The sequence below is a fragment of the Salibacterium lacus genome, from assembly GCF_042684865.1.
In the GTDB taxonomy this organism is placed as follows: domain Bacteria; phylum Bacillota; class Bacilli; order Bacillales; family Marinococcaceae; genus Salibacterium; species Salibacterium lacus.
The window spans coordinates 98167-155837 of sequence record NZ_JBHUML010000006.1 but is presented as its reverse complement, the minus strand read 5'-3'; the positions used below and the strand labels follow the sequence as shown (position 1 = coordinate 155837).

The following is a 57671-nucleotide window of genomic DNA, read 5'->3' as shown; positions in this document are numbered from 1 at the left end:
ATGACGATGACGTCGGTGACAGCTGTTTCTTCGTTTGACAGCGTCGGAGCGGTGCTTGTCGTGGCTTTTATGATCGTTCCGGCTGCTGCGGCGTATCTTTGGACCAAAAAGCTTTCCTTCATGTTTTTATACAGCGTCGTATTCAGCGCGGCCTCCTGTTTCAGCGGGTACTATGCCGCCAAGTGGCTCAACGTTTCGATTTCAGGGAGCATGGCGGTCATGACAGGTGTTATTTTCCTGATTTCCTTTCTTTTCGCCGGAGAAAACGGGGTGCTCACCCGTATTGTCCGGCAGAAACAGCATAGGGACAGGGAATGGAACAGGCAGCCTTCTTCGCTGCTTCAAGCGGAAAAAGACAGCTTTAAAGGTTAACTCCGAAAACTTCCTATGACCTATTGAATACATCTCGAATTTCAGGGAAAATAAGAAAAGACTAATTGAGGAAGTAAGGGGCACAACAATGTACATGATAAGAAAAGATGGATGGATTGAAGTCATCTGCGGCAGCATGTTTTCCGGAAAATCCGAAGAACTGATCCGGCGCATCCGCCGGGCAGCCTACGGCAATCTGAATGTGATTGTGTTTAAACCGGCCCTGGATGACCGGTACAGTGAAGAGGAAGTCGTTTCCCATAACGGGACGAAAATTTGGGCCAAAGCAGTGGGGCATTCTCATGATATTCTTTCTATGCTTGAAGACGGGGTGCAGATGGTAGCGGTGGACGAAGCACAGTTTTTCGACCACGGTATCGTCTCTGTTGCCCAGCATCTGGCGGACCGGGGCATCAAAGTGGTGGTGGCCGGTCTGGACCAGGATTTCCGGGGAGAACCGTTTTTGCAGGTGAAAGAACTGCTGGCAGCGGCGGAAGAAGTGGTGAAATTACAGGCGGTCTGTCCCTGCTGCGGATCGCCTGCTTCCCGCACACAGCGGCTGATTGAAGGACGCCCGGCTCACTACGCGGGGGAAGTCATTATGGTCGGAGCCGATGAGGCCTACGAACCGCGGTGCCGGCACTGCCATGAGGTACCCGGCAGACCCGTTTCCGAGTGGAATATCGAAAATACCGGGTCCACCTGCTGAACGAAAAACCGAAGTTGGTGCACAAGAATATCATCGGAATACACTCCGGTTATGCTGCGTGAAGCATAGCCGGAGTTTTTATTATGAGGATGCAGCAGGTTTGCTGCTTCGGGTGCTGCCGGCACGGGCGGACCGCGGATACGGAGAAAAAACTTCTGATTCTACCGGTTTAGCGTCTGGTTTAAGCCGCCGTGTGATACATACTGCCAAATATCAGCCAACGCGGCACAAAACCCTCCAAACCGTCTCTGCATGAAATCCGGCCGGGCGGAAATCCTAAGACGGACAACCTGCAGAAGGAGGAAGTCCGGCTTATGAAATATATCGTCCTTTTTTTACTCAGCATGTCCCTTCTGTCAGCGGCAGCCTGTGAACAGGATAAATCCCCGCAGGCTGGTCCGCTGCGGAGTCCGGAACCGGCAGCGCCTTCGGATTATAATCAGGGTCCCGGAAATGTATCGATGACGACACAGGAACAAAACCTGGGTAATGATAATGCCAGGGTGAAAGAAATTGCCCGAAGAATCGGATTCTCTCCAAGATACGTTACCTTCGGCGGCCGCCATGCCTACCTTTACACGATGAGTGATGCGGAGTGGAACAAAGAAGAAAAAAAGAAGAAGCAACAGGAACTGAAACGGCAGTATAAGCAGGAACTGCCGAGGTATCAGGTACAAGTGACGGTATTGGATGGCTGACAAAACGAAGGGGGCTTTGTGTTCTGCTGATATGGTGGAAGGGGTAATGGACACTAAAATGCAGAGGAATGATGGTAGTGTCCATAAAAAGTGATACCGGGTACACTGACGTGCCGGCGCCATCCAATAGTGTCCACCAGCAGTTGTCCGTGGACACTATCTGTTAATTTCAGCCTCACAGTGTACATGGAGAAACAGTTGACAGACACTAAGTGTTCCTTTCATCTGATTAGTGTCCCTGGACACGCACCCATCCAGCTGAACCAAACCGGCGGATACAGCAGCACAGCTTTTCTTTCCCATCAAAAACGCTCCCGACGGTCCTTTTGGATCATCGGGAGCGTTAGTTTTTCAGGTCGCCCGCCGCGCAGTCTGCTGGATTGGATCCCAGACACCGTTGTACGGGGGTGCGTAGGATAGATCAAGATCTTCATAGTCATCGAGGGTCATCCGGTGAAACAAGGTAACGGCGAGCACGTCGATACGCTTGGCCGCACCGGACTCCCCGATGACCTGACCACCGATGACTTCCTCGGTGTCGGTGCGGTATAACAACTTCAGATGAAGCGGCTTTTTTCCTTCAAAATAGTCGGCTCTGTCCACCGCACGATGAACCACCGTATCAAATGGGAAAGCCATTTTTTCGGATTCGGCTTCATTTAATCCGGTTTTGGCAAGGGTGAGATCGAAGAAACGGAGGATCGATGTACCTACGATTCCCTGAAACTGTTTCGGGATGCCGGCCATGTTCTTCCCGGCGGCGCGTCCCTGTTTATTGGCATGGGTGCCGAGTGGAACATAATCGTCTCTTTCTTTGACCCGGTGGTACTGTACGGCGCAGTCACCGGCTGCGTACACGTGGTCCACGTTGGTGCGCATCCACGCGTCCACCTGGACCGCGCCGTTATGCCGGAGCTGAACCCCGGTATTTTCAAGAAAATCCGTGTTCGGCCGGATACCCGTGGCGGCGATGACGAGATCTGTATCATACCAGCCGCCGGTCGTCTGAACCGCCTGGATCCGCTGCACGCCTTCCAGCACTTCCACCGACTCCCCGAGGCACAGCTCGACGCCGTGTTTCCCGGCTTCTTCATGGATGAGCGGTGTCATATCGGCATCAAACATTTTGGCAATGCGGTTGTTGCGCTCGATAATACGCACGTTCCGACCTGTCTCGATCAGGTTCTCGGCAAGCTCCAGGCCGATATAGCCGCCGCCGATAATGGTCACATCGTGCACGTCATCCAGATCCGCATCAATCGCTTCAATATCCGGAATCGTCTTTAACGTATGAACGCCTTTCAGCGTCCGCCCCGGCACATCCGGCAGAACCGGCGAACCGCCGCTTGCGATGAGCAGCTTGTCATACGGCAGTTCAAACGACATTCCTGTTTCCTTATTTTTTCCGGACACGACCTGGTTCTCGGTGTCGACAGCCTCCACGTGGTGGAACACTCTCGCATCGATGCCGTATTTCTCCCGGAAGGTCTCCACATCCCGGGCGATCAGTTTCTCTGTATGTTCCACCTCGCCTCCGACGATGTAGGGAAGCCCGCACTGGGCGTAGGAATAAATGCCGCCCGCTTCAAGCGTTGTCACTTCCGCCCCTTCCACGTTCCGTACAATCTGCATGGCGGCACTCATGCCTGCTGCATCTCCGCCGATAATCACGTATTTCATGACTAAACACCCTTTACTTATTTACTGTATGTAGTACACACAGTATACCCTTCCAGAAAAAATAAAAACGTTTCCTCCACACGCCGGGAGGACTAAGATGTAAGGGGGGATGATCCGAAAAAGAAGGTTCTTTGAATGAAAATAACATTTCTTGTTACGATCTGCCGCTTTTATTCGTCTTACAGATAGAACATGAAAAACGGAGGGACTGTGATGAACGATCATGACATGGTGGAACAGGCACGCTCCGGAAATAATCAGGCGTTTCAGGAATTAATTGCAAAACATTATCGTACAGTGCAGAAGTTTGCACACCAAATCGGAGTAAACCGGTCAGAGGTGGAGGACATTACGCAGGATGTGTTTTTGAACGTATACCGCTCGCTGTCATCGTTTACCGGGAACACATTTACCACCTGGTTATATGCTGTAACGCTGAATGCCGCGCGCGATCACATGCGCAGGGAAAAAAGACAGCGCCGCAATGTGGAGGCGGTGATGGAGAAACGAACCACAAAACCCTATGCAGAACTGGGTTCCAGTGAAGCGTCCTGGGAGTTGCACGATATGATTCTTCGACTGGAAGAAAAATACCGGATTCCGCTTATTCTTCATTATTTTCATGAACAATCATTCAAGGAAATTGGTGAGGTGCTCGAGAAATCCGAGACCGCGGTAAAAACAAGAGTCATGAGAGCACGAAAACAGCTGAAAAAAGAATGGGAGAAAGTAGGTGTTGAGGCATGAATCAATCATGGGAAGAGCAGATGAAACGGTTGAAAGAGGATTACGACCGCATTCCTGACGAAACCAGTCCGGAGCGGATCTGGGCTCATGTGCAGTCTTCCAAGCGCGTTGGAAAACATCGCGCATCCCGTATTGGTGCTGCTGCCGGAGGGATAGCCGCAGCTTTGATCGCCGGATTGCTGGTTATGTCTCAAGCCGTTCTCCCGCCTGAGGATCGCGGCACAGGAGAAGGACAGGAGGAAAACGCGAGTGTTACGGATCCGGAAGATGATCAGGATGAGGATACTCAAGAACAGCCTGATTCAAACAGACCGGACGCTAAAGAAATCACGTACCAGGTTGAAGGAAGCTATACCGAAGATACGTTTCAACTTCTTGATGAAGATGGCTTTTCATTCACGACTTATATTCCTGAATTCTTCGAAACAGAAATAACGGAAGCAGGAAAATTAGCTATATACGCCGCTTTTTCAGCAGATCAGCAGCGGACCGATGAACCGGTATGGACAGTGACGGAACACACGGATGGAAAGAATCTTGAAACAATGGCTGCAGAAATCAAAACAACGTATGAAAACCAGGGATATCAAAGGAATACCCACCAATTTGAAGATCTGCAGTACGGGGACTACATGGCTGTCTTTGAAAACAGAGAAAGAGAGCACGTTACCGTTATTCTCCAGCAGAACGAGCAGACCATTGTGGAGTGGCAGAAGAGTTATCCTGTTGAGATGGGGGATGGAATTAATGCAGCGGAACAGGTAGTGATGGATGAATGGGAATGGAGATAACCAATGGTTTTGATGCAGCAATGCCATGTACACGGGACATAAGTTTCAGTTTTTCCACACAAAACCAGCAGAGGGAGTCACCGGTGTTAGCATGGAAGAACAAAGGCAATAAGGGGGAAATATGACATGAATCATAGAACGAAACGCAGGAAACCATCCTCTCTGCTGGTCCGGGGTGCTGCTGTTTTTTTGACAGCCGCGGGAGTAGGTTTGGCTGTGCCCGGAAACGAAGCAGAGGCTGCTTTTTCCGACATCGGAAATGATTTCTGGGCGCAGGACAGCATCCGCAGCTTAAGTGAAGAAGGTATCATCGGCGGCTATCCGGATGGAACATTCAGGCCCGGGGAGCCGATTACACGGATCCAGGCTGCTTCGATGATGGCACAAGCCCTGGATCTGGAAACTTCCGGCCGGACCGCTCCGGACTACGACGATATTCCGGAAGGCTACAACCGTGCGGGCATTGTGGCAGCGGTGAGTGAAGAAGACGTCATGAGCGGCAGCGGCGATTCCTTCCGTCCCGGTGAATACATAAACAGGGCGCAGATGGCTGCGGTTATCCACCGCGGGTTTGATCTCACGGAGCATTCCGAACCTATGTTTACAGACGTGGACCGCTCCTTCTGGAGTTTCACCGACATATCAAGCATCGCCCACCATGGCATTGCATCGGGGTACGCCGACGGAACCTTCCGCCCGGGAAATGAAACGACAAGGGCGCAGTTTTCCGTCTTTTTAAACAATGCCCTGAATCCTGGAGAAAGCAGCAGTGGAGGAAGTGTGGACAATGCCTCTGTGCTGCGTGGCAAAGAAGTGAGCCGAAACGGCTGGACCTATACCATCCGAAGCGGCGATCTGGTCCGTTACACCGAGGGAGAACAGGAAAAAGAAGTCGTGCTCTCCAATGAAGATGTGAGCGGTGATTATATGCACGGCGGCGGTACCTGGGGCTTGAATGATGCGTCCGGCCTGACCGAGGGGACGACGTTGACGTTAAAAGGCGACTGGCTCTATTATCCGATTCATCACAGAACCGGCACGCATTCGGGCAATAAAAACTTCCACCTGTACCGTGTCCGGACCGATGGAACGGACAAGCAGCTTATTCTGGATGAACCGGCCGATCATTATTACATCAAGAATAACGACATTTACTACGTCGGCTATGAAAAGCAGCTGCAGAAAGCGGAACCGGTCTGGAAGCGGGCGCGTCTCGATGGAACGGGGCGGACCAGTCTTGTTTCGCGGCCGCTTTTGCAGGAGCGTCATGACTACTTTGATGATCATGACAATACGAAATATGCCCTGGAGACAAACGGCAGCACCGTTTATTACGGGACGCCGGTTGAAACCTTTTCCATGAATCTGAATGGAAACGGCGAGGAGCGGCTTCTCAACCTGCCTGCAAGAGACCTTGTTTTTCATGAAAACAGTCTGTATGCTGGATCATACCGCGGGTTCTATAAGGTCCGCCCCGATGGAAGCGGTCATGAAAAGCTGCTGGACGAAGAGGTCCGCGATATCGCAGAAACCGGCGGTTCGCTGCTTGTGCTGACCAATCAGAACCTGTATACCTATGATCCGGGCACGTCCGAACTGGATCTTGTGAAGAATCTGCCCGTTCCGGCCTCCGAGTATACGAGAAGGGACGTTGGTCTGGAACGGTCGACGGGAGACCATGCGCTGTTGTATTTTGTGAACAGTAACGGAAAGGACCTGTTTTATCAAATACAGGACGGGGACGTGACTGCATCGAAGACAATCGATGATAGGTTTGGGCTGAATATACTGGCTAAAGAGCGGAAGAATTATTATTTCACATTCACCGGCTCTCGTCCGGAATCAAGTGACGAACAGACCCTTTATAAAGCAGAAGGATCCACCGGGCAGTGGAAAACCCTCGGCACAGCTGCCGATAACCTGCTTCATCTGTATCAGGATGGCACGTTTATCGGACTCGGCCAATCGAGCGCGGACGAACCATCCTTCACTGTTATGATGGATGCGGCACAGCAGGACGCACAGAAGATGGAGCTGAGCCTTGCGCTTGCTTCCGTCCATAGCTTTGAAAACCTTGAAAAAGAAGGACAGAACCTTCAATTTGAGCTGTTAGGAAAAGAAAACGCCGGACAGCAGCAGAATGCCTCGTACCGCGTAACGTTCAACCTTGAATCCGGCGAAGTGACAGGGGTGGAAGAAATATCGTAAGGGTGTATAGGCGCCTTTGAGGGTGTTCCCTGGACCCCGCAGAATTCTGGCCGGGTGGAAAGTAAACGACGTTTGGGTGTCGCCTCCCGGTACAAACGTCGTTATGAGAAGGTTATGACGACGTTTATGCGCGGAAAAAGGAGCTGAACGTAACGCTTGCACCCTGTGATAACGTTTAGGCTGGAAACAGGAACCCCAAACGTCATTATGAACCGCTTTATGTGACGTTTACGCGGGCAGCCGGCCTACAAACGTAACGTAAGAGCTGAACGATCTCCAGTACTCCGGGAAAAGTGTTCACAGACCAGCTCCTGCCCTCAAAATATCTTTTATCATACACAACAAACATTCCGAACGGTTCGAGGGATCCGTTCGGAATGTTTTTATCCAACTCTTTACTGCCATTGCAGAGACTGAAGTTCCCACGCGTGTACATAAAATACAGCGTAGACTTCCGCTGCGAATTGAAGTCCCGCTGCCTCCTGTTCCGGAAAAATGCGGGAAGTCGATACGTATTCTCCGCCGTTCACAAATACTTCGGCGGACGAGTGGTCAAACAGACAGTGGAGTGTATGCACGCCGTTCACCCGGCTGACACGCTGCTCCGGCTCACCGGTTTCAAAATCAGGACGTTCAAACGTGAGCGTCTGTTCTCCGGCATCGTAAGAAATATGAAAATAGCGGCGCCACGCCATGGTCCAGCTCGCTTCTGCCTCTATCTCTATATAAAGCTCGGCAGCTGCTGCAGTCCACGAGGCCCAGGCAGCCGTCTCATTGGTTACCGCCACAGTAGTTGATGTGTGGGTTCCCCGAAGCTGTTTGTATTCTTCGATGGGTTGTTGATGTAAGTGTCCTTCCCGCATCGACAGTTCTCTTGGGACCGTCAGGCAGTGCACCCAGCCGTCAGAAACCGTCGGGTGAGCCTGTTCCTGCTGCTCCGGCACCCCCATCCAGCCAAGCAGGAGGCGCCTGCCCTGCTCATCCTCAAACGTCTGAGGGGCGTAACATTCAAATCCCAGGTCTAATTCGCGAAAACCGCCGTGGGTAAATGTCCCCGTCTCCGGATGAAATGCACCAGTGAAAATACCGGTTTGGTATTGATTCCGGTATCGATACGTTTCTGCTTCGAGCCCCTGCGGAGACACCAGCAGCACCCGTGTACCTTCGAGTTCAAAAAAGTCCGGGCACTCCCACATGAAGCCAAAGGACTCGGAAAACGTGACGTCCCGGCCGGCGAGCGGGCCGAGAAACGCCCAATTCCATAAGTCCGGCGAACGGTACAACAGCACCTGCCCTTCCCGGTCGCAGCGCTGGGCGCCGATGACGAGCCACCACACGCCCGCTTCAAACCATACTTTCGGGTCCCGGACGTGCGCGCTATATCCGTCGGGCTGGTGGATGACCGGTCCGTACTTTTTAAAATCGACGCCGTTACGGGAAACAGCAAGGCACTGATAGCTCGTCCGGCGTTCGTGTTCATCTTTTACGTTGCCGGTATAAAACAAGTAGAGTTGATTCTCATGCACGACGGCGCTGCCGGAATAGCATCCATTCTTTTCAAACTCCTGCACCGGAGCCAGCGCCGGAGGCATAAACTCCCAATGAATCCAGTCCGTGGTCGTCACATGCCCCCACCATTTACTGCCATGCCCGGTGTCAAACGGCATCCATTGGTAAAAAACGTGGTAAACGCCCTGCCATTGCACAAGCCCGTTTGGATCGTTCATTAATCCCACAGGAGGCATGAGATGGAACTGCTGTCGAAAAGGTCCGGCCATTGCGTCTGTGTTTGTTTTCAACCTCTTTTCTACGTCCTGCCGCATAGCATGTTCGTCACTCATGGCTTCCTCCTATACAGCTTTATCCGCGCTGTCCTGCTCTGATTCTTCTTTTTCCGGTTGTGTTTGTTCTTCCGGCCAGCCCAGCAGCAATGTGGCAGTGAAAGCGCCGCCTACGGCAATCAGTAACCCTATGGCGTAGTTAATGGGATCGTTTGCAATCGCAAACATCGGCAGACCGGTCACACCGATCCCGTTTGCGGTAACGTTGGTAATCGTCACATATGCGCCGCCGAGAGCACCACCGATGGCAGCACCAATAAACGGCCGGCGGTAGCGGAGGTTCACTCCGAAAATAACCGGCTCCGTAATACCGAGAAAAGCAGCAAATGCTGACGGTCCGGCGATTTCTTTCATTTTTTTGCTGCGTGTTTTCACCCATACAGCAAGCCCGGCTCCGCCCTGGGCAACGTTTGCCACCGCCCAGATAGGCAGCAGATAGTTAAAACCGGCCTGGCCGAGAATTTCTGCTTCAATGGCATGGAAACTGTGATGTACGCCGGTTAATACAATCAGCGAATACAATCCGCCGAACACAAGGCCGGCAAAGCCCGCTCCTGTGTCATATAAAAACATGAGAGACGATGTTACGCCTTCTCCAAGCAGACGGCCAAGCGGACCGACAGCCATCAGAGCAATAAAACCTGTCGACATAATCGTCAAAAACGGTGTAACGAGCAGATCCACCATACTCGGAACAAAGGTACGGAACAGTTTTTCCAGCCAGCACATGACGTACACCGTCAGCAATACCGGAATAACGGTACCCTGGTAGCCGAGAAGCTCAATGTTCATGCCGGCAAATTGGAGCATTTCCGGCTCCACGCCGCTTTCCTGAAGCCCCCATGGATTCAAAAGATCCGGGTGGGTCATAATGCCTCCGACCACAGCGCCCAGGTACGTGTTTCCACCGAATTCACGTGCCGCGCTGTAGCCGATTAAAATCGGAAGAATAATAAAGGCCGCCGAGGAAAACATATCAAGCAGAATATACAGGGAACTGTCACTGTCTGCCCAGCCAAAGCGGTTCATCAGATTCAGCAGTCCCATCAGCATACCAGCTGCTACAATGGCCGGGATGATTGGGACAAAGATATTGGAAAGCACTTTTGCAAATCGTGATACCGGATTCATATTCTTTTTTACAGCTTCGTTATGGTCTACCTTTTGCTGCTTGCGGTCCTCCGATTCATCATGGATGCCGATTTCTTCTGCGAGCGGCTGATATACTTTATTGACTGTTCCGGTACCGAAAATAATCTGGAACTGACCAGAGCTTGAGAAGGCACCTTTTACCCCTTCCAGATTTTCAATTTTCTCCTTGTCTACACTGCTTTCATCATCAATAACCAGCCGGAGCCGCGTGGCGCAATGCGTCGCACTAATAATATTATCTTTGCCGCCGAGAAGCGGAACCAGTTCTTTTGCTATGGATGTGTAATCCATCAGAAGACCCCCTCTTTGAAAAATAACAGGAGCTGTTTTCAGATAAAAAAAGACCCAAAACGAGGAGGGAAACGTGTGCCTGGGACACACACGTCACCTTTTCTCATTTTGGGTCTTGCCTGCTCAAAGCAGTAACAACTCCCGATATGTATAATGTACGCAAAGTATACAAAATGAAATGCACCATGTCAACGCTTTCCTGCTAACTTATGAAAGCGATTGATTTGATAAAATACGCTGGATATGAAGGGCAATGTAGCCGATCTCGGGCACAGGAAACGGCAGACCAGCTTCCTGTTTGACGTGATCAGCCAGCTCACATGCTGCCCCGTAGGCTTTTTCATATTTGGTCTGAATGAGTGTAAGCATCTCGGGATCCATGTCATCAAACCCTTTGCCGTCTTCTGCCCGCGCGAGAGCAAAATTTAAATGAACGACCAGGCGGTGGTATGACATGCTGTGTTCCGCAAGCTCGAGGCCGGCATCGTTTTCGACGAGCTGAATCAGCTCCTGAATCAAGGAGGTCCGCTGCACTGTCTTTTCCATCGAACCGGTTTGCAGTTTCGCGGTATGCAGATGCAGTGCTATATGCCCGGCTTCTGCATCTGGAAGCTCTACCCCGAGATCCGTTTTAATTTTTTGGATGGCCCACACGCCGATTCTGTACTCCTCCTGATAGAGTGCTTTGATTTCATGGAGCAGTTTGTTTTCTATCGTAATCCCCTGTTTCATACGTTCAAGGGCAAAAGCCAGGTGATCAATCATGGAAATATGAATATGATCGCTGAGGGGCAGATGCATCTCCCCTTCAGCGTAGCTGATAATTTCTTCGCCGGTTTCAATGACTTCGATCGGAAGGGTCTTCAACAGCTGCTCAAATTTAGGTGTTTCTTCTTCCATGCTGAATATTTTTTCAATTTTCTTTTGATTCACCGGGTCGTTTTTTCCTTTTTGAAATCCAATTCCCGGTCCAAAAACAATCTTTTCCCGGCTCCCGTGATGAACAACGACAGCGTTGTTGTTCAGTATACGCACGATTTTCATGCATCGGCCTCCTTTCCTTCGATACTATATCACCCTTCAAGGAGTATCTCATTCTCTGAGCATAACTACCACAAGGGTCAGCAGTCTACCCTTTCAGTACAGGAGGGGGGTAAAGGGGCGGACAAACACATCGTTTATGCCAGCGCGTGGCGGGGGAGTTTTTTGACGGAGAAGCGGCATTATACTATAATTATAATGTTATGCAACCTATAAAGAGGTGAAAGCTTGTGCTAGAACGTCTGCAAGCCGTAGAAGACCGTTATGAACAGCTGAATGAATGGCTGAGCGACCCGGATGTAGTGAGTGATACGACGAAATTACGGGACTACTCCAAGGAACAGGCCGAGATTTCGGACATTGTCCAGAAATACAGGGAATATAAAGAGACAACGACCCAGCTTGACGAGGCCAAGGTGATGCTCCAGGATAACCAGGATGACGACATGGAAGACATGGTCAAAATGGAAATCGAGGAACTGACGGAAAAAAAGCAGGAGCTCGAGGAAACGCTCAGGGTTCTTCTGCTGCCAAAAGACCCGAATGATGATAAAAATGTCATTGTGGAAATCCGCGGGGCAGCAGGCGGCGATGAAGCGTCGCTGTTTGCGGCGGATTTGTTCAAAATGTATTCCCGTTTCGCGGAGAAGAACAACTGGAAAGCGGAAGTCATCGAGTCGACCCCGACGGAACTCGGCGGCTTTAACAAAATGATTTTCATGATAAGCGGAGAAGGGGCCTACTCGAAAATGAAGTACGAAAACGGGGCCCACCGCGTGCAGCGGGTGCCCAGCACGGAGTCAGGCGGGCGTATTCACACGTCCACCTCCACCGTGGCAGTCCTGCCCGAAGCCGAAGAAGTCGAAGTCGATCTCCATGACAAAGATATCCGCGTAGACACGTTCGCCGCCAGTGGTCCGGGAGGCCAGAGCGTCAATACGACCATGTCGGCGGTACGGCTCACCCATGAACCAACGGGTATCGTTGTGTCCTGTCAGGACGAGAAATCGCAGCTCAAAAACAAAGATAAAGCAATGAAAGTACTGCGTGCGCGCATTTATGACATGTACCAAAAGGAAGCCGAAGCCGAATATGACGAGAACCGCAAGTCCGCAGTCGGCACCGGGGACCGCTCGGAACGGATCCGCACGTACAATTTTCCACAGAGCCGCGTCACCGATCACCGTATCGGCCTTACCGTCCAGAAACTCGATCAAGTGCTTCAGGGTGAAATAGACCAGATTATTGAAGCGCTGATTGTAGAAGAACAGGCCGAAATGATGGAAGAGGCAGGAGAGGCATAAATGAAGCCTGCATATATGTACGAAGCCCTCAACAGGGCTTCGTCTTTTTTAGAAGAAAACAAACGTGAACCGAAAGCGGCGGAACTGCTGATGAAACATCATTTGAACGTCGGGTGGACAGATTTTCACCTGGCCCGGCGCGAGCCATTGACAGATGACGTGTGGACGGCTTTTTGGCGCGATGTGACGCAGCATGCGGAAGGGGTACCGGTGCAGCACCTGACAGGGTATGAAGAGTTTTACGGCCGTCGTTTTCACGTGAATGAACACGTACTGATTCCGAGACCGGAGACGGAGGAACTGGTGGATGGTGTACTCCGGTGGATCCGGCACCAGCGCATCACGAGCCTGCAAGTGGCCGATATCGGCACCGGAAGCGGCGTTATCGCGATCACACTCGCACTGGAGGCGCCGGATGTGCAGGTGAGAGCGGTGGAACTCGACAAAAAAGCACTGGAGACCGCGCAGAAAAACGCCGCCGACCTTGGTGCTTCCGTTGAATTCATGGAAGGAAGCTTGATGGATCCGCTCCTTGAAGGGGAAACGAAATATGACGTTATCGTATCCAACCCTCCCTATATCCCGAAACAGGAATGGGAAGCACTGGATCCGCTCGTCCGGGATCATGATCCGAAACTGGCACTGGTCGGCGAAGAGGACGGACTCGTCTGTTACCGGAAGATGGCGGTCCATCTTCCGGCTTTGCTGCAGTCCCGGGGACTTGCCGCCTTTGAGATTGGGGACCGGCAGGGAGAGGATGTGACCCGTATCCTGCAAAAAGAGCTGCCGCTTGCTGATATTGAACTCCGCCATGATATGAACGATAAACCAAGAATGGTATTCTGCGAACGCAATGACGTATAACGATTCAACAAAAGATGTCGAACCGTTTATCGTTTAGAAAGCACAGGCACCGTCCACAATGAATGGTGAAAGGACGGTGCCAACGTTATGCCGAAAAGAGCACTTATTTATGTATTGTTTTTTGTTCTCCTATCCTGGCTGCAGATGGAGCAGCAGCAAAATGCCGCGGCCTCCAACGCCGGCATTCAGACGATTCCCGAAGAAGCGGTCCGCCTGCGCATTCTCGCTCACAATAATTCTCCCGAAGAGCAGCTCGCAAAAACGGAAGTGAGGGACGCTGTAAATCAAGAGATACGCGGCGAATTAACGGCAGAATTGGACAAAGAGGAGGCGCTGACAACGTTGCAGCGTTCCCTTCCCGAACTCAAAGAGACGGTGCAGGGTGTTCTCAACGATCGAGGAATGGAAGAACGCAGCTTTTCCATCGCCTTAAAATCCGACGTGGACTTTCCAACGAGAATTTACGGGCCGATTATTTACCCGGCCGGGGCTTATGAAGCGCTCGTCGTGACCATTGGACAAGGAGAAGGAGATAACTGGTGGTGTGTTCTGTTTCCGCCGCTTTGCTTCATCTCATCGGGAGAATCTGTGGATAACTCCTCTTCAACTGTGGAAAAAAAGGACACTTCAAATGAAAATGTGGAAAAAACCGGGGATTCTGTGGATGACAAAGAGGAGTATCGATTCTTTGTTGTGGAGAGATGGAATAATTGGTTCGGTGGAAAAGAATAAAAAACGGACGGAGAACTGACATAATAGGATTAATGAATTATCCACAGCTGTACACAAGGCTGTGGGTAACTTTTTTATATTTGCCTTAATAAAGCAATTTTTCTTATAATAACAGGGGTTACCGGAACGGATGGAAAGGGGTGGAAAGGTGAGTTATAAACAAACAAGAGTGTGGAATGTGGATAATTGGGATGAGGAAGAGCCCTCACCCCCTGAAATAGAAGAAGCCGGGTTGTGTATAAGCCGCGGAGAAGCCGTTGCATTTCCAACAGAGACAGTATATGGTCTCGGGGCTGATGCCCGGAGCGATGAAGCGGTGGAGCAGATATTTGCTGCGAAAGGTAGACCCGGTGACAACCCGTTGATTGTACATATCGGCGAACGATCCCAGTGGCAGGGGCTTGCGTCTGTCATTCCGGATATGGCGGAGAAGCTGGCCGATGCGTTTTGGCCGGGGCCGCTGACGTTAATTGTTCCAAAAAACAACGCAGTGTCTGAAAAAGTAACGGCCGGGCTCTCGACGGTTGCGGTCCGTATGCCGGAACATCCCGTAGCGAGGGCACTTATCAACAAAGCGGGTATTCCGGTGGCAGCCCCGAGCGCCAATCAATCGGGACGCCCGAGTCCGACAAAAGCCGAACACGTGACATACGATCTCGACGGGAAAATCGCGGGTATCGTACAGGGAGGCGAAGCCGGGTACGGCCTTGAATCCACCGTTGTGGACTGCACAGGAGAGAAAGCAGTGGTGCTGCGGCCCGGCGGTATTACAAGAGAACAGCTGACCAGCGTACTCGGGGAAGAAAACGTGGCGGAAACTGCTGCGCTGCTGCAGGAAGACGCCCCGAGGGCTCCCGGCATGAAATACCGCCATTACGCCCCGTCTGCGCCGCTTGTCCTCGTGGAAGGCAGCATAAACGAAGCCGCGAAACAGGCGCGCGGAGAAGGGAAAACCGTAGGTATTATGGCAGTGGATGAGCACCGCTTGGAACTGCAGGCATATGCTGATGTTTTTATTTCACTTGGATCCAAAGACGAGCTTTCGGACATCGCCGCCCGGCTCTACGATAACCTGCGCCTTGCTGATCAAAGCAGCGTGGATGTGATTTTCTGTGAAACGTTTCCCAAAAAGGGTATAGGAGAAGCCGTGATGAATCGTCTTGAAAAAGCCGCTTCCGCTTCCTGAATGATTCGCTCCGGACATGCATAAGCTGTACGAGCATATCTGGAAAGGGGAACGGGAAATGGAAGGCTGGCTGGTACTTTGCGGGATGGCGGCGGCGCTCAGCATGGATGCCTTTTCTATGTCGCTTGCGGCAGCGATGAATCAGGCAAAACCGATTCCACGGCTGAAAACGGCGGCAGTGGTAGGTTTTTTTCATATGGTGATGCCTTGTTTCGGTCTGTTCGGCGGAAGGTGGATCGCCGAATCTTTTGAAAGAGCTGCGTTGATGGTAGGCGGGGTTCTTTTGATTATAACAGGCATGCAGATGATAGGATCGGCGTTTCGCAAGGACGAAAACGGCACCATGATTGTGCCCCGCGGGCCCGGTATTATCTTTTTCGCTATCCTTGTCAGTCTCGACAGTTTTTCAATCGGCATATCCCTTGGCATTCTGCAGACCCCGTGGATGGAAGTGCTTCTACTGTTCGGCATTTTCAGTGCAGCTTTCACCTGGGCCGGTCTTGCGCTTGGCGGCAGACTTCAGTACATGCTCGGCCACCTCGGAGAAGCTGCCGGCGGTATTATTTTGTTCAGTCTGGGAGTAAAGCTGATTCTGTGACAGACATATCTGTGATAAAATAAAAGATACATTATGAATAAAAGGAAGGAACCAGGGATGACCAACGTGTTGTTTGTCTGTACCGGTAATACGTGCCGGAGCCCGATGGCCGAAGCACTTCTCCGGGAGAAAGGGAGAGAGGATATTGAGGTGCAGTCCGCCGGGATTTCAGCCTCCCCCGGCATGGCCGCGTCCAAAGAAACGGTAGAGGTATTGAAAGAACGGGGGATTCCGCTCCGCCACGCTGCCAAACCGTTAACGAAAGAACGGGTGGACTGGGCCGATGTGATTCTTACGATGACAAAAAATCACCATGGGATGGTGGTGCAGCAGTTCCCCGAGGCAGCGGACAAAGTATTCACCATAAAAGAATTTGCCGGCGGGCAGGAAAGCGGAGCGGGTGACATTACGGACCCCATCGGCGGCTCCCGCAGCATCTACCAGAGTACAGCGGACGAGCTTGAGATACTTGTGGAGAGGGTACTAAAGCGGGTCGACGAGGACTGAAGCGATGTTTTTCAGCCGGCCCGGAACAGAAAAAGTCAGGAGGAGATGCCCGTGAAAATTGCAATGGGATCAGACCACGCCGGTCATACACTGAAAGTGGAAGTGGAAAAAGTACTTCAGGAGATGGATGTAGAGATAGAAGATTACGGATGCAACTGCACGGAATCGGTGGATTATCCGGACTATGCCCAGCCGGTCGCCGAACGCGTTGCCGCCGGTGAAGTAGACAAAGGTATCCTGATATGCGGAACCGGCATCGGCATTTCGATTTCCGCCAACAAAATCAACGGCATCCGCGCCGCTGTCTGCCACGATGTATTCAGCGCCAAAGCATCCCGTGCCCACAATAACAGCAACATCCTCGCGATGGGCGAACGTGTGGTAGGACCGGGACTCGCCGGCGAAATCGTCAAAGCATGGTTGGAGACGGATTTTGAAGGCGGACGCCACGCCGACCGCGTCGATAAAATGATGGCGATGGAAGAGAAATAAGCAGCGGGGCTGCCCTGACTAAAGGGCGGCTTTTTTCATAGGAAGAAGTCTAAAGGTAACAAGGACCGGTTGGAAAGTGAAATGTACACCTTAGAAAAAGCGTAAGAGTCCCTTTTGCAGGAAGGCAGGCAGAAAGTGGGGCTTAGAAATGTTCCAACCGACACACTGGAAGCCGGAAGCAGAAATGGTGACCCTTAGACGCGGCAGCGCCCCGCGTGCCGGCCTGTTTTTTCAAAAAACAGACTGGATGTGATATTCTTTAGACAAGAGGTGATCGGCATGAATCATGATATCAAGGAATGGCAGACTTCCCTGCAGGCCTGTCTGGATGCCCTGCGGGAGCGGATCTCCCTCGATGAGAACCGTCTGCTTGTCATCGGTGCCAGTACGAGCGAGGTTACCGGCGGCCGCATCGGGACGGCGGGATCGGAGGAAGCCGCCAAAGCATTGTATGAGGTGCTGGATTTCTTTCAACAGGATACCGGTATGCATATGGCCTTTCAGGGGTGTGAACATATTAACCGCGCTCTTGTTATGGAACGCGCTGCAGCCGCCCGGTTCGGCGGCGAAGAAGTGGCTGTCGTGCCGCACCGCCGGGCCGGGGGTGCGATGGCATCGCAGGCTTATGTGTCGTTAACCGACCCGGTGCTCGTGGAACACATCCGCGCTGATGCGGGCATAGACATCGGGGACACGCTTATCGGCATGCACCTGAAACACGTGGCCGTGCCGGTCCGGGGCGGGACGAATTCGATTGGAAACGCCCATGTCACCATGGCGGTAACCCGTCCGAAGTTGATCGGCGGAGCGCGTGCCCGTTATCCTGAATCTGAATAATTGTATGATTTTTTTAAAGAAAATACGGATTTCATGCAAAATTCCATGTTATAATACGGCAGGAAATGATAACGAATAATGAAAAACGAATGAGAGAGTACGAGGAGAGAAAGGAGAAACCTAAAAATGGAAACAATCAAAAACCAGGATCCAAGCGTTTACGCTGCGATGCAGGATGAACTGCAGCGCCAGCGCGACAAAATTGAACTCATCGCATCCGAGAACTTTGTCAGTGAGGCTGTCATGGAAGCGCAGGGCTCGGTCCTCACGAATAAATACGCGGAAGGGTATCCCGGACGCCGGTATTACGGCGGCTGTGAGCACGTGGACGTCGTAGAGGATCTCGCCCGCGACCGCGCGAAAAAACTGTTCGGCGCCGAACACGTAAACGTGCAGGCCCACTCCGGAGCCCAGGCGAACATGGCTGTCTATTACACGGCACTTGAGCAGGGAGATACCGTGCTCGGCATGAATCTCTCCCACGGCGGACATCTGACCCATGGAAGTCCGGTGAACTTCAGCGGGGTGCAGTATAATTTCGTTGAATACGGTGTAACCCGGGAAGACCAGGTCATCGACTATGAAGCGGTCCGTGAAGCAGCAAAGGAGCAACAGCCGAAACTGATTGTCGCCGGAGCAAGCGCATACCCGCGGGAAATTGATTTCGCGAAGTTCCGGGAAATCGCAGATGAAGTCGGCGCGTACCTGATGGTCGATATGGCCCACATCGCCGGCCTTGTTGCCGCCGGTGTTCATCAGAACCCGGTGCCCCATGCTCACTTTGTGACAACGACGACACATAAAACCCTGCGCGGCCCGCGCGGCGGCATGATTTTCTGCGGGGAGGATTTTGCCAAAAAGATCGACAAAGCTATCTTCCCGGGACTGCAGGGCGGCCCGCTTATGCACGTCATCGCGGCCAAAGCCGTCTCGTTCGGTGAAGCCCTCGAGGACTCCTTCAAGACATATGCCGAAAATATCGTGAAAAATGCGAAGCGTCTCGCCTCCGCCCTTCAGGATAACGGCATCGACATTGTGTCTGGCGGAACGGACAACCACCTGCTTCTCTTGGATCTGCGGAGCCTTGGCATCACCGGAAAAGTCGGGGAAAAAGCACTCGATGAAGTCGGACTTACCACGAATAAAAATACCATTCCGTTCGATCCGGAAGGCCCGTTTGTTACAAGCGGTATCCGCATCGGCACCGCCGCCGTTACGTCCCGCGGCTTCGGTGAAAAGGAAATGGACGAAATCGGTGCTGTCATGGCACTCACCCTGAAACACCATGACGACGAAGAAACCCTCAAGGAAGCGGCCCGCCGCATCGACGCCCTGACGGCTGCCTTCCCGATGTATCCGGAACTGTAAGTTCTCCTGAAAAGACGGAGCGTGGATATTGTCCCGCGCTCCGTCTTTTTGCGTTGGAGCCTGTTTCCTGCGTGGGGCAGACTGCCTTTGATGTACGCCGGCATGTAATGAGGTGTATTCGGACAGTACAGTCGTATATTTGGCATGTAAATGAGGGCATTCGGCACGTAAATGAAAGCGTATGGCTGGTATACGCCTTTTTCCCATGCAGAACGGCTTCCATTGACCGTAAATCGTGGTCCTCGTAACGTTTGCTGTCATTTTATAATGAAAAACGCACCCTGCATACACGCGCAGCGGCAGGAAGCCTTTTTTCGCAAAAAAATCTGAATCGCAGCTCTATTTGCAAGCCCTTGAAGGGTTTCGGCTTTTTCTGTAGAATTTCATAAGAATGAAGTTGTATACCTGCTGCTGTAATACATAGAATCCGGGGGAGCACCCGGTACAAAGGAGCTGTGCACGATATGGGAAACGTACACGTATTTGATCATCCGCTGATTCAGCATAAGCTGACGTATATCAGGGATGTCTCCACAGGGACGAAGGAATTCCGGGAGCTGGTGGATGAAGTAGCTACCTTGATGGCGTTTGAAATCACCCGCCATCTCCAGCTGCAGGAAGTGACGGTGGAAACACCGGTCGGCCCTTCCAAATCACACGCGCTTGCCGGCAAAAAACTCGGCGTTGTACCGATTCTGCGGGCAGGAATCGGCATGTCGGACGGTATTTTGAAACTGATTCCGGCCGCGAAAGTAGGACACGTCGGCATGTACCGCGATCCACAGACGCTGAAACCGGTCGAATATTACGTGAAGCTTCCAAGTGACGTAGAGGAGCGCGAATTCATTGTCGTCGATCCGATGCTTGCAACCGGCGGATCGGCTGTGGATGCCATTTCCAGTCTGAAACAGCGCGGAGCCACCAACATCAAACTGATGTGTCTGATCGGCGCGCCGGAGGGCGTGGAAGAAGTGCAGAACCAGCATCCGGAAGTGGACATCTACCTTGCAGCACTCGATGAAAAACTCGATGAAAAAGGCTACATCGTACCGGGACTTGGCGACGCCGGAGACCGCCTTTTCGGTACAAAATAAAAAAAGGCTTCAGCCGTTGTGCTGAAGCTTTTTTTGTATGCCGGACAGGCGGTGCCCGGATTTTTGGGGCGTACCGGCTCTGTGGACACCACCGCAACACCCGACACCCGCTGAACAGAATCTGCAAAAAGAGAGCCCTGTATAAATCCACCTGTTTGCTGCAACCTAAGTGGAGAACAGGGGGCTTAGGCGAAATGGGGAAAATAATAATCAACGTATGCTGCGTACTCGTGCTCGCAGCGGCGGCAGGGACAACAAAAACGCAATCACTTCAAGCGGCAGAAGAACCGACCATCATTGCAGCTGCCACGGAACAGGCTTCTCTGCCTGAGCTCCGGGACCGGATGGAAGACCGCATCCCCGGTCTGCGTATAAAAGAGACCTATGAAAGGGGGTTCCGCGGCTTTGCGGTGAAAATTCCGGCAGAGCATCAGGAATCCCTGAACCGCATGGATGGCATTAAGCGGACGGATGAAGCGGCAGTATATCAAACAGAGATTAACGAAAGTGCGCCATTTATCGGAGCAAAAGCGGCTCGGGAAGAGCGGGACGCCAAAGGGCTGCCGCTGACCGGAAAAGGAATAAAAGTCGGCATTATTGATACAGGTATTGATTATCATCACCCTGATTTGAAGAATAATTACAAAGGCGGCTATGATTTTGTCGATCAGGACGGGGATCCGCTGGAAGGAGCGGCGGACAAAAACGGGGAACCGACGATGCACGGGACCCACGTTGCCGGGATTATTGCAGCGGATGGTGCCGTCCGGGGTGTTGCGCCGGAGGCTGATATCTATATGTACCGGGCACTCGGCCCTGGAGGACAGGGATCTACAGAGCAGATTCTGGCAGCGGTCGAACGGGCGATAGAAGACGAGGTGGATGTATTGAACCTTTCGCTCGGAAGTCCTATCAACGGGCCGGACTGGCCGACGAGCCGCGCCCTTGATAAAGCAGTGGAAGAAGGGATAACAGCGGTCACATCCAGCGGTAACAGCGGGCCGGAGATGTGGAGCGTCGGGTCCCCCGGCACGTCGGAAAAAGCAATATCGGTCGGCGCCTCGATTCCACCCCTTCGGATGCCGAAGCTGGCGCTGGTGGATGACCCGGAACTGTCGATTGATCTGCAGCCGGTAAAAGGAGCCGCGCCGTGGGAATTCCGGCGCGATCTGCCGCTTGTATTCGCCGGCCTGGGGTTGAAAGAAGATCTTAAGGATGTCAAAGGAAAAGCTGTTCTCATCGAGCGCGGCGGTATACCGCTCGTTCGGAAAATGGCCAACGCACGCCGGGCAGGAGCGGATGCTGTCATCCTGTACAACAATGTGGCGGGCGGCTTTGCGGCGATGTCAAAAGAAGAACTGCCTCTGCCTGTTATTACGATTTCAAAAGAAGACGGAGAACATTTGAAAAAAGCCGTACAGGAAAAGGAAGACGATGTTCCACCGGCGCTGCGCACGATTCTCGAGGAAGAGACCGATCATATGGCATTTTTCAGTTCAAGAGGACCGGTTACGCAGTCCTGGGCAGTTAAACCGGATATTGCCGCACCCGGGGTCGACATCGACAGCACAGTGCCAAAAGGATATATGTCACTGAATGGAACGAGTATGGCAGCCCCCCATATTGCCGGAGCGGCAGCACTTGTGAAACAGGCCCGGCCGACATGGACCCCGGAGCAGGTCAAAACGGTGCTCATGAACACAGCCGTGCCTCTGACAGATGAGAGCGGGAGTATGTATCCTCCGTTTGTACAGGGAGCAGGGCGGGTGGATATCGCAAGAGCATTAAAGACAGAGACTCTCGTCAGTCCGGGAACACTCTCGCTGGGGGTACGTCCGCTCGGCAGGGAGCAGACCGTATACGAAGAAATTATACTACTGGAAAATAATTCCTTTAAAAAGCGGACGTACAGATTTCAGGCTGAAAATGAACCGTTTTTCGGTATCGAGTGGCACGTGCCGGAAACTGTCGTTGTCCCTCCCGGTGAAGCAGAAGAAGTGAACGTTCAGGCGGAGCTTTCACCCGGTGCAGTAGAAACAGATGAACTCCACGGCGCCATCACAGTAACAGGAGGAAAGTACCCGGTTACCCTGCCTTATCTGATGCTTATCAACGAGCCGCAGTATCCGAGAATCAGTGCATTTGAACTGCAGCCGGATCCACAGGCATCAGCCTTTCAGTATGAAGTTTACATGCCGGGCGGTGCCGATACGTTTCAAATCAGACTGTATGACCCGGATACATTCGCCTATGCCGGTGTGCTTGATGAAAAGCAGAACGTCAAGCCGGGGTTATTCAAACAGACAGTAAAAAAAGAGGAACTTTCTGTCGAACCTGGTATTTACAGGGCCGTTATCCATGCTGTCTCGGGAACAAAGGAAGAGACGCTGGAAACGCTCATCCATCTCCAGCAGGAAAGGGTGGAAAAGACCCCTGAACCAAGAACCTGAGAGTATAATATGGAAGCGCTGCCGGAAGGATTCAAAGATCCTCCGGCAGTATTTTTGAGCCGGCTTGTAATTGTCACTTAATCGACACATAGTAAATGACGATAATCCCTGATGTGACAAGGATTTTTTCCTGGTGAAGGATTGACAGACAGGGACCTCTATTGTACGATGACAGAGGGTATGTGAGAGGGTTTACATATTTCGGTGACGGTTGCACGATGATGGAGAAAGACAAAGGCCGGAATCGACTTCTGTTAAATTGTCAGAAAGATCCGGCTGTCCACATCCCGAAGCGCCGTCCCTTTTTTCGGCGCAGCTTTGAACCACCGCGAATGGAGGGTCATATGGCGGACAAGCATAAGTCTCCAAAACCGTTCCAGTCCGCGGCTTTAACATCAGCCGTGCTCTCTTATTTAGTCGGCCCCCTGTTAATCGGCATATTCGCGGGAAGGTGGCTGGATGACAAATGGGGCACAGACCCTTTCATCATGATCATCGGCCTTCTGGCAGGACTTGCCGCCGGAGTATACGGAGTGATCCGTCTGCTCGAGTACTATCTTAAAGACGGAGACGACCGGAAATGAACCAGACTTTTCAGCAGGAGACAAGGCGTTATGTTCAGTTCACGTTTTATGCCCTGGCACTGTATGTCATAGGCTGGGGAATGAGCCCGTACCAGGTGTTTTTTTTAAGTGCCGTGATCGGAACGGGGCTCGGTCTCTTTAACGTCTGGAGCATGTACCGGGACGTTAAAAAGCTCGGAAAAGCCGCGGAAGAGAACAGATCGGCATTTTCTGCAGGAATGCTGTCGCGGCTTGCGTCAGGAGCGCTGGCAGCCGTACTTTTCCTTCAGTTTCCCGGGCATTTTCATCTGATGGGCCTTGTTACCGGTATAATGACACCCTACATTATCATTCTTCTTCACTCCTTGTTTAAAAAAAAGCCCGCATAACCCGGATCAAACGTTTGACATGCACGTAAACAAAGGGCGAAGAAGCGGCAACAGGGAATCAGAGAACCATTTACGAAGAGTAAGGGGGGAAAGAAATGCAACACGAATCTCCGATCGTCCATGATTTATTTGGAATTACGGGGTTCCACGTGAACCTCTCGAATATCATCATGCTGACCGTCGCTGCACTGATCGTGTTCTGTATTGGGTTTTTTAGTGCGAGAAATCTGAAAATGAAACCGTCCGGGATGCAGAACGCGTTCGAATGGATTATTGATTTTATCAAAAACACGATTTCCAGCACGATGGACTGGAAAACCGGGGAACGGTTTTTCGGACTCGGCATCACCATCTTTCTGCTGATTTTCGTGTCGAACATGCTCGGTATTCCATTCATGATTGTTAACTCGGAAACGCATGAGTTGTGGTGGAAATCTCCGACAGCAGACCCGGTGATTACGATGACATTTGCAGTCATGGTCATTTTTCTCACACATTTTTACGGCGTAAAGATGAAAGGTCTAAAAGAGTACGGGAAAGATTATCTGCGCCCGGTGCCTTTTCTTTTACCGCTTAACATCATTGAAGAATTTGCCAACACGCTGACGCTTGGAATGCGTCTGTTTGGTAACCTGTACGCAAAGGAAATCCTTCTGACACTCTTAACAGGTATCGGGGGCGCCGGTATTCTCAGTGCCATGGGAGCAGGTATTCCGATGATTGCGTGGCAGGCGTTCAGTATATTTATCGGAGCCATTCAGGCCTTCATTTTCCTGATGCTGACAATGGTTTATCTGTCACACAAGGTGCTTGACGAGCATTAAACGATTCACCATGTTTTTTTAGAAATGTAGAAACAATCAATCATTCATTATATTTAAGGAGGACATTCAAATGGGAGCATTAGCAGCAGCTATCGCAGCAGGACTGGCAGCAATCGGGGCAGGTATTGGTAACGGACTTATCGTGAAATCGACACTCGAAGGGGTTGCCCGCCAGCCGGAACTCCGCGGCACACTACAGACGATTATGTTCACGGGTATCGCGCTTGTTGAGGCCCTGCCGATCATCGCAATCGTTATCGCGTTCATCGTTATGTAGCAGCGGGTACATACACCGCTGAGATTAATGGCGGAGTCCATCAGGCGACACTTCGCCATTCCTTTTGTATCAATCACCGAAAGGAGTGAATTCCGTGCCGGAAGTAATTACTTGGGGAGACGTGCTTTTCTCGATTGTTACGTTCATTATCCTTCTGGTTCTCCTCCGCAAATATGCGTGGGGACCAATCATGAACGTGATGAAAGAGCGTGAAGAACATATTTCTTCTGAAATCGAAAATGCCGAAAAACACCGCAAAGATGCGGAAAAATATGTGGAAGAACAGCGCCTGGAAGTGGAACGTGCCAAAGAAGAGGCACACTCCATCATCGAAAACGCGAAAAAGACAAGTGAAAAGCAGGGAGAAGATATCATCAATCAGTCCCGCGCAGAAGCCCAGCGCCTGAAAGAAAGTGCCCAGGCCGACATCGCACGGGAAAAAGAACAGGCAATCGCCGAACTGCGTGAAGAAGTCGGCTCCCTGTCTGTGATGATTGCCTCCAAAATTATCGAAAAAGAGCTGGATGAAAAAGAACAGGAACAGCTCATTGAAGATTACGTCAAAGAGGCAGGCGGACGGCTATGACAAGAGCAGCAGCCAACCGGTATGCCCAGGCCCTGTTTGAACTTTCAAAAGAAAAAAGCATGCTGGAGCAAATTCGTTCGGAGCTCGACACGGTACAAGAAGTGTTTGCTGAAAACAGTGGACTTCCTGAAATTCTTGAACATCCGAAAGTTCCCAAAGAACAGAAGGAAACACTGCTGAAAAACGGCTTCTCCGGCATGAGCGATATGGTGCAGCGGACGCTGCTTTTAATGCTGGAAAAAAACCGGATCGACTCTGTCGTGTACATGATCGAGCGGTTTCAGTATCTTGTAGATGAAGAATGGAAAGTGGGACATGCGCTCGTTACGACTGTTAAGCCGCTTTCTGATGAGGAACGCACCATGATTTCGGAAACTTTTGCTGAAAAAACCGGAAAAAACACCCTCTATATCAGGAATGAAATTGATTCTGAGCTGATCGGCGGACTGAAAGTTGATCTTGGGAATCTGGTTTTTGACGGCAGCATAAAAGGTCAGCTGAACAGAATGCAGCGCAGGCTGGTCTCCGGAAAATGATAGAGGATAGGGGTGAACGTTAATGAGCATTAAATCGGACGAAATTAGCTCTCTTCTGAAACAGCAGATTGAAAATTTTCAGTCTGATGTTCAAGCGAATGAAATGGGAACTGTCATCCAGGTAGGTGACGGTATTGCACGTGCTCACGGTCTGGAGAACGTCATGGCCGGAGAACTGCTCGAGTTTGCCAACGGCGTAATGGGAATGGCTCAGAACCTGGAAGAAAACAACGTTGGTATCATTATTATGGGATCGGATTCCGGAATCCGCGAAGGCGATGAAGTCAAGCGGACAGGCCGGATCATGGAAGTACCTGTTGGGGAAGAACTGATTGGGCGCGTCGTCAATCCGCTCGGTCAGCCCATTGACGGACAGGGGCCGCACGAAGCCGGTAAATCACGTCCAATTGAGGGCGCAGCACCGGGTGTCATGGATCGTAAATCTGTTCATGAACCGCTTCAGACCGGTATTAAAGCCATTGATTCCATGATTCCAATCGGCCGCGGTCAGCGTGAGCTTGTGGTCGGAGACCGTCAGATTGGTAAGACATCCATTGCAGTGGACACCATTTTGAACCAGAAAGATGAAGACATCATCTGTATTTACGTAGCGATTGGTCAGAAAGAATCAACCGTTGCAGGAACCGTGGAAACCTTCCGTCAGAAAGGTGCCCTTGATTATACGATTGTTGTGAATGCAGGCGCAGCCGATCCGGCACCGCTTCTGTATCTGGCTCCGTATGCCGGTGTAACCATGGGTGAAGAATTCATGTATAACAGCAAGCACGTGCTTGTCGTGTATGACGACCTGACCAAACAGGCAGCTGCGTATCGTGAACTCTCGCTGCTGCTCCGCCGTCCACCGGGACGTGAAGCTTATCCGGGCGATGTGTTCTACCTGCATTCCCGCCTGCTCGAACGTGCCGCGAAACTAAGTGATGACATGGGAGCCGGTTCCCTGACCGCTCTGCCGTTTATTGAAACGCAGGCCGGTGACGTCGGTGCCTACATTCCGACGAACGTTATCTCGATTACAGACGGACAGATCTTTCTGCAGTCGAACCTGTTCCACTCCGGTGTGCGTCCTGCCGTAAACCCGGGTATTTCCGTTTCCCGTGTCGGTGGTTCCGCGCAGATTAAAGCGATGAAGAAAGTGGCAGGTACACTGCGCCTTGACCTGGCATCGTTCCGTGAGCTTGAGGCGTTTGCACAGTTCGGCTCAGACCTTGATGAAGCGACGAAGGCGAAACTGTCACGCGGGGAGCGTACGGTTGAACTCCTGAAACAGGACCTTCACCAGCCGATGGCGGTTGAAAAACAGGTATCGGTTCTTTACGCGCTGACAAGCGGATTTATGGATGACATTCCAGTTGGGGATATCAAGCGGTTTGAGGCTGAACTTCTCGCCTATCTGGATTCCAATCATAAAGAACTGCTGAATTCTATCCGTGAAACTGGAAAGCTTCCGGAATCGGAAGACTTTAATAATGCCATCGGCGGTTTCAAGAAGACTTTCAGCGTTTCCAAATAAGCCCAGGCACCGAAAAGCATGCACAACCGGTGTGAAAAAAAGGTGGTGAATTCAAGTGGCCTCTTTACGTGAGATTAAAAACCGTATCGGCTCAACCAAGAAAACGAAACAGATAACCAAAGCAATGGAAATGGTATCTGCCTCGAAGTTAAACCGGGCCCAGGCAAATGCACAGGCTTACGAACCATATACGAGAAAGATCCGGGAAGTGGTGGGAGGTATAGCCTCCGGGAACTCCGGCGCTACCCACCCGATGCTTGAAGAACGTCCGGTGAAAAAAACAGCGTATATCATGATTTTTTCCGACCAGGGGCTTGCCGGCGGATATAATGCCAATCTCCTGCGTTCCTTTTTGGATCAGATTGAAAAACGTCACCATTCAAGCAGCGAATACGGCGTGATTGTGCTGGGTAAAATCGGGAGAGATCTGCTGCAAAGACGTGGAATCCCCGTTATGGATGAAATAACCGGTCTCCCGGATCAGCCTGATTTTCATGACATCAAAAACATTACACGGCTTGCTGTGAACATGTTCGGAGAAGAAGAAATCGATGAGCTGTACATTTGGTACAACCATTTCATCAGCGCCATTCAGCAGGAAGTGAATGAAACAAAACTGCTTCCACTGACAGATATAGGCGAAGGGACAGAAACAGTTCAAAGTTATGAATATGAGCCATCCGAAGAAGCTATCCTTGAACAGCTTCTCCCGCAGTATGCAGAAAGCTTGATTTTCGGAGCGCTGCTTGATGCTAAAGCGAGTGAATTCGGCGCAAGAATGACAGCGATGAGTGCGGCAAGCGATAACGCCGACGACATTATTGACGATCTGACATTGTCCTACAACCGGGCAAGACAGGCTGCCGTAACGCAGGAAATCAGTGAAATTGTCGGCGGAGCTGCTGCTCTGGAATAAGTTAATGTGGCTTTTAGACACAGTTTAGGAGGGAAAAATATGAGCAATGGACGCGTCACCCAGGTTATGGGTCCGGTAGTTGACGTTTCGTTTCCAAGCGGGGAACTGCCGGAATTGAACCACGCGCTCACGGTTTCCCAGAAAGGGTACGCTGACAACATCAAGGATGTTGAAGTGGCCCTGGAAGTAGCGCTGCATCTGGGAAATGACACGGTTCGTACGGTCGCCATGGGCTCGACGGACGGATTAATCCGGGGAGCGGAAGTTATTAATGAAGGCGGCCCGATTACCGTTCCGGTTGGAGAAGAAGTCCTTGGACGTGTATTTAACGTTCTTGGAGAGACCATTGACCAGCGGGAGCCTATCGGTCCGGAAGTGAAGCAGGATCCTATCCACCGCGAAGCTCCGGCCTTTGATGAACTTTCAACCGAAACGGAAATTCTTGAGACAGGTATTAAAGTCGTCGACCTTCTTGCTCCTTATGTAAAAGGCGGTAAGATCGGTCTGTTCGGCGGCGCCGGTGTCGGAAAAACCGTATTGATTCAGGAATTAATCAACAATATTGCACAAGAGCATGGTGGTATTTCTGTATTTGCGGGAGTCGGAGAACGTACCCGTGAAGGGAACGACCTCTACTTTGAAATGCAGGAGTCCGGCGTTATCAATAAGGCCACCATGGTGTTCGGTCAGATGAACGAGCCGCCTGGAGCACGTATGCGTGTCGCATTAACCGGCCTTACCCTTGCGGAACATTTCCGTGATGTGGACGGTCAGGACGTGCTGCTGTTTATTGATAACATTTACCGTTTCACCCAGGCAGGTTCGGAAGTTTCCGCTCTTCTCGGCCGGATGCCTTCCGCTGTTGGTTATCAGCCGACGCTTGCCACGGAGATGGGGCAGCTGCAGGAACGGATTACATCCACGAAGAAAGGCTCGGTTACATCGATTCAGGCAATTTATGTACCGGCCGACGACTATACCGACCCGGCCCCTGCAACGACGTTCGCGCACCTTGATGCCACAACCAACCTGGAGCGCCGTCTGACGGAAATGGGTATCTACCCTGCAGTGGATCCGCTGGACTCTACGTCCCGTGCGCTTGCGCCGGAGTATGTCGGCGAGGAGCATTACGAAGTGGCCCAGGAAGTACAGCAGACGCTGCAGAAATACCGGGAACTTCAGGACATTATTGCCATTCTCGGAATGGACGAACTGTCCGAAGAAGACAAGATGGTCGTGCACCGCGCACGCCGGATTCAGTTCTTCCTCTCCCAGAACTTCCACGTTGCCGAGCAGTTCACCGGACAGCCGGGATCGTATGTACCGGTGAAAGACACGATCAGCGGATTCCGTGAGATTCTTGACGGTAAACACGATGATGTTCCGGAAGATGCATTCCGTCTCTGTGGCCCGATTGAAGATGTCACCGAAAAAGCGAAGGCCATGTCCTAAGCGGGACTGCGGTAAGGAGGAGGAATCATGTCGACGATCAATGTCAATGTTGTCACTCCTGATGGCGCGGTTTATGAAGGGGATGTGGAAATGGTCAGCGCCCGTTCCCAAAATGGGGAACTTGGTATTCTGCCCGGACACATTCCGTTGGTAGCACCGCTTTCGGTAGGCGCTGTCCGCCTCAAATATGAATCAAGAATTCAACTTGTTGCGGTCAACGGAGGCTTTGTTGAGGTTCGTCCCGACAGTGTTACGATTCTCGCTGAATCGGCCGAGACACCGTCCCAGATCGATGTCGAACGTGCCCGGAGAGCAAAAGAACGGGCTGAGGATCGTATCGAGCGTGCCAAACAGGAAGAAATCGATTATCAGCGGGCTCGTCTCGCATTGAAACGCGCCGTTACCCGGATCGAGGTAGCCGGTGATTAATAAAAAAGGCTGTTCCGCGCAGGGTTTCCTGCGGTGGAACAGCCTTTTTTATGGATGAGAACATATCGACCACCTCCCGCTGCTGGATCGAAGCGTGTAACCGGAGAATCGATCGGGAAATCGGGAGAATCGATCGAGAAAAGAGCGGAAGAGGAGAAAATCAATCGAGAAACGGAAGAATTGATCAAGAAACCAGCCGAATCGATCGAGAACGGTGCAGGATCGAAGCAGTCCCGTGCGGGGGTCGGTGGCATGGCCGCGCTGAAGCCGAATGTCCGGGAATCGATCGGGAAATCGGGAGAATCAATCGAGAAAAGAGCGGAAGTGGGGAAAATCAATCGAGAAACGAAAGAATTGATCAAGAAACCAGCAGAATCGATCGAGAACGGTGCAGGAACGAAGCAGTCCCGTGCGGGGGTCGGTGGCATGGCCGCGCTGAAGCCGAATGTCCGGGAATCAATCGGGAAATCGGGAGAATCGATCGAGAAATGCGGAGAATCAATCGAGAAAAGAGCGGAAGTGGGGAAAATCAATCGAGAAACGAAAGAATTGATCAAGAAATCGGCCGAATCGATCGAGAACCGGGCAGCCTCGAAGCAGTCCCCTGCCGGATCGATCGAGAACGCCCCTGCCAAACAACGCTTTCGGTTAATCCACTTTCCACAGCCTGTCGCCGGATAACATGAAAGTTCCTTTTCGGTTCTCGAGGATATGATAATTTGTGTCTGGAAATAGGATGATGCTCTGCAGCAGATAGTCTTTTTGATATTTCCTCGCCAGGCAGCAAAGGAGGAGGCGGGTCTGTTCCATCCCCCCACGCCATTCATAAAAGTGATCATACGGAAGCTTGGCCGCTTCGCTCAGATCATGTTGAAATGTTTCTTTTTCTTCCGGATCCGCGTCTTTTTTTACATATCCCCACATATGCTCGAATGTATTAATGCAGCCGCGGCGGTCATATGGCCTGCCGGAAATAACGCGGAGACTTTGGAAAAAATGATGCACAGCGTACAAATTGTGAAGCCTTCCTGCCTGCTTGGATAATGATTTGTAATGCTGATACCCTCTGCCCATGACATCGTATTTAGCGGTTGCCCAGATTTTTTCGGCACTGCTCCGCGCGATGCGGAGATTTTCAACAAGTTCCAACAAAAGTCCTCCTCTCTTTATGCCCCATACATTTTGAATGCAGGCCCTGAAACAAAGGGATATATACAGTGATTTTTCTCCTAAGTATTTTACGATTATGTTACATATTAAATATCGAATGTAATATAATTTTAAAAAATATCCGATTTTTATACAAAAACCTGTTTTTTTTTATTATAATTGAGGTATATCTACTATGTCATGGTAATATAGGTTATTATTTTGCTGAAACGACCGTTACAGATCAGTCTCATAGTGGAATATGCTGTCGAAAGCAGTCAGATATGTTACAATAAAGTGATGTGTTTGAATGAGAGAAAGGGCTCTTTTCCCTTTCAGCAAAATGCCCTAAGATACACCTCGGATTGTCTGAAGGGCTGTTAAGGAGTTTTCAGCGATGAATCCTGAAGGGCAGGACGCGATCTTACATATTACTGTCAACCTTATCTTTTTGGTTATTGTATGGTGGAGTCTGCAGTCTTTCCGCTTCGATGTTTTTCTGCGGAATCCGGAAGGCCCGAAGGCGAAACTGCTCATGGTGCTTGTGACGATTGCGTTGAGCCACCTTGTCAGTTCGTTTTTCATTGAGTACCTGCAAGGGTCTTTGACGCTCAGGTATTTCTTTTGAGAAGCTCCCTCCATCTTCCACGTATGCCCGTGCTCTCTCCGGTGAAAATGAGAAATGAGGACGTGCACCCGGGCACGCCGGCACAGGGTGCCTTATGCTGCGACGTAAGACGACAGCCGCTTTGTCGAAAAACAGATGCAAATAGCGAACAGCCGGAAAATGGGGCGGCGAATCATCCCCCCTCCGGCATTTTTCAGGGTAATCTGTAACACGGCAGCCTGTCACGACGACTAAACGAAATAGCAAATGTAATGAATAATGGACACAAGACGAGAATGGGCACCCGTTTCTTTACTGGACAGGGCACGCCTACATGGACGAATGAATATCCATAATACAAAGATGACTGATTCTGCCTGCATGAAAACAGGCGGGACACGTCATTCTCATGCAGAAACGATACGAACTATAACGGACGCGGAGGGGAAAACGTTGGAAAAAATAGTAGTCAGGGGAGGAAAGCGGCTGAACGGAACCGTGAAAGCAGAAGGCGCAAAGAATTCTGTTCTTCCGGTTATCGCCGCCTCCCTCCTCGCTGAAGAAGGAACGAGCACTATATATGATGTCCCGACTTTAGCTGATGTATTTACAATGAAAAATGTACTGAATTATATGGATGCAGATGTGAATGTTGAAAACGGGGTATTCACGTCCAATGCAGAAGGTGAACTGACGACAGAAGCTCCATTTGAATACGTTCGAAAAATGCGGGCGTCCTTTCTCGTCATGGGACCGCTGCTTGCAAGAAAAGGGTGCGCTCATATTGCACTTCCGGGAGGCTGCGCGATTGGATCCCGTCCGATTGACCAGCATCTCAAAGGCTTCGAAGCAATGGGAGCTGTTGTGGAGATCGGCAACGGCTACATTGAAGCGAAAGTACAGGGCCGCCTCCAGGGAGCCCGGATTTATCTCGATTTCCCGAGTGTAGGAGCGACGGAAAACATTATGATGGCGGCTACTCTCGCTGAAGGAACGACCATTCTTGAGAATGTGGCGGAAGAACCGGAAATTGTGGACCTGGCGAACTACCTGAATGCCATGGGTGCCAAAGTCCGCGGGGCCGGTACCGGGACGATTCGAATCGAAGGCGTCAAACAGATGAAAGGGGCCGTACACTCCATCATTCCGGACCGGATTGAAGCAGGGTCCCTTATGATCGCCTCGGCCATTACAGGCGGAGATGTATTTGTCGAAGGTGCGATTCACGAGCATATCCGCCCGCTTGTCGCGAAGCTCCGTGAAATGGGCGTTATCATTGAAGACGAGGATAACGGTATGAGAGTAATCGGGCCGGATATTCTCCGGCCGGTGGACCTGAAAACCATGCCGCATCCCGGATTCCCAACAGATATGCAGGCGCAGTTCATGGCGCTTCTCACGCAGGCGAAAGGGACGGCTGTCATCACAGAGACCGTATTTGAGAACCGCTTCATGCATGTCGAGGAATTCCGCCGCATGAACGCAGACGTGAAAATTGAAGGAAAAACGGCCATCGTCAGCGGCCCGACCCGTCTGCAGGGAGCCGAAGTGGCAGCTACCGATCTGCGGGCCGGCGCTGCCTTGATTATCGCCGGACTCGTGGCTGAAGGGGAAACCACGTTGACCGAGCTGAGGCATCTCGACCGAGGTTATGTCGATTTCCACAAGAAACTGCAGGGACTGGGAGCCCGTGTGGAACGAGTGGAAGTGACAGAGATGGAAGAAAGCTCTTCCAAGGAAGAAAAAATACTACGTACCGTCAATCATTAAATCAACCGGGGTTGTATCAATAGATACAGCTCCTTTTTTTATGAAAGAGAATGAAACCCTGGATAGAAGTGGAAGGAAGCGGATTTGGATGCCGCCCTTGTACTCTAAAAGAGAACCCTGTGCCTGCAGACAGGCCAACACCTTCAGCGGGGGTTCCTTTTGGCTGTGATTCATCCGGCTGTGTACACTGCCATCGAAAAATAAGAACATAGTGTCCGCGGATAACAATTTGGTGGACACTGCGCCGCTGGAAACAGGAATTAATATCCTGAGGTGGAAGTCGATGGGGGCTGTATCAAAAGGTACAGCTCCCTTTTTGTGATAAAGAGAATGTAATCACGGGCAGGAGCGGAAGGCGGCGACACCTGTGGGGAATGAGGCGCTGCCCGCGGCATAGAAGACACGGTGAGCCCCGGCGAACCGATGTCGCCCTTGTGCTCTGGAGTGAAAGCGTCCGCCTGCAGCGCATGCCCAACATGTTAGCGAAGTATTTTATGTCTGGTAGTAGATTTTTGATACACCCCCATCGATCCCGCTCCGGCCGGGAACAACCGCAGTATCCCCTCCTCAACCCTTTTCAGCTATGCGTCGACACTCAATCCAGTCCTTTTTAAAAGCTATATCCCGCACAGGATTCAATCATACGCCGGAGACGTGCGGCATACATATGGAAAGTGTGTGCACAATGAAAGGAAACAGGGGGCGGTAAATGGATGAAAAAAGGAGCGTTGATCTCCGTATTTCTTTTCGTATTGTTTTTTCTTATCCCGGTGTTATTCATCAGCATAGGGGGGCCACCTGATTCATCTGGTACACAGACAACCGATACCGCACCGGAAAGCTCCGGGGAGGAGCCGCTGACCCAGCCGGCTGAAGAATCGGAACGAACCATCCCTGTATTCCGCAGTGAAACCGAAACGGTGGAACAGACCGGTCTTGAGGAATACGTGGCGGGAGTGGTTGCCTCTGAGATGCCGGTATCATTTGATATAGAAGCTCTGAAAGCCCAGGCCCTCACAGCACGGACGTACGCGGCGAAACAGATCGCCTCTCCTTCAGAAATCAACCTGCCGGACGGAGCGCTTGTCACCGATACAACGATGCATCAGGTGTATCAAAGTGAAGAAGAGCTGAAGGAAGAGTGGGGAGGAGATTTTGAATGGAAAATGAAAAAAATAAACGAAGCAGTACGTGCCACAAAAGGACAGGTCTTAACGTATGAAGGACAGCCGATCACAGCTTCCTTTTTTTCCACCAGCAACGGTCATACCGAAAATGCGGAAGATTACTGGCAGAACCCGGAGCCGTATCTGCAAAGTGTGGAAAGTCCGTGGGATACAGAGTCCCCCCGGTATGCAAATGAAATGTCCATGTCCGTGGCTGAGGTGGAACAGGCTCTTGGTATTTCACTGTCTGAAGGCGCATCCGGTACTGTTTTAAGCCGTACCGAAAGCAGCAGAGTGGAAGAAGTGGAGCTAGGCGGGGAAACATTTTCAGGGCGTGACATCCGGGAGGAACTGGAGCTCGATTCCACTGATTTTACCATCAGCCGCCAGGGAGATAAGATGATTTTTGCAACGAAAGGTTGGGGACATGGTGTCGGGATGAGCCAGTACGGCGCGGATGGCATGGCTGATGAAGGAAAGACATATGAGGAAATTGTGAAGCACTATTATAAGGGGGTTGAAATAGCAGGACTGTCCTGAATGTCCCCCTTTAGAAAAATTCGAATAAAAAATCCGCATTCAAAGGTATAATTTTCCTCACTCCTGATCACAATGGGAGCTGAGGTGATAATCATGAAAAATAAGGAAAAACAGCAAGCCGCAGCAAGAGAACGCAGAGGAATGAAGGACAGACTACGGACTTGGTCAAAACAAAAATGGTTCTGGCCGGCTGCTTACTTGAGTGTCTGCGCCTTTCTGCTGGGGACGTACTTTGTCATCCAGAGTCCAACCGGCACAAACCAGGCGGAAGAAGAACAACCTCCGGCACAAGAGCAGGATGCAGGCGAAAATGAAGGAACGATGGAAGGCGAAGACAGCATGCCCGCCGCTTCCGGAGACGAGACGCTGCAGATGCCGGTGATGGACGAAGATAGTGTAGATATTATTGGGTATTATTACGATCATGACGCTTCAGCTGAAGAACAGCAGGATTCTCTCGTATACTACAATGATATGTACTATCAGAACAAAGGGATCGATATTGCCGGTCAGGACGAAGAATCGTTTGAAGTCACGGCGGCCGCGACGGGTGAAGTAGTAAACGTAGAAAATGATGAGATTCTCGGACAGGTTGTGGATGTTAAACACACCGATAACATCGTCACTTCCTACAGTAGCCTTCAGGATATAAAAGTGGAAGAAGGCGATACGATTACGCAGGGTTCTGTTTTGGGCGCAGCAGCTGAAAATCTCTATAACAAAGATGCAGGCGTTCACGCTCATTTTGAAGTACGCAGAAACGGAGAGCCGCTTAATCCGGACGAAGCCTTTCATCAACAGCTTACGGCATTAAGCAGTGACAGTGGAAACAAGGAAGAAGAGCAGACAGCACGCGAAGACGAAGGGGATGACTCAGAGAACGATGAGGAAGAATCGTCCGGTCTGGAGGAATTCCCTATCCTGGACGGCGATGACGGTAACGAAGATAACGAGAATGAGAATGGATAAGTCAGAGACGAAGTAACAGGGAGAACGCCCGGACGATGCTGCATGAAGCAGCTGACATCGTCCGGGCTTTTTGTGATAGTAGCTGCACCGGGATATTGGCGCGGCTTTCACTTTTTCAAGTAGAAAACAGCAACACACGAAAATGTCACAATATGTTGAAAAATAATTGAACATTATGTGAAAAAAGAATTGACTGACATAAGGAATGTTTGAAATAATTTGTACTATAACAACATAAAAGGTGAGGTTGAACAGATCATATGATCCGCCTCACAAAGCATCCTTTAGAAAAGGAAGGAGGGTGACCATGGGTATTCTTATTGGGTTCTGGGTCCTTGCCATTGCAGCGATCATCGGCATGTTGAAATGGAAGAAGCCGATTCTTCTTGCCGCGCCGTTTGCTGCTATGGGTGTGTACATTGTTATTCAAATTGTGATGGTGCCGCTTCCGTTGTGGGAAACGATCCAGATGATCATGGGAATGCGGTAGATGACAGGGATTTTTTGAAAGCGATTACATAGAGGAGGGGGGCAGGGTTGTTTTCAGGAGTAACCATCCATGCAGCACGCGGGACATACTAAACGGAGGTGGATACATTGCGGAAAGTAGATAAGAAGACGGCAGAGGCATATTTTCGTATGCGGACAAGATTGATTATTATCTTTTTGAGCATAGGTTTTGTCGTATCGTTTGGCGTAGCGGCATTTGCAGAGTTCTTTTCCCAATTTAAATTTCTGGGCGTGGAATTTCATTATTATATGGGTTCGCAGGGAGCAGTGATTGTTTTCATTCTCTGCCTGTTTTTGAATGCCGTATTCAGTGACCGGATTGACAAAAAGTATGGTATCGATGACACGGCAAATGCTGCTGTCAGTGACCAGAAACATACGCAGGAATAAAACGCAGCACGTTATAGAAGAGAGGGGAATGAATATATGGATTCGCAGATGCTTGTGTCCCTTGGACTTATTTTGGTTACGTTTGCTCTTTATATTGGTATCTCTATATATAACAGGGCGAGAGCAACATCGGATTTTTACGTAGCGAGCCGTGGTATTCCGCCAATGTGGAACGGTATGGCGATCGGCGGCGACTGGATGAGCGCCGCGTCCTTTATCGGAATGGCCGGCACGGTTATGGCTCTTGGCTACGATGGACTGCCCTATATTATGGGCTGGACGGGAGGATTTCTGCTTCTCACATTTCTGCTTGCTCCGCAGCTGCGTAAATACGGACGGTTCACCGTGCCGGAATTTATCGGGGACCGGTTCGAAAGCAATACCGCCCGGTTGATTGCTGCGATTGCAACCGTTATTATCAGTTTCACCTACATTATCGGACAGTTATCCGGTTCTGGTGTGGTGATAGGCAGGCTGTTTAACATACCCGCGGCATATGGAACGATGATCGGCGTTGTGATCATTGCTATCTATGCGACGCTTGGTGGAATGAAAGGGGTTACCTGGACGCAGGTGGCACAATATATGATTCTTATTGTGGCTTATATCATTCCCATTGTATTCATGTCTTTGCAGATAACAGGTAATCCATTGCCTTGGCTGACATATGGAGAGATTGTCGATGACATAGGACAAATAGACCGGCAGCTCGGATTGTCGGAATATTTCGCTCCATTTACAGAAAGTGATAAAAGCCAGTTTCTTGCCTTGATGTTCACATTAATGGTTGGTACATCAGCGCTTCCGCATGTTATCGTCCGCTTTTTTACAGTCAGCACGATGAAAGCGGCGCGCTGGAGCGGTGCCTTTGCGCTGCTCTTTATCGGCATTCTTTATTTGTCGGCTCCTGCCTATGCTGCATTTTCGCGTTTCATTTTAATGACCCGGGTTGCCGGAAGTCCCATGGACCAACTGCCGGCCTGGACGGAAAGCTGGGTGAATACAGGTTTGCTGCAGACGGCCGATAAAAACGGAGACGGTATTCTGCAGTGGACAGAGCTGTCTGTAGGGGAGGACATCGTTGTGATGGCGACGCCGGAGATTGCCGAGCTCGGATTGTTTGTCATCGGTCTCGTTGCCGCCGGCGCAATGGCGGCTGCCCTATCGACAGCGGGGGGACTTTTGATTACCATTTCCTCTTCCTTTGCTCATGATATCTATTACCGCTTAATGAAGCCGGATGCATCGGATGCAAAGAGACTCCTGGCAGGACGAATCGCGATTGTCCTTTCGACCGTCATTGCCGGACTTGTGGCTCTGGATCCACCGGGTGTGATTACCCAGATTGTAGCGTGGGCCTTTGCGCTGGCGGGCGGAACGTTCTTTCCGGTTCTGTTCCTCGGCATATGGTGGAAACGGATGAATACCCATGGTGCCATTGCAGGAATGCTCGCAGGGCTGGGCTGTACCCTTGGCTATATTTTCCTTGCTATGAACGGCATCACGCTTCTGGGGATTCAGGACACCGGCGCCGGTCTGATCGGGGTGCCGATCAATTTCCTCGTTTGTGTGCTTGTATCTAAAAACACGCCGGCACCACCGCAGCGTCTGCAGGACGATGTCATCGATTTACGCTATCCGGAACAGATGACGTACAAAGACGGGGAAGTATGGATAAACGACGGAAAGTAAAATGAAACTCCGAAGCTTACAGCTTATTCTGGAAATCAGCGGCGTCCTGCCGCTGATTTTTTCATTATTTCCTGGGAAATGATGTTTTTTATCGCTGTTTGTCAGAGTGCGTGATAATTTCATGGGCGGGAATGGGACACGTGCCGTTGATCTTCTGATGCAGCATCCAGCACCACTCCTTTCTTTTCGAGTTCTCTTACACGGCCCCTGTATGTAATAACCAAATTTTCTGAATGAAATATCCGGCTGCAAAACGCCGTATTCTAGTCCGCTCCCAGCCTCTTCATCAGTCTTTAACCCTTGTCCTATCAGACTTTTTGGTATATCCATCGCTCTTGTTTAATAAACTGTATTAATTCACCAAGATTGCGGTAGGAGGCGAGTGGTGTGCATGATTACATCAAAGAGCGAACGATCAGGATGGCACGGTATGTTGTCGAAACGCGCAAGACAGTGCGGGTGATAGCAAAAGAATTCGGCGTTTCCAAGAGTACGGTCCATAAAGATTTAACCGAACGACTGGAAACCATTAACCCGGAACTTGCCGAAGAAGTGAAGTTTGTCCTGGATTATCACAAATCCATTCGTCACCTGCGCGGCGGAGAAGCTACGCGCACGAAATATGAGAACGACCGGAAAAGTATGGAAACAGAACTCACTCTTTAATCCTTTTGTCAAAAGGCTGTCTGAAAAGAACAAGCTTCTTCATTTTTGGACAGTCTTCGAAAAACAAATCCCGAAGAAGAACGAGGATATATTCCGCTGGCTGATAAAATATGATAAAATCATACAATAGAGACTAACGTTTGATATAAAAGAGCATGGACCATATCAATTGATGTTATACTAACGGATAAAGTCATCCATTTTTAAAGACCGCTCACAATCGACGAGGAGGAATATAAGCCATGTTTGGCAGGGATATCGGCATAGACTTGGGAACCGCAAACGTATTGATACATATTAAAGGACAGGGCATTGTACTGGATGAGCCTTCGGTCGTAGCGATGGACCGAAAGAGCGGAGATGTTATGGCTGTCGGAGAGGAAGCCTTCCGTATGGTGGGCCGCACCCCGGGCAACATCATCGCAACAAGACCGATGAAAGACGGTGTGATTGCCGACTTTGATCAGACAGAAGCCATGTTAAATCATTTTCTTGTAAAAGTGAATGCCAAAAGCATGATGTCCAAGCCGAGGATATTAATCTGCTGCCCGACCAACATTACATCTGTCGAGCAGAAAGCAATCATTGAAGCCGCCGAAAAAAGCGGCAGCAAGAATGTATTCATTGAAGAAGAACCGAAAGTGGCCGCGGTCGGTGCCGGTATGGATATCTTCCAGCCGAGCGGGAATATGGTAGTTGATATCGGCGGCGGCACGACCGATGTAGCAGTTCTCTCGATGGGATCTGTGGTTACGGCGAATTCCATCAAAACAGCGGGAGATCAATTTGATCTGGATATTTTAAATTATATCAAGAAATCATATAAGCTTCTAATCGGCGACCGAACCGCAGAAATGGTGAAAAAAGAGGTGGCAACAGTCGCCCCGAACGGATCCAACCGGGAAATGGAGATCCGTGGACGGGACATGGTGAACGGCCTGCCGCAGACCATCACCATTAATTCACAGGAAATATACGAGGCGCTGACCGAATCGGTGAACCACATTGTTCATGCGGCGAAAAATGTTCTTGAACAGACACCGCCGGAACTGTCGGCGGACATTATTGACCGCGGAGTTATTCTCACCGGCGGCGGGGCCCTTCTGCACGGCATAGATGAACTGCTCGGTGATGAACTCGGAGTACCGGTCATCATTGCGGAGGAACCGATGAATTGTGTGGCGAATGGAACAGGTATTATTCTCGAAAACCTTGACAAAATGGCAAACAAGAAAGTCAAGATCTAGAAAGGAGTTCGAATGATGCTGAGAGGTTTTTACGGCGCAGCGTCCGGCATGCTTGCCCAGCAGCGGAACACGGAAATGCTTTCTGAAAATTTATCAAACATTAACACTCCCGGATTTAAAGCAGATCAGGGGTCCAACCGTACATTTCCGGAAATGTTAGTCCAGGCTCAGAACGCAGGCAGCACGCCCGGAAGCCGTCCTGCTCCAATGGGGGAGCTTGCCACAGGTGTCTACATGCAGGACCGGACTCCGAACTTTAGTCAGGGAGACCTCCGTGAGACCGGAAATACAACAGATGCTGCGATCTGGCAGGGCGAAATGCCTGAAGGCGAAGATGGTGAACCAGGGTCGCTGTTTTTCACAGTATCCAATGCCGACGGGGAGGAACGTTACACCCGAAATGGTAACTGGACGGTAGATGGCGAAGGTTTTCTGACGACAAGTCAGGGTCACTATGTGCTGGGAGAAGACGGGGATCCGCTTGAAGTCGGTAATGAGAATTTCAACATCAATGAAAATGGTGTTGTCACGGATGAAGACGGAGCAGAAGCCGGCCAGCTGGGTGTAGCCTATGCGGAGAATGCCAATGACATGGTGAAAGAAGGCAGCGGTCTTCTCCGTCTTGAAGCAGAGGACGGGGCAGAGGAACTTCCAACCGCAATAGGAGCAGATGGAGTCGGCTATACGATAAGTCAGGGCTCTCTGGAACGTTCCAACGTCGATCCGGGGCAGACGATGACAGAACTCATGAATTCCTACCGCATATTCGAATCCAATCAGCGCATGCTCCGGACCTATGACCAAAGCATGCAGCGCGCGGCAAATGAAATCGGAAGTCTGAGATAAACAGGTTGAAGGGGGAGAGACACTATGTATGGATCGGTATTGTCCTCGGCCAATACGATGGGGCAGCTGCAGCAAAAGCTTAACGGCATTTCCAGTAATCTTTCAAACAGTAATACGACCGGCTATAAGCGGAGTGAAACCACTTTTTCAGACATGCTTTATCAACAGACCAATAATCTGCAGGATGAGCGTAATGAAGCAGGCCGTCTGACACCGGATGGTCTGCGTATCGGAACGGGAGCGGGAGTTGCACAGACTGCCCTGCGGATGGAACAGGGAGCACTTCAGAACACGGATCGTGAACTGGATTTTGCGATTACGGACAAAGATCAGTTTTTCCAGGTGGAATCGATGACAGACGGGGCTCCGGAAACACAGTATACACGAGACGGTTCGTTCTACCTGTCGGAAAATCCGGAAGAGCTGGACGGATGGACACTCGTTAATAATCAGGGCGATTATCTACTTGGAGCAGATGGGGAAAGAATGGATGTTCCAGCTGGAGCAAGCAACTTTACCCTTCAGGAAGACGGAACCCTTGAAGCAGTGAACGAGGCAGGAGAAGACATTGAAATCGGACAGATGGAACTGGCCCGCGTTACCAAGCCGCAGCTTCTCGAGCAGGTGGACGGCAACAACTATGCGCTGCCGGAGCTTGGTGAACTTGGACTGGATGAAGCTGATGTGCTGGAGTTTGTACCGGGAGCTGCAGAAGCAGTGAAACAGGGGTCACTCGAGCAGTCTAATGTTGATGTCGGTCAGGCCATGACAGATATGATGACCACCCAGCGTCAGTATTCCTTTAACGCACGTGCAATTTCACAGGGAGACCAGATGATGGGTCTCATTAACAGCCTGCGCGGCTGATATGAATCCGCGTATGGAAGTATAATGTTACGGAGTTAAAATCATGACTTATAATGAAGATAGACCACAAAGTCAATCCAGGCAGGAACGAAGGCTGGAAAAAGAACAGGAGGAAAAGGATGCCGGCAGTGTCTCCAAGAAGGAGCGCCGAAAGGAACGCATCCGGATGGTCCCGATCTGGGCCAGACTTCTGATCATTCTTGCCGTTCTCATTTTAAGCCTCCTTGGCGGACTCGTCACAGGGTATGCCATCGTAGGGGAAGGAAACGGCCTCGAGGTGTTGAGATGGGGCAGCTGGGAACGGATGTTTGAATTTATCCAGGGAAACTAATCCACCGCCTTCGATTGTAAAATATTGCAAAGTACAGCCGGCAAGGAGGAAGACATGCTCTCCAGTGAAGAAATCAAAGAAATTATCCCGCACCGCTACCCGTTCCTTTTGGTAGACCGGATTACGGATCTGCAGGAAGGGGAGCGGGCAGCCGGGTTCAAAAACGTATCAGCGAATGAAGAATTTTTCAACGGCCATTTCCCGGATTATCCCGTGATGCCGGGTGTGCTGATTATCGAAGCACTGGCACAGACCGGAGCGGTTGCTATTTTGAAAAAAGAAGAAAATCAGGGAAAACTGGCTTTTTTTGCAGGTGTAGAGAACTGCCGCTTTAAATCCCAGGTCAAGCCAGGGGACCAGCTCATTCTTGAAACAGAAATCACCAGATTACGTGGAAAGATTGGAAAAGGAAAAGGCACGGCAAAAGTCGACGATACCGTTGTCTGTGAGCTGGATCTGATGTTTGCCATCCAGGATCCGGAAGAATAAAGGAGGTCCAGTCATGAAAGCAGTATGGATAGGAGTTGTCCTGTTTGTGGTGGTGACGCTTGCAGCTACTGTAATCGGCGCCTCGCATTCGAAACCGGGTGACATCATCGCGCCGGTTGTGGGAAGCATGGTAACCAGTGCGATTCTTATTGGACTCATGACATGGGAAAACAAAAAGGAGCTGTCCTGACGAGGACAGCTCCTTTTTTTGGATAAAGTATGCGCAAGGGACGGGGGAAGGTGCGTTTTTCGATCGATTCGGCGATTTTCTTGATCGATCCGCGCGTTTCTTGATTGATTCTCGGGCGAAATGGAATTTTCTCGATTAATTCTCTGCATTTCTCGATTGATTCTCTGGATTTCTGCATCGATTCGGTGGGAGATTGCATTACCGAGGCCGCCCCTGAAGCGGGAAAGGGAAGATTGGTGTTTCCTGATCGATTCTCCGGATTTCTCGATTGATTCTCGAGATGTCTGCATCGATTCTCCCAATTTCCGTCGCCGGATGCCATCAAGCCGGTCGCTGCTATGCTCTCAGCAGCCGCATGCTGTTGAGAATGACCAGCAGGGCGGCGCCGGTGTCGCTCAGCACCGCCATCCACAGCGTCAAGAATCCTGGAAAAATGAGCACGAGCGCAGCGGCTTTGGTCAGCAGCGAAAACCAGATGTTCTGCTTAATGACTCTTAAAGCTCTGCGGCTGAGACGGATCGTGCGCGGCAGTTGCTCGAGATTATCGGCCATCAGCACAATATCGGCGGTCTCCATCGCGGTGTCGGTGCCCGCGCCTCCCATGGCGATGCCAAGATCAGCTGACGCGAGAGCCGGAGCGTCATTGATGCCGTCTCCTACCATCGCGACACGTTTCCCTTCCCGCTGCAACGAGTGAACAGCGCTTACTTTATCTTCCGGAAGCAACTCATCAAAGGAACGGTCCACTCCGGTTTCTTCGGCGATTCGTTTGGCTGTACCGCGGTTGTCCCCGGTCAGCATCGCCGTCTCGGATATCCCTGTTTTTTTCAAGGCCTGAACGGACTGAACTGTTATATCACGAATCGTATCGCGGACGGCAATCATGCCTAGAACGTGGGAACGCGTGCCGACCACGACCAAGGTGTTTCCTTCCTCCTGCATGGCTTGAATACGATGTCCGGCGTCCTCCGGCATGGAAATCTCCATCTCCTGAAACCAGGCCGGACTTCCGGCAAAATACTCGACATCATCGATAACAGCGGAAGCCCCTTTTCCTGCCACCGACTGAAAATCACGTCCCTCCCCTGCCGGAATTCCGCGTTCCCCGGCATACGCTGTCACTGCCGTGGCGATGGGATGGGTGGAATGTTCTTCAATCGTACGCGCCGCGGCGATTAACTCTTCTTCCGTGCCGCGAAGCGTGTGCACGCCGGCCACTTTTGGCTTTCCTTCCGTTAACGTACCTGTTTTATCAAAAGCCATGCTCTCTATGATCCCGGCTTTTTCCAAAAAAGTGCCGCCTTTGATTAACACGCCGTTCTTGGCGGCATTTCCGATAGCCGAAACGATGGCCACCGGGGTGGAAATCACGAGGGCGCAAGGGCAGGCCACCACGAGCAGCGCCAATCCCTTATAGAGCCACTCCCCCCAGGCACCGAACCCGAGGAGCGGAGGAAGAACCATGACAGAAACAGCGAGTGCGAACACAACCGGGGTGTAAACAGCGGCGAACCGGTCGATAAACGCTTCCATCGGTGCTTTTTTCTCCTGGGCCTCTTCCACAAGATGAATGATTCCCGCAATGGTCGTATTCTGCACGAGTTTGGTCACCTTGATTTCCAGCGAACCGCTTTCGTTGATGGTGCCGGCATACACCGTACTTCCCTCCTGTTTGTCCACAGGCAGCGATTCTCCGGTGATGGGAGCCTGATTAATACTGGAGGCCCCTGTTACCACCTCCCCGTCGAGAGGAATTTTCTGCCCGGGCTTTACAACGAGAATCTCCCCGACTCCGACATCTTCCACCGCTTTACGAACCTGCTGCCCCCCGGAGAGAACAACCGCTTCATCCGGAGCAAGATCCATCAAATGGCGGATGGAAGTTCTCGTGCGTTCCATGGAACGGTTCTGCAGCGCATTCCCCAGCGCAAACAGCCATACCACCATCGCCCCTTCAAACCATTCCCCCATCAACGCAGCACCGATCACAGCAGCTGCCATCAGCACATTCATATCGAGGGAACCACTTTTTGCAGCGAAGAACGCACTTTTCGCCGGCTTGTATCCCCCAGCGGCAATGGCAGCGGCATACAGAGCAGTAATAAGAAAAGCAGGAAGAGCTGTAAACGACCCCGCAAAACCAAGCATGAGAAAAATTCCGGACAGTGTGGTGCTGGAGAGCCGTTTTTTCTTCGTGTTCTCCTTCGCAGCGTCTCGAGATCCATTGTCCAGAGAAGCATCGAAACCGACTTTTTGTACTTCCTGGATCATTTTCTCCGGGCTGGTGGAGTGGTGGACCTGCATCTTTCCGGCAGCAAAATTCACCTGCACGTCCTGTACATCCGGCACATTCCTGATATGCTTTTCAATGGTCTTTGCACACGACCCGCAGTCCATGCCTTCGACGTTGTACGTTTCTTTTTGAGTATCTTCCATCCTGCTGCTGCTTTCCTGCGCACTGCCGCAGCAGGCTGTTTGTTTTTCTTTCTCCACCTGACTCATACGCTCTCCTCCTGTACATGCATTCATTCAAATCATCGTTTGATTGTTACGTTTTAGTGTATGATTCAAGGGCATGAAAGTCAATATTCAAATGAATATTTGAATGAAAAAGGAAGTCCATCGGCTTGTAATGAGGTGAATTTGGCTTGTAAAAGGGACGCTGTGGCAGGTAATGACGAATGCGGCAGGTATTCCTGCGGCTGTGGCAGGTAAACGACTCATTTTGGCTTGTAAATGAACGCAATCGGCAGGTAACGGCACTCGACTGCCGCCGGCATAATGAAAAGACAGCGCCTATGCTGTCTTTTAGAAACAAGCAGGAGTCGAAACAATAAAAAAGCCGGCCCTTGTAAAAAGGACCGGCTGAAGACACTCGAATTACTGTACGCTTTCGAGTTCTCCTTCTTCGATTTCTTCAAAATCCGTCATCTGCTCTTCCTGCCAGTTCATGAGCTCATCATACGTGATGATGTTCTCGTCGCTTTCCGGAAGGCCGTATTCAAACGTGACGTCTTCGTTGAAGTTGCTCGACGTCATGCCGTAGTCCACGCCGAAGGACATTTCGCCCTGCTGCTCGTCGGTGTAGCTGACTTCGATTTCACCAGTGTCATATACGACCTGGTTGTTTTCATTGATAGCCTGATGCATTTCAAAGGTTTCAAGATTTAAGCTTTCGAGAACCTCGTTGATGTCCTCTTCGGTCATACCGCCTTCAGGCATGGTTCCTTCTTCATTCAATGCCTGGAAGCTGGAACCTGTCACGCTGGCAAGAGCCGAAGCGGCACCTGGATTCTCAAGAATCGGTTCAAGCTCAGGAATGACATCTTCTTCGAGAATAGACATCACATCGCTGAGATCCTCATGCGCCAGTTCAAAAGTGAGTACCTGATCGTACTCTACATCGTCCGGAATGGAGGCATGACTGTCCTGAAGCTCGAAATATTCAGTGCCGAAGTTTTCGATGAACACGTCATAGATTTCCTGAGCCATTTCCTGCTGCTGTTCCATATCGAAAGGAATGTCTGACGCTTGGCCGCCCAGAACATCTTCATAGTTCATTTCAATATATTTGTCCTGCCAGTCTTCGGGATATCCCATCATGGCAGCGTCATTGATATATTGATAGCTTGCCTCGTTGGTGGACAGAGAAACCTGCTCCATCGTTTCCTCGAACTGTGGAATGTTCTGCTCAATGACTACCTCTGTAATCATAGGGTCTTTCTGGAATGTACCGCTCATCTCCATGTTCATGTTCATGGATTCTTCCAGAGCCTGCTGCTCTTCTTCCGTAAGTTCCTGATCTCCCATCGGTACATCTATGTTGATACCGATATTGCCGTCAAATGTATAACTTTCAAGGTTCTGCTGGGTTTCCATGACATCTTCGAGCACGGTAGTAATTTCTTCATCCGTCTCTGGTGCTTCCGGAGTTTCTTCAGCGTCTCCGGTCGTGTTCCATAGGAACGTTGCAAACTGGGCTCTTGTGGTTGAAGCGCCCGGCTTAAAGGAACCGTCTTCATACCCGGAGGAAATACCGTTTGCAGCCAGTGCATCGATGTGGTCGTAAGCCCAGAAGTCTTCGCTCACATCAGAGAAATCAGCACTGTTGTCCCCGCTCAGGTCGTAGGCTGCTGCCAGCACTTTTGCCATCTGCGCACGGGTCAGGTCTGCGTTAGGTTGAAATTCTTCCTCGTACCCTTCGATAATTCCTTCATCCGCTACAGCAGCTACCGCGTCGGCAAGCTCTGTACCGTCTTCAATATCCGAAAAACCAGGCTCCGGACGATCCGATGTATCAAGATTTAGTGCTGATGACAGCATCAACGCAGCCTGGCCGCGGGTTACTTCATCGTTTGGCCCGAAGGAACCGTCCTCGTATCCCGAAATAATTCCTTCTTCTTCAAGATGACTGATTGCATCCCCGGCCCAGAAATCTTCACCGATATCGCTGAAAGAAGACTGTGCCCCGGCTGTGGCTGGTAACGTAAGCGACGCAGCAAGTGTCGCTGATAAAGCAATACTGTAGAACTTTTTCATATGGTACCCTCCTGAAAAATTTATGTGCACATTGTTAGTATACTATGAAACTGACTATGATTTCCATAACCAACTAACAAATTCCACAACATTTATGTACGGAACAAGATCCATTTTCGATTCAGGAATTTAAAAAATTTTTTCTTCTGATAGAATAGAAGAAAGAGAGTCATTCTACATAAAGGAGAGGACGATTATTTTTTCTAAACATATCACGGCGCTGACACTTGCAGGCCTGGTACTTCCGGCAGTTTTTGCCGGCCAGGCGGAAGCGGCACCGGCTTCCGGGGAATACTCGCATTATGTAGACGTTTCGGTCATGTCTGTGTGGGCAGACCCTGAGGCTCCAAGAAACATGGACGCACCGGCTCTTCAGAACCCGGTGCAGCCGTGGCAGTGGACCGAATCGATGTCGGCCGCGGATAAGCGCGGTCTGCTTGGGAACCTTGATACCCAGGCGTTGTACGGCATGGAAGTGGAAGTTCTGAAAGAGGAAGGAAACTGGGCGAAAATTGCGGTGGAAGAACAGGATACGCCGCAGAACGATACCGGCTATCCGGGCTGGGTGCCAAAAGAGCAGATTACCGAGAGTCCGAGGTTTGAACTGCTGCAGCATGCCGACACAGCTCAGGTCACCGAACCGACTGCTTTCCTGCATGAGGACAGGAGTCTGGAAACGAAAAGCCTCGAAATCAGTTTTAACACAAGACTGCCGGTCGTGTTCGAAACCGATGACAAACTGCTGGTGGCCACCCCCTCGGACGGCAACAAGTGGATAAACGCCGGCGATGTTACTGTGTATGAAGACGAGAGCGCGATTCCTGAGCCGGAAGCTGCCGACCTGCAGACGACCGCGGAACAGTTTATGAATCTACCGTATCTGTGGGCGGGCACGTCTGGGTTTGGGTTTGACTGCTCCGGTTTCACCCACACCATCTATAAAGCCCACGGTATCACCATTCCGCGGGACTCCAAGGATCAGGCGCGAAGCGGGACAGCTGTGGAGCGCAACAATCTCCAGAAAGGCGACCTTGTCTTTTTCGCCTATAACGGCGGCACCGGCGAAATACATCACGTCGGCATGTATCTTGGAGACGGCCGTATGATTCACTCCCCGAACTCGGACAGTACGGTTGAAAAAGTGGCGATTTCCGAGTCGGAATACGCAGGAAGCTACCACAGCGCCAGACGCTATCTCGAATAGAATGAAGGAACACGGTGAAAAATCCCGGACCATCTACATGGATGGTCCGGGATTTTTGTCGTTTATCTGGAGCCAAACGGCGGGGCGGCCCTCTGGGGACACTCCATCACCGGGGAGGCATCGTAGTGTCCACGGCCGGATGAATCACAGCCAAGAGGGGACCCTTTGGTCTTTCCGCAGGCACAGGGTTCCATTTTCTTTCATAAAAAAGCTCAGCCTAGACCTGGTATACGCGGCCCTCTCCTTCGAGCTCTGCCTTGAAGCGGCGGAGCCGTTCCTGCCAGTAATCATAGTCCCACTGGCTCAATGAATCTTCATCAATGGCTTCTTTCATGTATTCAAAAAACGAGCGCAGATCGTCGTGAACGGTGTCCCGGCCGGTCTGGGCGACGACGGTCAAGGCGTCTATGCATCCGCCGATGACGGAGACGTCGTTTTTGCCGTACATCCGGATCTGAAAGAAGTTGCCGTGCAGGTAACTGCGAAACGAGATCGGATATAAAATGAAACGAAGTTCCCCGTTTTCATCGCTGAAATAAGTCAGTGATTCGTGACGGATGCTGATTTCAGCCAGCAGCGCCGCCAAACGGTTGATACAATTGATCGCGGTATGAGGGTCATTCACGGACGGGGAAATGGCCCGTACCGCGATATCAACCAGCTTCTGCATCGAGAACTCGATATCCTGGGCATTGCTCCGTTCATTGCCTACAAGCAGACACTCCCTCAGCTCCGTTACATCCGGTTCGGCGTCTCCGGGCCAGAACCGGAATATCGGTTCTCCTTTATGCACGTAATGCCCGACCTGGATCAGGCTTTCCACCCGCACGTCATGACGCGCAGCCCAGTTCACGATGTTCTGGAGTTCAAGCAGCTGCGTGTAACCGGAGCGGTGCGCGTAAATGACGTTCGGCTCTCCCTCTGGAATAGGGTTTTCCCATTCGGAATAAGCGTTCAGGTGCGGGAGGTAATACGCCTCTTCAATCGCCTTGGATGCGTCATTTCGTATTTTTCCAATCAAATGGTTGACCTGAACGTACTTGGTCGAGTGATAAATAAACAGAATGAACGCACCAAGGCAGACAATCGAAACCATCACCATAATGAGCGGCATGAACAAGTGGTTCGAGTCCGTTGGTGAAAGAAGGATAAGATTCACCAGAGAGAAAATAAAACCAAAGGTGAACACACCGAGTACATGCTGGGTGGTCCGGCTCTGCATGAAATCCTGCAGCGCACGCGGCGTGAACTGGGTCGAATAGGTAGTCAGAACGACCATCACGGATGAAAAGCTGACACTGGTCATCGTAAGCAGTGCCGTAATGAGAGAACTGTACAGGTAATTGGCGGTTGAGATGGTAATAGGCAGAAAACCCGGCGCCTGAATATACCAACCGGCCGGTACAAGACTGATAAGGTAAGAGATTAAAGAAATCGCCAGCAGCGATAAAACAGCATATATGGAAGGAATGAACCAGAATTTCTCCCGTAAATGAACGTACCATTTTGGTTGTCTCATACAAAATTCCTTTCAACTTTATTAACTAATGAACACAACAATACATGATACCTCTTTTTACAACATTTTAATCTTCAAATCACAAAAAGGATGGAAGAATACCCGGGAAGCATGTACAATAAAAGATAGAAAAGTTTACCGGTATGTCAAGTTATGCAGAAGCAGGAGGGGATCATAGTGTTTGACACGTCAACGGACACGAAAAAGATCGCAGCGGCATCGGCTGCTGCTGCAGGAGCATTACTTGCTGTGCCGTCCGCGGCAGAAGGAGCGGCCGGCGACACGGTTTTGTCCTACGGAATGGAAAACGAGGATGTGAAGGAACTGCAGGAACTCTTAAAAGACCGGGGGCACTATACATACGAAACGGTAAGCGGCAGCTACGATACATCGACGGTGGAAGCTGTGAAATCGTTTCAGCGCGCCCATCAGCTGACAGTGGACGGCATCGCGGGTCCCGAAACATTCGGCGCCCTGCTGCAGCGCGGGACAGAACCAACGGCCGAAGTTTCCGGTGCGGTCGATCGGGATAATAAAAAAGACCAGCTCGGTTCCACGACCGTCATGCGGACCGGGGAAGAAAGCTCCGCGGTTAGAGAGCTGCAGCGCCGGCTGCAGAACCTCGGCCTTTTTAAGGGAGAACAGCACGGGTATTACGGACGCCGCACCGCAAGTGCTGTGAAGAGCTTTCAGGAAGACGCCGGCATTGTAGTGGACGGCATCGCCGGACCGCAGACCTTTGCGGCCATGCGGGGTGTCATCGGTTCCGCTTCCGCCGCTCTTCAGGCAGAGCCGGCACCGCGCCCGGAATCCGGCTCCACGTTCCGGATTCTTGAAAGCGGGGACAAAGGCAGTGAAGTCTCCCTCCTGCAGCGCCAGCTCAAAGACCTCGGTTTTTATAACAAGGATGTAACCGGAGTATACGGGCCGATGACCGAAGAATCGGTCCGCCGTTTCCAGCAGAAACAGGGTCTCGCGACGGACGGGCTCGCCGGCCCGAAGACATTCAACGCTTTGAAAAACAATCCGGACTCCGCTTCTGACCCGGGGGAAGAAGCACAAACGGACGCATCCGGCGCAGGTTCTTCAGAGATGCTCCGTTACGAGGACAGTGGAGAACAGGTGAGCAGACTTCAGGAACGCCTGCGTGACCTTGATTATATGAAAATGGAACCAAGCGGAGTATTCAGCGGCGTCACAGAAAAAGCGGTAAAATCTTTTCAAAGTGAACAGGGACTTGTGGTAGATGGCATCGCCGGTCCTGAAACACAGGAAAAAATGGACGAGATGCTGGCCTCCGGGGAAGACAGGGAGGAACAGGATGTTTCGACGGCTTCCACCGATACGGATTTCAATGCAGTGAATCTTGTCGCGGATGCTTCCGAACATATCGGAACCCCGTATGTATGGGGCGGATCCTCGGAATCCGGTTTCGACTGCAGCGGGTTTCTCCAGTACGTCTTCAAAGAAAACGGCGTGGAGCTGCCGCGGACGGTTGCCGATATATACAATGAAGGAGACTCGGTCGATAAGCCAAAGGTAGGCGATATTGTTTTCTTTAAAACATATAACGACGGCCCTTCCCATGCCGGCATCTACACAGGAAACGACCAGTTCATCCACGCCGGCACATCCACCGGTGTCACCGTCAGCGATAAAACAGAGGACTACTGGGAGCAGCGTTATATCGGCGCGAAACGCTACTAAAAGAGAGGATAAAGGAAGAAAGAGACTGGGACAAAACTCTAAAGTGAATGAAAAATGCCGAACGATTCTTATGTGAATTGTTCGGCATTTTTGTTTTGCATTCTACACCGCTTCGTCAAAACACTTCGCTTTTACTCCAGAGCACAAGGGCGGCATCGATTCGCTGGCGTTCATCGTGTCTTCGCCTGAACACGGCTCGCGGCCGCGGTGCTGCCGGATCAGCTGCTTGTTGAAGCCGGCGGCCCCCGGCCGTTCGAGGCCACGTTTACCGGAATCGAAACCGCGCCTCAGCTGCTCTGGTAGTACAGATGCAGAAAAATGCAGGCGTTTGTTTGTTGCGTTCAGGTTGGGGGGGGCGGACGTTCGTTGGGAATGGGTTCGAAGGCACTTTAGGGACTTCCGCGCTCCTGTAAACGTCGTTAGGCGCATCGCCTGAGGCACTTTGTAGTATTCGGTGTGCCCATAAACGTCATTATGAATGATTCATAAGGCACTTTAGAGGGTTTCGTGCCCCGCAAACGTCATCATGAACGAATCAAGGCTGCGTTCAGCGGGGAGATGAACGGACCAATACAGTAAAAAAGCCCGCGTCGCTGCGTGAAAGGAGGGATGAATAGTTCGAAGGCACTTTAGGGAGTTCCGCGCTCCCGTAAACGTCGTTAGGCACATCGCCTGAGGCACTTTATAGTGTCCGCTGCCCCCTTAAACGTCATTATGAATGGTTCATAAGGCACTTTATAGGGTTCCGCGCCCACGCAAACGTCATTATCCTGTGGAAATATGTCACGTGCGGACGCCGGCTCTGACCGCACATCCTGCGGGGTACCTGCGGCTTGTGCTGTTCGGAGCAGGAGTCGAAGCATTTTGGCTCCGCTGCTATGTGGCTCCTGAACAGCGACTCAAGACTTTCGTGTTTTCTTGTGTATAGTTATCTTTTGTCCCAATTCTCCACTTGTACTCCGGAGGGCAGGATCGGTTACCGGGTACCAAATGCTTACACAGCAGGCGCGAGTGTCCGTTAGCACAGTTTTAGGAGACACCGGAACGCCGGTGCGCGCAGGTAGTGGTTCATAGAAGCTCCTATCGTCCGTTAGGTTTTCCTTTTTGTTCGTTAGTGTCCAATGAAACGCTTCCGATTTATGATTTTTAATAATCGCAAGCTTTTTTCATTCTCAACGAATAAAACGGAATCATTATTTTATTTATTTAGAAAAATAACTCATTTTTGTGTTTTTTCAGTGAACAATATTATATAATTATAAACATGATTAAGACTTTCGACGCAGGAGGTGATGATATGACGCCGGATTCCCCGCTTGAACTGGAAGCGCTGGAAGTATATCTGCAGCCGGACTTGATCACACAGATGGAATGGGCAAAGCTGTACCGGAACATCTGCCGGTACGTGCAAACGTCGACATGCCACGATATGGTCCGTTATCCCGAAAAAGCAGAAATAATGCGGAGGATGGAGGCTTCTCACTTCCATATTCAGATTCAACGTGCGTTTACAACGGATGTAATCCTGCTGTATCTGGAGTTAAATTGTTACATAAACCAGGAGGAAGTACTGATTATGCTGGGTGTAAGCAACCATCACGGAAGGATATCCACGCCGCTCATCATCGACTTAATTGTCCTGATTCATACGCAGCAGCCTGGATTAATACGGGTGAAAGGCTACCTCCACCCTGAAGACTGGACCATGTCCTTGCACCGCCTTCAGGACAGAGGGCTGTTAGTGAAATAGTATTACGGCGACTCAAACACAGCATAAATGATAGCGATCAATCTCTCTTTATCGGCTTCATCCAAAGGGATATGATCCAGAACAAGCGGATCGCCGTTCAGAAGATCGCGTAGATTTTTAGGACGGGGGAAGTTTTTGTCGAATTGGTTTTCATTCCCGGTACAGCCGGCGAGATAGTCAGGTGTTACATCGAACACAGACGCCAGTTTGTAGAGGCTGATAATGTCTGGTATCCGGGTGGAAGATGTCCGGTAGTAATCGGGGTGAAGCCATTGGTACAGATGACTTTTATCTATATTGGTCCGAACCCCGAGCGCCTCCATCTGCCAGCCTTGTGCACTCATGAGCTCCTCTAATCTTGAGGCGAACGAATGCAGGTTAATGGCTTCTTCCAGGCTTTTCTTCTGTTGAGAGGGAAGGTATCCTCCAAGCCGAAGGATTTCGTCGGGAAGGGACCCCTGCAGCCCTCCTGCCAGCGCCTCTGCGACATCCCGGGACGGCGTGACACGGTCGTTTTCAATAGCATGAATATAGGAGTAGCTGATATCTGTCTCCCTGGCAAGATCACGGAGGGAAAAATTGTTCCGGAGCCGGAGTTCTCTAACGTAACTGCCCAATGTACGATTTTCCATTGCTGTATCACCTGCTGTTATTTTACATAGCTGTGATGAAATAAAACAGGTCAAGACTGCATCTTGTTCACTTAAAGAAAACAATGTTCATTAAAAGTGAACAAAAGGCAGTGGACACACTGCCGCCTTTCATAAAGAAAGAGGATTGACTTTTCAGAAAACGTCTCGTAAAATACAGATAAACCGGTTTAGATAAAACGGTTTAGTAAAAAGCGCAGAAGGTTTTTCACTCAGATAAAAGGTGAGTGCAAGCATGAAACACGACAAAAACATAACCATCGCCGACGTAGCAAAGCATGCCGGCATTTCAAAAAGTACAGTCTCCCAGTATCTGAACAAACGGTTTGAATACATGGGGGAAGAGACCAAGCAGCGCATTCGCGAGAGTATCGCCGCGCTCGGATATTCCCCCAATGTTCTCGCAAGAAGTCTGAAACAGAAGAAAACCTTTACGATAGGCATGATTGTCGCCAACATTCTTCACGGCTTTTCGACGCAGGTCATCCGCACCGTCGAAGACGCCTGCAACGAGCAGGACATTCACGTCATTGTCTGTAACACCGATGAAGACCCGAAGAAAGAACAGAAATACGTGCAGATGCTTGAGGCGAAGCAGGTGGACGGATTTATCATTTTTCCGGCGGGGGATAATGAAGAGTTATACCGCGAGCTTCTCGATAAGGACATTCCTCTCGTATTTGTCGACCGGATCGTCCCGGACCTCCCGGTGAGTACGGTGTTAACAGATAATGAACAGGCGGCGGATATGGCAGTGGACCATTTCGTCCGCTGCGGCCACGGGAAGATCGGATTGGCCGTCCCCCCGCTGAAACGGGTGATGACGCCCAGGTCAGAACGGCTTTCCGGTTTTCAGAAAGCAATGAAAAACCGCGGGCTGGAGGATAGCGGCATGTTTATTTTTGAACAGCCGCTGGCCGGTATGGCGGACTATCTGGCAGCTGCATTTCAGAAAGAAGATAAACCGACGGCGCTTCTTGCCAGCAACGATCTTACCTTCATCGAAGTGCTGCAGTTCTGCAGACAGGAAGGGATAGAAATCGGTAGAGACGTGAGTATTATAAGCATTGACGACATGCCGCTCGCCGGTGTCTACAACCCGGCCATCACCTCCATCGAACAGCCGGCATCCGTCATTGGAGAGAAAGCCGCAGAGCTGTTGTTTGAACAGATGAATGGAGGAAGAGAACAGACTCCTGCTGTGCACCGCTTTTCACCGGTATTTCTGGAGAGGGATTCAGTGAAGGCGCCCTGATCAGCGCTGTTCTGTCGATTTTGAGACCGCTTACTAAAAAAGGGGAGGAAAGATACTCATGAAAGAACCGATTATTCATATTCATGAACTGGATAACGTGGCGGTGGCAATTGAAGAAGCACCCGGGGGAGAGGAGATCGAGTCCGGCGGCCTTCGGATCACACCGCTTGAACCGATACCGGCCGGTCATAAAGTGGCACTCTATCCGATTAAAGAGGGAGAAGACATTATCAAATACGGCAACCCGATTGGGCATGCGGAACGGGATATCGAGAAAGGCGAATGGGTGCATTCCCATAATACGAAGACGAACCTAAGCGGCAAACTCGACTATACGTATGAGCCGCGGGAACAGGAAGACCTCGAAGCGCCCGCCGAAGAGCTCACGTTCCAGGGCTACCGCCGGGCGAATGGAGAAGTCGGGATCCGCAATGAAATCTGGATTATCAATACGGTCGGCTGTATTAACAAATCGGCGGAACTCCTCGCCGATATGGCCTCCAAGGAACTAAACGACAGCGATGAAGTGGATGGTGTATTCCATTTTCCGCATCCGTTCGGCTGTTCGCAGCTCGGCGATGACCTGACCAACACCCAGCGCGTGCTCTCAAGCCTCGTGCTGCATCCGAATGCGGTCGGTGTCGTCGTCATGGGGCTGGGCTGCGAAAACAACACCATCAAATCGTTCCAGGACATGATCGGCGAGAAGGCAAACGGCAAAGTGGTGTACCTCGGCGCGCAGGACGTGGATGATGAGATTGAAGAAGGAATGGAATTGATCGGAGAACTCACCGCTTACGCCAACAGCTTCAAGCGCGAACCAGTCCCGGTTTCCGAGCTGAAAGTCGGCTTGAAATGCGGCGGCTCCGACGGCCTTTCCGGCATTACGGGGAATCCGCTCGTGGGCTCGTTTTCGAACCGTTTGATTGCCCACGGCGGCACGACGATTCTTACCGAAGTGCCGGAAATGTTCGGTGCGGAGAAACTGCTTATGAGCCGGGCGCAGAACGAGCAGGTGTTTGATAACACGGTGAAACTCGTCAATGACTTCAAGCAGTACTTTCTCGACCACGACCAGAACGTCTATGAAAATCCGTCGCCCGGCAACAAGGACGGCGGTATTACAACACTGGAGGAAAAGTCGCTAGGCTGC

The 57671-nt window shown here is 50.9% G+C and carries 57 protein-coding genes (2 of these 57 only partly in view); 48 read left to right on the top strand and 9 right to left on the bottom strand.

The window, feature by feature from the left end; translation table 11 throughout:
• The 3 genes from ACFSUB_RS16600 to ACFSUB_RS16590 form a co-directional block, all read left to right on the top strand.
• Positions 1 to 372, top strand: the final stretch of a protein-coding gene (locus tag ACFSUB_RS16600; RefSeq protein ID WP_380714401.1) for a metal ABC transporter permease. The gene continues 561 nt to the left of window position 1, outside the view; 372 of the gene's 933 nt are visible here — the last part of the coding sequence; the start codon falls outside the window, past its left edge; the stop codon is at positions 370 to 372.
• 88 nt (positions 373 to 460) lie between these two features.
• The gene (locus ACFSUB_RS16595) at positions 461 to 1081 is read left to right on the top strand and encodes a thymidine kinase (protein WP_380714400.1); all 621 of its coding nucleotides are present in this window, start codon (positions 461 to 463) and stop codon (positions 1079 to 1081) included.
• A 314-nt stretch (positions 1082 to 1395) separates the two neighbouring features.
• The gene (locus tag ACFSUB_RS16590; RefSeq protein WP_380714399.1) at positions 1396 to 1779 is read left to right on the top strand and encodes a hypothetical protein; all 384 of its coding nucleotides are present in this window, start codon (positions 1396 to 1398) and stop codon (positions 1777 to 1779) included.
• A gap of 351 nt (positions 1780 to 2130) precedes the next feature.
• On the opposite strand, the gene ACFSUB_RS16585 is transcribed toward ACFSUB_RS16590, so the two are convergent.
• Positions 2131 to 3459: an FAD-dependent oxidoreductase gene (locus ACFSUB_RS16585; protein ID WP_380714398.1), complete on the bottom strand. Its 1329-nt coding sequence runs from the start codon at positions 3457 to 3459 to the stop codon at positions 2131 to 2133.
• Between the two features lie 213 nt (positions 3460 to 3672).
• On the opposite strand from ACFSUB_RS16585, the gene ACFSUB_RS16580 reads away from it, so the two are divergent.
• The 3 genes from ACFSUB_RS16580 (at position 3673) to ACFSUB_RS16570 (ending at position 7205) form a co-directional block, all read left to right on the top strand.
• On the top strand, positions 3673 to 4206 hold the full coding sequence (locus ACFSUB_RS16580; protein ID WP_380714397.1) for an RNA polymerase sigma factor: 534 nt from the start codon (positions 3673 to 3675) through the stop codon (positions 4204 to 4206).
• Positions 4203 to 4997 carry a hypothetical protein gene (locus ACFSUB_RS16575; protein ID WP_380714396.1) on the top strand — a complete coding sequence of 265 codons (795 nt, stop codon included), beginning with the start codon at positions 4203 to 4205 and terminating at the stop codon, positions 4995 to 4997. The genes ACFSUB_RS16580 and ACFSUB_RS16575 overlap by 4 nt, the downstream gene beginning before the upstream one ends.
• A gap of 126 nt (positions 4998 to 5123) precedes the next feature.
• Positions 5124 to 7205 carry an S-layer homology domain-containing protein gene (locus ACFSUB_RS16570; protein WP_380714395.1) on the top strand — a complete coding sequence of 694 codons (2082 nt, stop codon included), beginning with the start codon at positions 5124 to 5126 and terminating at the stop codon, positions 7203 to 7205.
• Between the two features lie 395 nt (positions 7206 to 7600).
• Here ACFSUB_RS16570 and ACFSUB_RS16565 read toward each other — a convergent pair whose 3' ends face one another.
• From ACFSUB_RS16565 to ACFSUB_RS16555, 3 genes are all read right to left on the bottom strand, one after another.
• On the bottom strand, positions 7601 to 9046 hold the full coding sequence (locus ACFSUB_RS16565) for a glycoside hydrolase family 32 protein (protein WP_380714394.1): 1446 nt from the start codon (positions 9044 to 9046) through the stop codon (positions 7601 to 7603).
• A gap of 9 nt (positions 9047 to 9055) precedes the next feature.
• Entirely contained in the window at positions 9056 to 10489 is a 1434-nt protein-coding gene (locus ACFSUB_RS16560; RefSeq protein ID WP_380714393.1) for a sucrose-specific PTS transporter subunit IIBC, read from the bottom strand.
• Positions 10490 to 10696: 207 nt separating this feature from the next.
• Positions 10697 to 11533 carry a PRD domain-containing protein gene (locus tag ACFSUB_RS16555; protein WP_380714391.1) on the bottom strand — a complete coding sequence of 279 codons (837 nt, stop codon included), beginning with the start codon at positions 11531 to 11533 and terminating at the stop codon, positions 10697 to 10699.
• A 227-nt stretch (positions 11534 to 11760) separates the two neighbouring features.
• On the opposite strand from ACFSUB_RS16555, the gene prfA reads away from it, so the two are divergent.
• The 22 genes from prfA (at position 11761) to ACFSUB_RS16445 (ending at position 31146) form a co-directional block, all read left to right on the top strand.
• Entirely contained in the window at positions 11761 to 12834 is a 1074-nt protein-coding gene (gene prfA, locus ACFSUB_RS16550) for a peptide chain release factor 1 (protein WP_380714390.1), read from the top strand.
• Positions 12835 to 13698, top strand: a complete 864-nt coding sequence (prmC, locus tag ACFSUB_RS16545) for a peptide chain release factor N(5)-glutamine methyltransferase (RefSeq protein ID WP_380714389.1) — start codon at positions 12835 to 12837, stop codon at positions 13696 to 13698.
• 87 nt (positions 13699 to 13785) lie between these two features.
• Positions 13786 to 14430, top strand: a complete 645-nt coding sequence (spoIIR, locus tag ACFSUB_RS16540) for a stage II sporulation protein R (RefSeq protein ID WP_380714387.1) — start codon at positions 13786 to 13788, stop codon at positions 14428 to 14430.
• 130 nt (positions 14431 to 14560) lie between these two features.
• The gene (locus ACFSUB_RS16535) at positions 14561 to 15616 is read left to right on the top strand and encodes an L-threonylcarbamoyladenylate synthase (protein ID WP_380714386.1); all 1056 of its coding nucleotides are present in this window, start codon (positions 14561 to 14563) and stop codon (positions 15614 to 15616) included.
• Between the two features lie 58 nt (positions 15617 to 15674).
• Positions 15675 to 16214: a manganese efflux pump MntP gene (locus ACFSUB_RS16530; RefSeq protein ID WP_380714385.1), complete on the top strand. Its 540-nt coding sequence runs from the start codon at positions 15675 to 15677 to the stop codon at positions 16212 to 16214.
• Positions 16215 to 16271: 57 nt separating this feature from the next.
• On the top strand, positions 16272 to 16721 hold the full coding sequence (locus tag ACFSUB_RS16525; RefSeq protein ID WP_380714384.1) for a low molecular weight protein arginine phosphatase: 450 nt from the start codon (positions 16272 to 16274) through the stop codon (positions 16719 to 16721).
• A 51-nt stretch (positions 16722 to 16772) separates the two neighbouring features.
• A complete protein-coding gene (gene rpiB / locus ACFSUB_RS16520) occupies positions 16773 to 17213 on the top strand; it encodes a ribose 5-phosphate isomerase B (protein ID WP_380714383.1) in 441 nt (146 codons plus the stop codon).
• 279 nt (positions 17214 to 17492) lie between these two features.
• Complete coding sequence (locus ACFSUB_RS16515; RefSeq protein ID WP_380714382.1) at positions 17493 to 18050, top strand: TIGR01440 family protein; 558 nt, start codon at positions 17493 to 17495, stop codon at positions 18048 to 18050.
• 126 nt (positions 18051 to 18176) lie between these two features.
• Positions 18177 to 19418 (top strand): serine hydroxymethyltransferase, encoded by a 1242-nt coding sequence (locus ACFSUB_RS16510; RefSeq protein ID WP_380714381.1) that lies wholly within the window; start codon positions 18177 to 18179, stop codon positions 19416 to 19418.
• Between the two features lie 464 nt (positions 19419 to 19882).
• Positions 19883 to 20512, top strand: coding sequence for a uracil phosphoribosyltransferase (upp, locus tag ACFSUB_RS16505; RefSeq protein ID WP_380714380.1), 630 nt, complete (start codon positions 19883 to 19885; stop codon positions 20510 to 20512).
• Positions 20513 to 20706: 194 nt separating this feature from the next.
• A complete protein-coding gene (locus tag ACFSUB_RS16500; protein WP_380714379.1) occupies positions 20707 to 22962 on the top strand; it encodes a S8 family serine peptidase in 2256 nt (751 codons plus the stop codon).
• A 344-nt stretch (positions 22963 to 23306) separates the two neighbouring features.
• Entirely contained in the window at positions 23307 to 23546 is a 240-nt protein-coding gene (locus ACFSUB_RS16495; protein ID WP_380714378.1) for an AtpZ/AtpI family protein, read from the top strand.
• Complete coding sequence (locus ACFSUB_RS16490; protein WP_380714377.1) at positions 23543 to 23914, top strand: ATP synthase subunit I; 372 nt, start codon at positions 23543 to 23545, stop codon at positions 23912 to 23914. The genes ACFSUB_RS16495 and ACFSUB_RS16490 overlap by 4 nt, the downstream gene beginning before the upstream one ends.
• 95 nt (positions 23915 to 24009) lie before the next feature.
• Positions 24010 to 24738, top strand: a complete 729-nt coding sequence (atpB, locus tag ACFSUB_RS16485) for a F0F1 ATP synthase subunit A (RefSeq protein ID WP_380714376.1) — start codon at positions 24010 to 24012, stop codon at positions 24736 to 24738.
• A gap of 70 nt (positions 24739 to 24808) precedes the next feature.
• On the top strand, positions 24809 to 25015 hold the full coding sequence (gene atpE / locus ACFSUB_RS16480) for a F0F1 ATP synthase subunit C (protein WP_093339005.1): 207 nt from the start codon (positions 24809 to 24811) through the stop codon (positions 25013 to 25015).
• Positions 25016 to 25100: 85 nt separating this feature from the next.
• Positions 25101 to 25601, top strand: coding sequence for a F0F1 ATP synthase subunit B (atpF, locus tag ACFSUB_RS16475; RefSeq protein WP_380714374.1), 501 nt, complete (start codon positions 25101 to 25103; stop codon positions 25599 to 25601).
• Positions 25598 to 26137 carry a F0F1 ATP synthase subunit delta gene (locus ACFSUB_RS16470; RefSeq protein WP_380714373.1) on the top strand — a complete coding sequence of 180 codons (540 nt, stop codon included), beginning with the start codon at positions 25598 to 25600 and terminating at the stop codon, positions 26135 to 26137. The genes atpF and ACFSUB_RS16470 overlap by 4 nt, the downstream gene beginning before the upstream one ends.
• 22 nt (positions 26138 to 26159) lie before the next feature.
• The gene (atpA, locus tag ACFSUB_RS16465; protein ID WP_380714372.1) at positions 26160 to 27668 is read left to right on the top strand and encodes a F0F1 ATP synthase subunit alpha; all 1509 of its coding nucleotides are present in this window, start codon (positions 26160 to 26162) and stop codon (positions 27666 to 27668) included.
• Between the two features lie 55 nt (positions 27669 to 27723).
• Positions 27724 to 28584: an ATP synthase F1 subunit gamma gene (gene atpG, locus ACFSUB_RS16460; RefSeq protein WP_380714371.1), complete on the top strand. Its 861-nt coding sequence runs from the start codon at positions 27724 to 27726 to the stop codon at positions 28582 to 28584.
• Between the two features lie 39 nt (positions 28585 to 28623).
• Positions 28624 to 30036 (top strand): F0F1 ATP synthase subunit beta, encoded by a 1413-nt coding sequence (gene atpD / locus ACFSUB_RS16455; RefSeq protein WP_380714370.1) that lies wholly within the window; start codon positions 28624 to 28626, stop codon positions 30034 to 30036.
• A 27-nt stretch (positions 30037 to 30063) separates the two neighbouring features.
• A complete protein-coding gene (locus tag ACFSUB_RS16450) occupies positions 30064 to 30465 on the top strand; it encodes a F0F1 ATP synthase subunit epsilon (protein WP_380714369.1) in 402 nt (133 codons plus the stop codon).
• Positions 30466 to 30498: 33 nt separating this feature from the next.
• Positions 30499 to 31146 (top strand): hypothetical protein, encoded by a 648-nt coding sequence (locus ACFSUB_RS16445; protein WP_380714368.1) that lies wholly within the window; start codon positions 30499 to 30501, stop codon positions 31144 to 31146.
• Here the strand turns inward: ACFSUB_RS16445 and ACFSUB_RS16440 are convergent.
• Positions 31114 to 31614, bottom strand: coding sequence for a DUF1722 domain-containing protein (locus ACFSUB_RS16440; RefSeq protein WP_380714367.1), 501 nt, complete (start codon positions 31612 to 31614; stop codon positions 31114 to 31116). The genes ACFSUB_RS16445 and ACFSUB_RS16440 overlap by 33 nt on opposite strands.
• 397 nt (positions 31615 to 32011) lie before the next feature.
• Here ACFSUB_RS16440 and ACFSUB_RS16435 point away from each other — a divergent pair, with 397 nt between their 5' ends.
• From ACFSUB_RS16435 to ACFSUB_RS16370, 14 genes are all read left to right on the top strand, one after another.
• A complete protein-coding gene (locus ACFSUB_RS16435) occupies positions 32012 to 32242 on the top strand; it encodes a DUF1146 family protein (RefSeq protein WP_090926432.1) in 231 nt (76 codons plus the stop codon).
• Positions 32243 to 32674: 432 nt separating this feature from the next.
• Positions 32675 to 33991 carry a UDP-N-acetylglucosamine 1-carboxyvinyltransferase gene (gene murA / locus ACFSUB_RS16430; RefSeq protein WP_380714366.1) on the top strand — a complete coding sequence of 439 codons (1317 nt, stop codon included), beginning with the start codon at positions 32675 to 32677 and terminating at the stop codon, positions 33989 to 33991.
• A gap of 713 nt (positions 33992 to 34704) precedes the next feature.
• Positions 34705 to 35697, top strand: a complete 993-nt coding sequence (gene spoIID / locus ACFSUB_RS16425) for a stage II sporulation protein D (protein ID WP_380714365.1) — start codon at positions 34705 to 34707, stop codon at positions 35695 to 35697.
• Between the two features lie 93 nt (positions 35698 to 35790).
• A complete protein-coding gene (locus tag ACFSUB_RS16420; protein ID WP_380714364.1) occupies positions 35791 to 36666 on the top strand; it encodes a peptidoglycan DD-metalloendopeptidase family protein in 876 nt (291 codons plus the stop codon).
• A 307-nt stretch (positions 36667 to 36973) separates the two neighbouring features.
• Positions 36974 to 37156 (top strand): hypothetical protein, encoded by a 183-nt coding sequence (locus ACFSUB_RS16415; RefSeq protein WP_380714363.1) that lies wholly within the window; start codon positions 36974 to 36976, stop codon positions 37154 to 37156.
• A 107-nt stretch (positions 37157 to 37263) separates the two neighbouring features.
• A complete protein-coding gene (locus ACFSUB_RS16410; RefSeq protein WP_380714362.1) occupies positions 37264 to 37566 on the top strand; it encodes a DUF4212 domain-containing protein in 303 nt (100 codons plus the stop codon).
• 36 nt (positions 37567 to 37602) lie between these two features.
• A complete protein-coding gene (locus ACFSUB_RS16405; RefSeq protein ID WP_380714361.1) occupies positions 37603 to 39258 on the top strand; it encodes a sodium:solute symporter family protein in 1656 nt (551 codons plus the stop codon).
• Positions 39259 to 39645: 387 nt separating this feature from the next.
• Positions 39646 to 39924, top strand: coding sequence for a sporulation transcriptional regulator SpoIIID (spoIIID, locus tag ACFSUB_RS16400; protein WP_380714360.1), 279 nt, complete (start codon positions 39646 to 39648; stop codon positions 39922 to 39924).
• A 242-nt stretch (positions 39925 to 40166) separates the two neighbouring features.
• The gene (gene mreB / locus ACFSUB_RS16395) at positions 40167 to 41171 is read left to right on the top strand and encodes a rod shape-determining protein MreB (protein ID WP_380714359.1); all 1005 of its coding nucleotides are present in this window, start codon (positions 40167 to 40169) and stop codon (positions 41169 to 41171) included.
• A gap of 12 nt (positions 41172 to 41183) precedes the next feature.
• Positions 41184 to 42017: a flagellar hook-basal body protein gene (locus tag ACFSUB_RS16390; RefSeq protein ID WP_380714358.1), complete on the top strand. Its 834-nt coding sequence runs from the start codon at positions 41184 to 41186 to the stop codon at positions 42015 to 42017.
• A gap of 24 nt (positions 42018 to 42041) precedes the next feature.
• Positions 42042 to 42884, top strand: a complete 843-nt coding sequence (locus ACFSUB_RS16385) for a flagellar hook-basal body protein (protein ID WP_380714357.1) — start codon at positions 42042 to 42044, stop codon at positions 42882 to 42884.
• Between the two features lie 43 nt (positions 42885 to 42927).
• Positions 42928 to 43215 (top strand): DNA-directed RNA polymerase subunit beta, encoded by a 288-nt coding sequence (locus tag ACFSUB_RS16380; RefSeq protein ID WP_380714356.1) that lies wholly within the window; start codon positions 42928 to 42930, stop codon positions 43213 to 43215.
• Positions 43216 to 43269: 54 nt separating this feature from the next.
• A complete protein-coding gene (gene fabZ, locus ACFSUB_RS16375) occupies positions 43270 to 43704 on the top strand; it encodes a 3-hydroxyacyl-ACP dehydratase FabZ (protein ID WP_380714355.1) in 435 nt (144 codons plus the stop codon).
• Positions 43705 to 43717: 13 nt separating this feature from the next.
• Entirely contained in the window at positions 43718 to 43894 is a 177-nt protein-coding gene (locus ACFSUB_RS16370; protein WP_380714354.1) for a hypothetical protein, read from the top strand.
• Positions 43895 to 44230: 336 nt separating this feature from the next.
• Here the strand turns inward: ACFSUB_RS16370 and ACFSUB_RS16365 are convergent, their stop codons facing one another.
• Positions 44231 to 46396 carry a heavy metal translocating P-type ATPase gene (locus ACFSUB_RS16365; protein ID WP_449329211.1) on the bottom strand — a complete coding sequence of 722 codons (2166 nt, stop codon included), beginning with the start codon at positions 46394 to 46396 and terminating at the stop codon, positions 44231 to 44233.
• A 179-nt stretch (positions 46397 to 46575) separates the two neighbouring features.
• Here ACFSUB_RS16365 and ACFSUB_RS16360 point away from each other — a divergent pair, with 179 nt between their 5' ends.
• Entirely contained in the window at positions 46576 to 46731 is a 156-nt protein-coding gene (locus tag ACFSUB_RS16360) for a hypothetical protein (RefSeq protein ID WP_380714353.1), read from the top strand.
• A gap of 43 nt (positions 46732 to 46774) precedes the next feature.
• Here the strand turns inward: ACFSUB_RS16360 and ACFSUB_RS16355 are convergent, their stop codons facing one another.
• Positions 46775 to 48433, bottom strand: a complete 1659-nt coding sequence (locus ACFSUB_RS16355; RefSeq protein ID WP_380714352.1) for an S-layer homology domain-containing protein — start codon at positions 48431 to 48433, stop codon at positions 46775 to 46777.
• Between the two features lie 319 nt (positions 48434 to 48752).
• Here ACFSUB_RS16355 and ACFSUB_RS16350 point away from each other — a divergent pair, with 319 nt between their 5' ends.
• Positions 48753 to 49637, top strand: coding sequence for a C40 family peptidase (locus tag ACFSUB_RS16350; protein WP_380714351.1), 885 nt, complete (start codon positions 48753 to 48755; stop codon positions 49635 to 49637).
• 217 nt (positions 49638 to 49854) lie between these two features.
• On the opposite strand, the gene ACFSUB_RS16345 is transcribed toward ACFSUB_RS16350, so the two are convergent.
• Positions 49855 to 51156 carry a DUF2254 domain-containing protein gene (locus ACFSUB_RS16345; protein ID WP_380714350.1) on the bottom strand — a complete coding sequence of 434 codons (1302 nt, stop codon included), beginning with the start codon at positions 51154 to 51156 and terminating at the stop codon, positions 49855 to 49857.
• Between the two features lie 177 nt (positions 51157 to 51333).
• Between ACFSUB_RS16345 and ACFSUB_RS16340 the strand changes: the two genes are divergently transcribed.
• Both ACFSUB_RS16340 and ACFSUB_RS16335 read left to right on the top strand, forming a co-directional pair.
• On the top strand, positions 51334 to 52863 hold the full coding sequence (locus ACFSUB_RS16340; RefSeq protein WP_380714349.1) for a C40 family peptidase: 1530 nt from the start codon (positions 51334 to 51336) through the stop codon (positions 52861 to 52863).
• Between the two features lie 1297 nt (positions 52864 to 54160).
• A complete protein-coding gene (locus tag ACFSUB_RS16335; RefSeq protein ID WP_380714348.1) occupies positions 54161 to 54613 on the top strand; it encodes a hypothetical protein in 453 nt (150 codons plus the stop codon).
• A 2-nt stretch (positions 54614 to 54615) separates the two neighbouring features.
• On the opposite strand, the gene ACFSUB_RS16330 is transcribed toward ACFSUB_RS16335, so the two are convergent.
• On the bottom strand, positions 54616 to 55245 hold the full coding sequence (locus ACFSUB_RS16330; RefSeq protein WP_380714347.1) for a helix-turn-helix domain-containing protein: 630 nt from the start codon (positions 55243 to 55245) through the stop codon (positions 54616 to 54618).
• Positions 55246 to 55498: 253 nt separating this feature from the next.
• Here ACFSUB_RS16330 and ACFSUB_RS16325 point away from each other — a divergent pair, with 253 nt between their 5' ends.
• Positions 55499 to 56518, top strand: a complete 1020-nt coding sequence (locus ACFSUB_RS16325) for a LacI family DNA-binding transcriptional regulator (protein ID WP_380714346.1) — start codon at positions 55499 to 55501, stop codon at positions 56516 to 56518.
• Positions 56519 to 56576: 58 nt separating this feature from the next.
• On the top strand, positions 56577 to 57671 hold the 5' portion of the coding sequence (locus ACFSUB_RS16320; RefSeq protein WP_380714345.1) for a UxaA family hydrolase. 405 nt of this gene lie beyond the right edge of the window; 1095 of the gene's 1500 nt are visible here — the first part of the coding sequence; it begins with the start codon at positions 56577 to 56579; its stop codon lies beyond the right edge, outside the window.

Excerpts from the sequence above, each read along its gene's own strand:
- ACFSUB_RS16590 (WP_380714399.1), top strand. The coding sequence starts at position 1,396 with ATGAAATATATCGTCCTTTTTTTACTCAGCATGTCCCTTCTGTCAGCG.
- ACFSUB_RS16435 (WP_090926432.1), top strand. The coding sequence starts at position 32,012 with ATGAATCCTGAAGGGCAGGACGCGATCTTACATATTACTGTCAACCTT.
- ACFSUB_RS16555 (WP_380714391.1), bottom strand. The coding sequence starts at position 11,533 with ATGAAAATCGTGCGTATACTGAACAACAACGCTGTCGTTGTTCATCAC.
- ACFSUB_RS16570 (WP_380714395.1), top strand. The coding sequence starts at position 5,124 with ATGAATCATAGAACGAAACGCAGGAAACCATCCTCTCTGCTGGTCCGG.
- atpA (WP_380714372.1), top strand. The coding sequence starts at position 26,160 with ATGAGCATTAAATCGGACGAAATTAGCTCTCTTCTGAAACAGCAGATT.
- upp (WP_380714380.1), top strand. The coding sequence starts at position 19,883 with ATGGGAAACGTACACGTATTTGATCATCCGCTGATTCAGCATAAGCTG.
- ACFSUB_RS16510 (WP_380714381.1), top strand. The coding sequence starts at position 18,177 with ATGGAAACAATCAAAAACCAGGATCCAAGCGTTTACGCTGCGATGCAG.
- ACFSUB_RS16495 (WP_380714378.1), top strand. The coding sequence starts at position 23,307 with ATGGCGGACAAGCATAAGTCTCCAAAACCGTTCCAGTCCGCGGCTTTA.
- ACFSUB_RS16420 (WP_380714364.1), top strand. The coding sequence starts at position 35,791 with ATGAAAAATAAGGAAAAACAGCAAGCCGCAGCAAGAGAACGCAGAGGA.
- ACFSUB_RS16490 (WP_380714377.1), top strand. The coding sequence starts at position 23,543 with ATGAACCAGACTTTTCAGCAGGAGACAAGGCGTTATGTTCAGTTCACG.
- ACFSUB_RS16450 (WP_380714369.1), top strand. The coding sequence starts at position 30,064 with ATGTCGACGATCAATGTCAATGTTGTCACTCCTGATGGCGCGGTTTAT.
- atpD (WP_380714370.1), top strand. The coding sequence starts at position 28,624 with ATGAGCAATGGACGCGTCACCCAGGTTATGGGTCCGGTAGTTGACGTT.
- ACFSUB_RS16585 (WP_380714398.1), bottom strand. The coding sequence starts at position 3,459 with ATGAAATACGTGATTATCGGCGGAGATGCAGCAGGCATGAGTGCCGCC.
- ACFSUB_RS16530 (WP_380714385.1), top strand. The coding sequence starts at position 15,675 with ATGGAAGGCTGGCTGGTACTTTGCGGGATGGCGGCGGCGCTCAGCATG.
- ACFSUB_RS16345 (WP_380714350.1), bottom strand. The coding sequence starts at position 51,156 with ATGAGACAACCAAAATGGTACGTTCATTTACGGGAGAAATTCTGGTTC.
- ACFSUB_RS16415 (WP_380714363.1), top strand. The coding sequence starts at position 36,974 with ATGGGTATTCTTATTGGGTTCTGGGTCCTTGCCATTGCAGCGATCATC.
- prmC (WP_380714389.1), top strand. The coding sequence starts at position 12,835 with ATGAAGCCTGCATATATGTACGAAGCCCTCAACAGGGCTTCGTCTTTT.
- ACFSUB_RS16575 (WP_380714396.1), top strand. The coding sequence starts at position 4,203 with ATGAATCAATCATGGGAAGAGCAGATGAAACGGTTGAAAGAGGATTAC.
- ACFSUB_RS16360 (WP_380714353.1), top strand. The coding sequence starts at position 46,576 with ATGCGGCAGGTATTCCTGCGGCTGTGGCAGGTAAACGACTCATTTTGG.
- ACFSUB_RS16470 (WP_380714373.1), top strand. The coding sequence starts at position 25,598 with ATGACAAGAGCAGCAGCCAACCGGTATGCCCAGGCCCTGTTTGAACTT.
- ACFSUB_RS16515 (WP_380714382.1), top strand. The coding sequence starts at position 17,493 with ATGAATCATGATATCAAGGAATGGCAGACTTCCCTGCAGGCCTGTCTG.
- ACFSUB_RS16365 (WP_449329211.1), bottom strand. The coding sequence starts at position 46,396 with ATGAGTCAGGTGGAGAAAGAAAAACAAACAGCCTGCTGCGGCAGTGCG.
- atpE (WP_093339005.1), top strand. The coding sequence starts at position 24,809 with ATGGGAGCATTAGCAGCAGCTATCGCAGCAGGACTGGCAGCAATCGGG.
- ACFSUB_RS16330 (WP_380714347.1), bottom strand. The coding sequence starts at position 55,245 with ATGGAAAATCGTACATTGGGCAGTTACGTTAGAGAACTCCGGCTCCGG.
- ACFSUB_RS16350 (WP_380714351.1), top strand. The coding sequence starts at position 48,753 with ATGTCTGTGTGGGCAGACCCTGAGGCTCCAAGAAACATGGACGCACCG.
- ACFSUB_RS16580 (WP_380714397.1), top strand. The coding sequence starts at position 3,673 with ATGAACGATCATGACATGGTGGAACAGGCACGCTCCGGAAATAATCAG.
- spoIID (WP_380714365.1), top strand. The coding sequence starts at position 34,705 with ATGAAAAAAGGAGCGTTGATCTCCGTATTTCTTTTCGTATTGTTTTTT.
- ACFSUB_RS16405 (WP_380714361.1), top strand. The coding sequence starts at position 37,603 with ATGGATTCGCAGATGCTTGTGTCCCTTGGACTTATTTTGGTTACGTTT.
- ACFSUB_RS16370 (WP_380714354.1), top strand. The coding sequence starts at position 43,718 with ATGAAAGCAGTATGGATAGGAGTTGTCCTGTTTGTGGTGGTGACGCTT.
- ACFSUB_RS16355 (WP_380714352.1), bottom strand. The coding sequence starts at position 48,433 with ATGAAAAAGTTCTACAGTATTGCTTTATCAGCGACACTTGCTGCGTCG.
- mreB (WP_380714359.1), top strand. The coding sequence starts at position 40,167 with ATGTTTGGCAGGGATATCGGCATAGACTTGGGAACCGCAAACGTATTG.
- fabZ (WP_380714355.1), top strand. The coding sequence starts at position 43,270 with ATGCTCTCCAGTGAAGAAATCAAAGAAATTATCCCGCACCGCTACCCG.
- ACFSUB_RS16390 (WP_380714358.1), top strand. The coding sequence starts at position 41,184 with ATGATGCTGAGAGGTTTTTACGGCGCAGCGTCCGGCATGCTTGCCCAG.
- ACFSUB_RS16565 (WP_380714394.1), bottom strand. The coding sequence starts at position 9,046 with ATGAGTGACGAACATGCTATGCGGCAGGACGTAGAAAAGAGGTTGAAA.
- ACFSUB_RS16380 (WP_380714356.1), top strand. The coding sequence starts at position 42,928 with ATGACTTATAATGAAGATAGACCACAAAGTCAATCCAGGCAGGAACGA.
- ACFSUB_RS16525 (WP_380714384.1), top strand. The coding sequence starts at position 16,272 with ATGACCAACGTGTTGTTTGTCTGTACCGGTAATACGTGCCGGAGCCCG.
- ACFSUB_RS16385 (WP_380714357.1), top strand. The coding sequence starts at position 42,042 with ATGTATGGATCGGTATTGTCCTCGGCCAATACGATGGGGCAGCTGCAG.
- ACFSUB_RS16335 (WP_380714348.1), top strand. The coding sequence starts at position 54,161 with ATGACGCCGGATTCCCCGCTTGAACTGGAAGCGCTGGAAGTATATCTG.
- ACFSUB_RS16535 (WP_380714386.1), top strand. The coding sequence starts at position 14,561 with ATGGAAAGGGGTGGAAAGGTGAGTTATAAACAAACAAGAGTGTGGAAT.
- ACFSUB_RS16500 (WP_380714379.1), top strand. The coding sequence starts at position 20,707 with ATGGGGAAAATAATAATCAACGTATGCTGCGTACTCGTGCTCGCAGCG.
- atpB (WP_380714376.1), top strand. The coding sequence starts at position 24,010 with ATGCAACACGAATCTCCGATCGTCCATGATTTATTTGGAATTACGGGG.
- ACFSUB_RS16560 (WP_380714393.1), bottom strand. The coding sequence starts at position 10,489 with ATGGATTACACATCCATAGCAAAAGAACTGGTTCCGCTTCTCGGCGGC.
- ACFSUB_RS16595 (WP_380714400.1), top strand. The coding sequence starts at position 461 with ATGTACATGATAAGAAAAGATGGATGGATTGAAGTCATCTGCGGCAGC.
- ACFSUB_RS16325 (WP_380714346.1), top strand. The coding sequence starts at position 55,499 with ATGAAACACGACAAAAACATAACCATCGCCGACGTAGCAAAGCATGCC.
- spoIIR (WP_380714387.1), top strand. The coding sequence starts at position 13,786 with ATGCCGAAAAGAGCACTTATTTATGTATTGTTTTTTGTTCTCCTATCC.